At 68.8% G+C, this 57671-nt stretch carries 45 protein-coding genes, 1 tRNA gene, 3 pseudogenes and 1 riboswitch (1 of these 50 running past the window's edge); of the genes and pseudogenes, 25 read left to right on the top strand and 24 right to left on the bottom strand.

Annotated elements, in window-relative coordinates; translation table 11 throughout:
* Positions 1 to 490: the end of a glutamine synthetase family protein gene (locus KTN05_RS03175; protein ID WP_217327932.1), read on the top strand. The gene continues 866 nt to the left of window position 1, outside the view; only the last 490 of its 1356 coding nucleotides appear in the window; the start codon falls outside the window, past its left edge; it ends in the stop codon at positions 488 to 490.
* Positions 491 to 556: 66 nt separating this feature from the next.
* Complete coding sequence (locus KTN05_RS03170) at positions 557 to 1867, top strand: FAD-binding oxidoreductase (protein ID WP_217328101.1); 1311 nt, start codon at positions 557 to 559, stop codon at positions 1865 to 1867.
* Between the two features lie 3 nt (positions 1868 to 1870).
* On the opposite strand, the gene KTN05_RS03165 is transcribed toward KTN05_RS03170, so the two are convergent.
* The 4 genes from KTN05_RS03165 to folK form a co-directional block, all read right to left on the bottom strand.
* Complete coding sequence (locus tag KTN05_RS03165) at positions 1871 to 2491, bottom strand: DUF2062 domain-containing protein (protein ID WP_217327931.1); 621 nt, start codon at positions 2489 to 2491, stop codon at positions 1871 to 1873.
* A 53-nt stretch (positions 2492 to 2544) separates the two neighbouring features.
* Entirely contained in the window at positions 2545 to 4665 is a 2121-nt protein-coding gene (locus KTN05_RS03160) for a bifunctional (p)ppGpp synthetase/guanosine-3',5'-bis(diphosphate) 3'-pyrophosphohydrolase (protein ID WP_217327930.1), read from the bottom strand.
* Between the two features lie 167 nt (positions 4666 to 4832).
* A complete protein-coding gene (gene rpoZ, locus KTN05_RS03155) occupies positions 4833 to 5189 on the bottom strand; it encodes a DNA-directed RNA polymerase subunit omega (RefSeq protein ID WP_217327929.1) in 357 nt (118 codons plus the stop codon).
* A 66-nt stretch (positions 5190 to 5255) separates the two neighbouring features.
* Positions 5256 to 5807: a 2-amino-4-hydroxy-6-hydroxymethyldihydropteridine diphosphokinase gene (gene folK / locus KTN05_RS03150; RefSeq protein WP_371823261.1), complete on the bottom strand. Its 552-nt coding sequence runs from the start codon at positions 5805 to 5807 to the stop codon at positions 5256 to 5258.
* A 55-nt stretch (positions 5808 to 5862) separates the two neighbouring features.
* Here folK and KTN05_RS03145 point away from each other — a divergent pair, with 55 nt between their 5' ends.
* The 5 genes from KTN05_RS03145 to parE all read left to right on the top strand — a co-directional run bounded on the left by KTN05_RS03145 (position 5863) and on the right by parE (position 10786).
* The gene (locus KTN05_RS03145; protein WP_217327927.1) at positions 5863 to 6432 is read left to right on the top strand and encodes an NYN domain-containing protein; all 570 of its coding nucleotides are present in this window, start codon (positions 5863 to 5865) and stop codon (positions 6430 to 6432) included.
* A 51-nt stretch (positions 6433 to 6483) separates the two neighbouring features.
* Entirely contained in the window at positions 6484 to 7443 is a 960-nt protein-coding gene (ispH, locus tag KTN05_RS03140) for a 4-hydroxy-3-methylbut-2-enyl diphosphate reductase (protein WP_217327926.1), read from the top strand.
* A 109-nt stretch (positions 7444 to 7552) separates the two neighbouring features.
* Complete coding sequence (rnhA, locus tag KTN05_RS03135; RefSeq protein ID WP_217327925.1) at positions 7553 to 8002, top strand: ribonuclease HI; 450 nt, start codon at positions 7553 to 7555, stop codon at positions 8000 to 8002.
* 61 nt (positions 8003 to 8063) lie between these two features.
* On the top strand, positions 8064 to 8726 hold the full coding sequence (locus tag KTN05_RS03130; protein WP_217327924.1) for a glutathione S-transferase family protein: 663 nt from the start codon (positions 8064 to 8066) through the stop codon (positions 8724 to 8726).
* Positions 8727 to 8815: 89 nt separating this feature from the next.
* Entirely contained in the window at positions 8816 to 10786 is a 1971-nt protein-coding gene (gene parE / locus KTN05_RS03125) for a DNA topoisomerase IV subunit B (protein WP_217327923.1), read from the top strand.
* 145 nt (positions 10787 to 10931) lie between these two features.
* Here parE and KTN05_RS03120 read toward each other — a convergent pair whose 3' ends face one another.
* On the bottom strand, positions 10932 to 11339 hold the full coding sequence (locus tag KTN05_RS03120; protein WP_217327922.1) for a cytochrome c: 408 nt from the start codon (positions 11337 to 11339) through the stop codon (positions 10932 to 10934).
* A 147-nt stretch (positions 11340 to 11486) separates the two neighbouring features.
* Between KTN05_RS03120 and KTN05_RS03115 the strand changes: the two genes are divergently transcribed.
* Positions 11487 to 12209, top strand: coding sequence for a gamma-glutamylcyclotransferase (locus tag KTN05_RS03115; protein ID WP_217327921.1), 723 nt, complete (start codon positions 11487 to 11489; stop codon positions 12207 to 12209).
* A 53-nt stretch (positions 12210 to 12262) separates the two neighbouring features.
* Positions 12263 to 12532 carry a hypothetical protein gene (locus tag KTN05_RS03110; protein ID WP_217327920.1) on the top strand — a complete coding sequence of 90 codons (270 nt, stop codon included), beginning with the start codon at positions 12263 to 12265 and terminating at the stop codon, positions 12530 to 12532.
* A 17-nt stretch (positions 12533 to 12549) separates the two neighbouring features.
* Here the strand turns inward: KTN05_RS03110 and KTN05_RS03105 are convergent, their stop codons facing one another.
* Genes KTN05_RS03105 through KTN05_RS03095 form a run of 3 tightly spaced genes read right to left on the bottom strand, consistent with a single transcriptional unit; the run spans position 12550 to position 15021 of the window.
* Positions 12550 to 13050 (bottom strand): phosphatase PAP2 family protein, encoded by a 501-nt coding sequence (locus tag KTN05_RS03105; protein ID WP_254367951.1) that lies wholly within the window; start codon positions 13048 to 13050, stop codon positions 12550 to 12552.
* Entirely contained in the window at positions 13047 to 13730 is a 684-nt protein-coding gene (locus KTN05_RS03100; protein ID WP_217327919.1) for an ABC transporter ATP-binding protein, read from the bottom strand. Before KTN05_RS03100 ends, KTN05_RS03105 begins: the two co-directional genes overlap by 4 nt.
* Positions 13723 to 15021: a lipoprotein-releasing ABC transporter permease subunit gene (locus tag KTN05_RS03095; protein WP_217327918.1), complete on the bottom strand. Its 1299-nt coding sequence runs from the start codon at positions 15019 to 15021 to the stop codon at positions 13723 to 13725. The genes KTN05_RS03100 and KTN05_RS03095 overlap by 8 nt, the downstream gene beginning before the upstream one ends.
* A 126-nt stretch (positions 15022 to 15147) precedes the next feature.
* Between KTN05_RS03095 and radA the strand changes: the two genes are divergently transcribed.
* The 4 genes and pseudogenes from radA to KTN05_RS03075 all read left to right on the top strand — a co-directional run bounded on the left by radA (position 15148) and on the right by KTN05_RS03075 (position 19740).
* Entirely contained in the window at positions 15148 to 16512 is a 1365-nt protein-coding gene (radA, locus tag KTN05_RS03090) for a DNA repair protein RadA (protein WP_217327917.1), read from the top strand.
* Positions 16513 to 16554: 42 nt separating this feature from the next.
* The gene (locus tag KTN05_RS03085) at positions 16555 to 17184 is read left to right on the top strand and encodes a CvpA family protein (protein WP_217327916.1); all 630 of its coding nucleotides are present in this window, start codon (positions 16555 to 16557) and stop codon (positions 17182 to 17184) included.
* Between the two features lie 109 nt (positions 17185 to 17293).
* A pseudogene (gene purF, locus KTN05_RS03080) lies at positions 17294 to 18742 on the top strand (amidophosphoribosyltransferase); the annotation flags it as partial.
* Positions 18743 to 19173: 431 nt separating this feature from the next.
* Positions 19174 to 19740 carry an Lrp/AsnC family transcriptional regulator gene (locus KTN05_RS03075; RefSeq protein WP_217327915.1) on the top strand — a complete coding sequence of 189 codons (567 nt, stop codon included), beginning with the start codon at positions 19174 to 19176 and terminating at the stop codon, positions 19738 to 19740.
* A 124-nt stretch (positions 19741 to 19864) separates the two neighbouring features.
* Here KTN05_RS03075 and KTN05_RS03070 read toward each other — a convergent pair whose 3' ends face one another.
* From KTN05_RS03070 to KTN05_RS03045, 6 genes are all read right to left on the bottom strand, one after another.
* The gene (locus tag KTN05_RS03070) at positions 19865 to 22150 is read right to left on the bottom strand and encodes a response regulator (protein ID WP_217327914.1); all 2286 of its coding nucleotides are present in this window, start codon (positions 22148 to 22150) and stop codon (positions 19865 to 19867) included.
* Positions 22147 to 27456 (bottom strand): HAMP domain-containing protein, encoded by a 5310-nt coding sequence (locus KTN05_RS03065; RefSeq protein ID WP_217327913.1) that lies wholly within the window; start codon positions 27454 to 27456, stop codon positions 22147 to 22149. The genes KTN05_RS03070 and KTN05_RS03065 overlap by 4 nt, the downstream gene beginning before the upstream one ends.
* 44 nt (positions 27457 to 27500) lie before the next feature.
* Entirely contained in the window at positions 27501 to 27902 is a 402-nt protein-coding gene (locus KTN05_RS03060) for a response regulator (protein ID WP_217327912.1), read from the bottom strand.
* Positions 27903 to 28037: 135 nt separating this feature from the next.
* Positions 28038 to 29135, bottom strand: a complete 1098-nt coding sequence (locus tag KTN05_RS03055) for an ABC transporter ATP-binding protein (protein ID WP_217328099.1) — start codon at positions 29133 to 29135, stop codon at positions 28038 to 28040.
* Between the two features lie 71 nt (positions 29136 to 29206).
* Positions 29207 to 30022, bottom strand: coding sequence for an ABC transporter permease (locus KTN05_RS03050; RefSeq protein ID WP_217327911.1), 816 nt, complete (start codon positions 30020 to 30022; stop codon positions 29207 to 29209).
* A complete protein-coding gene (locus KTN05_RS03045; protein ID WP_217327910.1) occupies positions 30019 to 30888 on the bottom strand; it encodes an ABC transporter permease in 870 nt (289 codons plus the stop codon). Before KTN05_RS03045 ends, KTN05_RS03050 begins: the two co-directional genes overlap by 4 nt.
* Positions 30889 to 31123: 235 nt before the next feature.
* On the opposite strand from KTN05_RS03045, the gene KTN05_RS03040 reads away from it, so the two are divergent.
* Positions 31124 to 32254: a TRAP transporter substrate-binding protein gene (locus tag KTN05_RS03040; RefSeq protein WP_256449477.1), complete on the top strand. Its 1131-nt coding sequence runs from the start codon at positions 31124 to 31126 to the stop codon at positions 32252 to 32254.
* A gap of 124 nt (positions 32255 to 32378) precedes the next feature.
* On the opposite strand, the gene KTN05_RS03035 is transcribed toward KTN05_RS03040, so the two are convergent.
* Both KTN05_RS03035 and KTN05_RS03030 read right to left on the bottom strand, forming a co-directional pair.
* Positions 32379 to 34490: a TRAP transporter large permease subunit gene (locus KTN05_RS03035; RefSeq protein WP_217328098.1), complete on the bottom strand. Its 2112-nt coding sequence runs from the start codon at positions 34488 to 34490 to the stop codon at positions 32379 to 32381.
* A complete protein-coding gene (locus KTN05_RS03030) occupies positions 34490 to 35191 on the bottom strand; it encodes a TRAP transporter small permease subunit (protein ID WP_217327908.1) in 702 nt (233 codons plus the stop codon). The genes KTN05_RS03035 and KTN05_RS03030 overlap by 1 nt, the downstream gene beginning before the upstream one ends.
* Before the next feature lie 197 nt (positions 35192 to 35388).
* Between KTN05_RS03030 and KTN05_RS03025 the strand changes: the two genes are divergently transcribed.
* Together KTN05_RS03025 and KTN05_RS03020 are read left to right on the top strand one after the other, a co-directional pair.
* A complete protein-coding gene (locus KTN05_RS03025) occupies positions 35389 to 37077 on the top strand; it encodes a peptide ABC transporter substrate-binding protein (protein ID WP_217327907.1) in 1689 nt (562 codons plus the stop codon).
* Positions 37078 to 37142: 65 nt separating this feature from the next.
* Positions 37143 to 37997, top strand: a complete 855-nt coding sequence (locus KTN05_RS03020) for a fumarylacetoacetate hydrolase family protein (protein WP_217327906.1) — start codon at positions 37143 to 37145, stop codon at positions 37995 to 37997.
* Here KTN05_RS03020 and KTN05_RS03015 read toward each other — a convergent pair.
* From KTN05_RS03015 to KTN05_RS02990, 6 genes are all read right to left on the bottom strand, one after another.
* The gene (locus KTN05_RS03015) at positions 37988 to 39244 is read right to left on the bottom strand and encodes a glycosyltransferase (RefSeq protein WP_217327905.1); all 1257 of its coding nucleotides are present in this window, start codon (positions 39242 to 39244) and stop codon (positions 37988 to 37990) included. The genes KTN05_RS03020 and KTN05_RS03015 overlap by 10 nt on opposite strands.
* On the bottom strand, positions 39241 to 41127 hold the full coding sequence (locus KTN05_RS03010; RefSeq protein ID WP_254367948.1) for an ABC transporter ATP-binding protein: 1887 nt from the start codon (positions 41125 to 41127) through the stop codon (positions 39241 to 39243). The genes KTN05_RS03015 and KTN05_RS03010 overlap by 4 nt, the downstream gene beginning before the upstream one ends.
* Positions 41124 to 42227, bottom strand: coding sequence for an ABC transporter permease (locus tag KTN05_RS03005; protein WP_217327904.1), 1104 nt, complete (start codon positions 42225 to 42227; stop codon positions 41124 to 41126). Before KTN05_RS03005 ends, KTN05_RS03010 begins: the two co-directional genes overlap by 4 nt.
* Positions 42224 to 43303, bottom strand: coding sequence for a microcin C ABC transporter permease YejB (locus tag KTN05_RS03000; RefSeq protein WP_217327903.1), 1080 nt, complete (start codon positions 43301 to 43303; stop codon positions 42224 to 42226). The genes KTN05_RS03005 and KTN05_RS03000 overlap by 4 nt, the downstream gene beginning before the upstream one ends.
* Positions 43304 to 43331: 28 nt before the next feature.
* A complete protein-coding gene (locus tag KTN05_RS02995) occupies positions 43332 to 45227 on the bottom strand; it encodes an extracellular solute-binding protein (RefSeq protein ID WP_217327902.1) in 1896 nt (631 codons plus the stop codon).
* A 172-nt stretch (positions 45228 to 45399) separates the two neighbouring features.
* On the bottom strand, positions 45400 to 45936 hold the full coding sequence (locus tag KTN05_RS02990) for a cytochrome c family protein (RefSeq protein ID WP_217327901.1): 537 nt from the start codon (positions 45934 to 45936) through the stop codon (positions 45400 to 45402).
* Positions 45937 to 46068: 132 nt separating this feature from the next.
* Here KTN05_RS02990 and KTN05_RS02985 point away from each other — a divergent pair, with 132 nt between their 5' ends.
* Complete coding sequence (locus KTN05_RS02985) at positions 46069 to 46935, top strand: prephenate dehydratase (RefSeq protein ID WP_217327900.1); 867 nt, start codon at positions 46069 to 46071, stop codon at positions 46933 to 46935.
* A 4-nt stretch (positions 46936 to 46939) separates the two neighbouring features.
* Here the strand turns inward: KTN05_RS02985 and KTN05_RS02980 are convergent, their stop codons facing one another.
* On the bottom strand, positions 46940 to 47431 hold the full coding sequence (locus tag KTN05_RS02980) for a hypothetical protein (RefSeq protein WP_217327899.1): 492 nt from the start codon (positions 47429 to 47431) through the stop codon (positions 46940 to 46942).
* A 381-nt stretch (positions 47432 to 47812) separates the two neighbouring features.
* Between KTN05_RS02980 and KTN05_RS18020 the strand changes: the two are divergent.
* From KTN05_RS18020 to metK, 3 genes and pseudogenes are all read left to right on the top strand, one after another.
* Positions 47813 to 49447: pseudogene (locus KTN05_RS18020) on the top strand (DEAD/DEAH box helicase); the annotation flags it as partial.
* 758 nt (positions 49448 to 50205) lie between these two features.
* Positions 50206 to 51795 (top strand): apolipoprotein N-acyltransferase, encoded by a 1590-nt coding sequence (lnt, locus tag KTN05_RS02970; protein WP_217327898.1) that lies wholly within the window; start codon positions 50206 to 50208, stop codon positions 51793 to 51795.
* A 31-nt stretch (positions 51796 to 51826) separates the two neighbouring features.
* Positions 51827 to 51873: riboswitch (SAM-SAH riboswitch) on the top strand.
* A gap of 3 nt (positions 51874 to 51876) precedes the next feature.
* Positions 51877 to 53043, top strand: a complete 1167-nt coding sequence (gene metK, locus KTN05_RS02965; protein WP_217327897.1) for a methionine adenosyltransferase — start codon at positions 51877 to 51879, stop codon at positions 53041 to 53043.
* A 51-nt stretch (positions 53044 to 53094) separates the two neighbouring features.
* On the opposite strand, the gene KTN05_RS02960 is transcribed toward metK, so the two are convergent.
* Positions 53095 to 53724, bottom strand: coding sequence for a DnaJ domain-containing protein (locus KTN05_RS02960; RefSeq protein WP_217327896.1), 630 nt, complete (start codon positions 53722 to 53724; stop codon positions 53095 to 53097).
* 72 nt (positions 53725 to 53796) lie between these two features.
* Here KTN05_RS02960 and KTN05_RS02955 point away from each other — a divergent pair, with 72 nt between their 5' ends.
* The 5 genes and pseudogenes from KTN05_RS02955 to KTN05_RS18440 form a co-directional block, all read left to right on the top strand.
* Positions 53797 to 54057, top strand: coding sequence for a BolA family transcriptional regulator (locus tag KTN05_RS02955; RefSeq protein WP_217327895.1), 261 nt, complete (start codon positions 53797 to 53799; stop codon positions 54055 to 54057).
* 92 nt (positions 54058 to 54149) lie between these two features.
* A complete protein-coding gene (gene glpX / locus KTN05_RS02950) occupies positions 54150 to 55121 on the top strand; it encodes a class II fructose-bisphosphatase (RefSeq protein ID WP_217327894.1) in 972 nt (323 codons plus the stop codon).
* A 225-nt stretch (positions 55122 to 55346) separates the two neighbouring features.
* Entirely contained in the window at positions 55347 to 57110 is a 1764-nt protein-coding gene (gene recJ / locus KTN05_RS02945) for a single-stranded-DNA-specific exonuclease RecJ (RefSeq protein ID WP_217327893.1), read from the top strand.
* Between the two features lie 102 nt (positions 57111 to 57212).
* Positions 57213 to 57287, top strand: a tRNA-Glu gene (locus KTN05_RS02940).
* A 159-nt stretch (positions 57288 to 57446) separates the two neighbouring features.
* A pseudogene (locus KTN05_RS18440) lies at positions 57447 to 57671 on the top strand (DDE-type integrase/transposase/recombinase); the annotation flags it as partial.

Below are 57671 nucleotides of genomic sequence, written 5' to 3'. Positions count from 1 at the left end.
TTTCGTCGGCGGGATGCAGACCCACCTGCCCGCCGCGATCGCGCTGCTGGCGCCCTATGTGAACAGCTATCGCCGTTACGTCCCCGATTTCGCCGCGCCCATCAACCTGGAATGGGGCCGCGACAACCGGACCACGGGGCTGCGGGTTCCGATCTCCGATTCCGAGGGCCGGCGGGTGGAAAACCGCCTCGCCGGGATGGACTGCAACCCGTATCTGGGGCTCGCGGCATCGCTCGCCACCGGATTCCTGGGGCTGATCGAGGAAAAGCCGCCCCGCGCCGAATGTATCGGCGACGCCTACATGTCGGAGGACGAGCTTCCCACCAATCTCGGCGACGCGCTGGACCTCATGGCCGCGTCGGAACCCATGCGCGAGGTTCTGGGGACCGAGTTCGTGGACGTCTATGAGGCAGTGAAGCGGAACGAATACAAGGAGTTCCTGCAGGTCATCAGCCCGTGGGAGCGGGAGCATCTGCTGCTGAACGTCTGATCCGGCAGGACCGGGGGCCAGCCCCCGGACCCCCGGGATATTTATGCGAAGAAGAAAGTGGCAGCGATGGACCTGCTGTTCTCGAATGATCGGCGGGGGGAATATCCGCCGAGCCTTTATGCCGACCGGCTGGGCGACACGGCGGCGCGGCCTTCGCTGCGCGGCGAGGTCCGGGCGGATGTCGCCATCGTCGGCGCGGGTTTCACCGGGCTGTCGGCGGCGCTGCATCTGGCGCGCGCCGGGCGGCGGGTTGTCGTGCTGGAGGCGCACCGGGCGGGCTTCGGTGCGTCGGGGCGCAATGGCGGGCAGGTCGGGTCGGGCCAGCGGCTGGAGGTGGACGAGCTGGAGAGGATGGCCGGACGCGGCGCGGCGCGGCAGCTGTGGGACATGGCCGAGGAAGCGAAGGCGCTGACGCGGGGGCTGGCAGCCGCCTCGGGCGTGGCGTTCCATCCCGGCATCGCCCATGCCGCGCGGACGAAGGGCGAAGTCGCCCACGCCCATGCGATGGCCGAGCGGCTGGCGCGTGACTACGGCTATGACAAGGTGCAGCCGCTGGACCGCGACGGCCTGCGGGCGCTGGTGAAGTCCGACGCCTATGTCGGCGGCGACATCGACCGGGGGGCCGGGCATCTGGACCCGCTGGCGCTGACGCTCGGGATCGCGCGGCAGGCCGAGGCGGGGGGCGCGGAGATCTTTGAGTTGAGCCATGTCCACCATATCACCCATGCGGACCGGGCGGGCGGGACAAGCGTCGTGCAGACCGGCGCGGGGCGGGCCGTCTGCGATCACGTCATCCTCGCCGCGAATGGCTATCTCGGCAATCTCGACGACCGGATCGCGGCAAGGGTCATGCCGATCAACAACTTCGTCGTTGCCACCGCGCCGTTGGGCGAGCGCGCCAGCGAGGTTCTGGCCGAGAATATCGGCGTCCACGACACCCGCTTCGTCGTGAATTACTGGCGGCTGAGCGAGGATCGGCGGCTGATCTTCGGCGGCGGCGAGAATGTCAGCTACCGATTTCCGCGCGACATCGCCGGCAAGGTGCGGCGGGCGATGCTGCAGGTCTATCCGCAGCTTGCCGGCGTGCCGATCACCCATGCCTGGGGCGGCACGCTCGCCATCACCATGAACCGGATGCCGGTCTTCGCCCGCCCTGCCCCGAACTGCCTGTCGGCCAGCGGCTATTCCGGCCACGGGGTGGCGATCGCCAATCTTGCGGGCAAGCTGATGGCGCAGGCGGTGCAGGGCCAGTCCGAGGGGTTCGACACCATGGCCGCCCTGCCGCAGCCCGGTTTTCCCGGCGGGGCCGCGCTGCGCTGGCCGCTGCTGGTGGCGGGCATGTCTTGGTATTCGTTGCGCGACCGGCTGGGGTTCTGAGTGCTATCTGCGGGGCCGTTCGCGCAGCTGGTTGATCCGTTTCTGCATCTTGGCCGCGCGGCGCTTGTGATAGGCGCGGATGACCGGCACGGCGATCTGATGGACCGTCACCCCGGCGATGATGCCGGGGATGAATCCGCCGACCAGATAGGGCAGGAAGATGCTGTCGTAGAACGCCGCCAGCCGGTCCCAATGGACCGGCGCATCGGTGAAGATCGCCAGGATGTTCTGCCACAGCTGCCCGCCGGCGGCGGTGAATTCGCCCAGGATCGCGCCGGGCGACATCGTGCCCTCCACCCCCAGCATCCAGCGGCCGAGGCTGACGGAAAGGACCGCGATCAGCGGCATCGTGACCGGGTTGCCGAAGAAGGTGCCGAGCACCGCTGCCAGCAGGTTGCCGCGGATGAAACCGGCGATGGCGACCGCCAGCAGCACATGGGCGCCGAAGAACGGCGTGAAGTTCACGAAGGTGCCGGCGCCGAGCCCGCGTCCGATGCGCTGCGGCTGGTCCGGCAGGCGGCGCACGCGGTGGGCGAGATAGATCGCCGCCCGGCTCCACCCGCCGCGAGGCCAGACCGAATCCGAAACGATCTGGCCGTAGCTGCGCGGCCTGCGCTTGAACACCGTCTCTACCCTCCGGCGCGGACCATTACAGGCCAGCCCTTCCTGAAACGCGATCAGACGCGGCGCGCCGAATCCCGGATTCGGGAAACTTGCGCGACATCGCTTTCCGCTTCCAGCGCCGTCATCAGCGCGTGCAGATGTTCGCGGTCCCGCAGGGTAACTTCAACCCGCAGCTTGTAGAAATCCGGCTTGCGGTCCTCGAACATCAGATCGGTGATGTTGGCGCCCTGCTGGCCGATCATGGTGCAGATGCGGCCCAGCACCCCCGCGTCGTGCCGGATGGTGATCGACAGCGCGGTGGAATAGGCGGGGGGGTGCTGCCCCTCGCGCCAGTGCAGATCGACCCAGCGGTCGGGCTGATCCTCGAACTCGGCCAGCACCGGGCAGTCGATGGCGTGGATCACCACGCCCTTGCCGCGATAGGTGATGCCGACGATCCGCTCGCCCGGCAGCGGGGTGCAGCAGGGGCCGCGGGTGAATTCCTGATCGGCCGCAAGCCCGGCGACGGCGCGCCTGGCGTCGATCTCGTCCTCGGGCGGGGCGAGGTTGGGATAGAGCGTGGCGATCACCTGCTGGGCCGACAGCTCGGCGCTGCCGATGCGGGCCAGAAGCTCGTCGGCATCCGGCAGCGCGAGCGAGCGGGCGGCGGTCCGCAGCGCCTTGTCGGTGACCTTGCGGCCGACATGCTCGAACGCCACGCGCGTCAGCTCCGACCCCAGCCGGATGAAGCGCGAGCGGTCCTGTTCCCGCAGGCTGCGCCGGATCGCGGCCTTGGCGCGGCCCGTCGCCACGATGTCCAGCCATGTCGCCTGCGGGCGTTGGCCCGAGGCGGCGATGATGTCCACCGACTGGCCGTTTTTCAGCCGGGTCCACAGCGGCACCCGGATGCCATCGACCTTGGCCCCGACGCAGGAATTACCCAGTCGGGTGTGGATCGCATAGGCGAAGTCGATCGGCGTCGCGCCTTTCGGCAGCTGGATCACGTCGCCCTTGGGCGAGAAGCAGAACACCTGATCCTGATACATCTCGAGCTTCACATGCTCGAGGAACTCGTCGTGATCCTCCTCGCCGAAGCGCTCGGTCAGGGTCGAGATCCACTCGCCCGGATCGACGGCGAAGGGGTTGTTGGTCGGCACCCCGTCGCGATAGGCCCAGTGCGCCGCGACCCCCGCCTCGGCCACCTCGTGCATCTGGCGGGTGCGGATCTGCACCTCGACCCGTGTGCCGTCGCGTCCCGACACCGTGGTGTGGATCGAGCGGTAGCCGTTGCTTTTCGGCTGGCTGATATAATCCTTGAACCGCCCCGGCACCGCCCGCCAGCGGCGGTGGATCAGGCCGAGCGCGCGGTAGCAGTCGGCCTCGGACCGGGTGATGATGCGGAAGCCGTAGATGTCCGACAGCCGGCTGAATGCGAGCTGCTTTTCCTGCATCTTGCGCCAGACGCTGAACGGCTTCTTGGCGCGGCCGAAGACCTCGGCCTCGATCCCCGCCTTTTCCAGTTCGACCCGGATATCGGCGGTGATCTTGGGGATGATGTCGCCGGTTTCCCGTTGCAGGGTAACGAAGCGGCGGATGATGGAACTGCGGGCCTCGGGGTTGATGACCTTGAAGGCGAGGTCCTCAAGCTCCTCGCGCATCCACTGCATTCCCATGCGCCCTGCGAGCGGCGCGAAGATGTCCATCGTTTCGCGGGCCTTCTGGACCTGCTTGTCCGGCCGCATGGACCGGATCGTCCGCATGTTGTGCAGCCGGTCGGCAAGCTTCACCAGGATCACGCGAAGATCCCGTGACATCGCCATGAAAAGCTTGCGAAAATTCTCGGCCTGCTTGGACTGTGCGCCGGACAGTTGCAGGTTGGTCAGCTTGGTGACGCCATCAACAAGGTCGGCGATCTCGCGCCCGAACAGCCCCGCGATGTCGGACCAGGTCGAGCGGGTATCCTCGATCGTGTCGTGCAGCAGGGCGGTGATGATGGTCGCGTCGTCCAGCCGCATCTCGGTCAGGATGGCGGCAACGGCGGCGGGGTGGGTGAAATAGGGCTCGCCCGAATGGCGGAACTGGCCCTCGTGCATCCGCTGGCCATAGGTCCAGGCCTGGGCGATCAGATCGGCATTGGTGCGCGGGTTGTAGTTGCGCACCAGCGCGATCAGGTCCTCGCAGTCGATCTCGGGCATGCGCACCGCGCGGCCGGGTCTGGCGTCCGCGGGCTTCGGCTCGGGCGGTCCGGTCTGGGGCGCGGGCGCGACGCTGGGGTCAGGTCGCGTATCCGCCCGTGCTTCGATCCCTTGCTCGCCCAGTTGGTGCCTCGCCTCTCTCCCGGCCGGGGTGCCTTGCGGGACCGTCAGCCCCGGTTGTTGGCTTCCAGCATCATCCGCAGGACCCGCTCCTCGTTCTCTTCGCTCACGGGGCGGGGGCGGTCCACTTCGGCGCCCAGCAGCAGGGCCATTGCGTCATCCTCGGGCTCGTCAACCTCGATCTGGGTCTGGGTGGACTGGATCATGCGCTCGCGCAGGTCATCGACGGGCTGGGTTTCGTCGGCGATCTCGCGCAGGGCGACGACGGGGTTCTTGTCGTTGTCGCGGTCGATGGTGATCGGGCTGCCGGCCGCGATTTCGCGGGCGCGGTGCGACGCCAGCATCACCAGATCGAACCGGTTCGGAACCTTGTCGACGCAATCTTCGACGGTCACGCGGGCCATGGATCACCTTTCGCTGCGAATCGGATGGGGGCGAAGAGGCAGAGTTGGCGATCCTGCGCCGGAATGTCAAGGGAAAGGCCGGATCTCCGCCAGCTCGTCGGGCGGCAGCGCGGCCAGCATCTGCGCGACCGTCTGCCCGGTGAGCGGATGCCGCCAGAGCGGGGCGATGTCCGCCAGCGGGACCAGCACGAAGCCGCGATCCTGAAGCCGCGGATGGGGCAGGATCAGGGCGCCCGGCGCCTCCACCCCCTGCCGATGGGGCGGCAGCGCCCGCCAGTGTCCCTGGGTGGCGGCATCCGGCCAGATCTCGTCGCCCACCGCCAGCAGGTCGAGGTCGATCGCCCGCGCCGACCACCGGCCCCCGTGCCGGGTCCGGCCCAGCTCCGCCTCGATCCGGTGCAGCATCGCCAACAGGTCCGGGGCGGCAAGTCCGGTCCGCAGCGCCGCGCAGGCGTTAACGAAGTCCGGCCCGCTGCCGGGCGGAAAGGCGGGGGTGCGCCGGAACCTGCTGACAGCGACGATTCGCGCGCCGCTGGCGGCGATCCGGCGGAGCGCCGCGCGCAGGGTGGCGTCGGGAAAACCTGTCGAACTGGTCAGGTTTGCTCCAAGGGCGATCAACGCTAGCTTCGGTCCACCCATTTTCACTGCCTCAATTCGGGTCAAGGATTTTCCCATGTTTTACAAGGACGACAGGCTGGCGCTGTTCATCGACGGGGCCAACCTGCACGCCGCGGCCAGATCGCTTGGCTTCGACATCGACTACAAGCTGCTCAGGCAGGAATTCGAGCGGCGCGGCAAGCTGATCCGCGCGTATTACTACACCGCCCTTCTGGACAGCGACGAATATTCCCCGATCCGCCCGCTGATCGACTGGCTGAACTACAACGGCTTCACGCTGGTGACGAAACCCGCCAAGGAGTTCACCGACCCGGCGGGCCGGCGCAAGGTCAAGGGCAGCATGGATATCGACCTTGCCGTGAACGCGATGGAGCTTGCGCCCCGGCTGGATCATGCGGTGCTGTTTTCCGGCGATGGCGATTTCCGCCCCCTGGTCGAGGCGCTGCAGCGGCAGGCGGTGCGGGTGTCGGTCGTCTCGACCCTGCGCAGCCAGCCGCCGATGATCGCGGACGAGCTGCGCCGGCAGGCCGACAACTTCATCGAGCTGGAGGCCCTGCGCGACGTGATCGGCCGCCCCCCGCGCGAGCGCGACACCCCACCGGCGCCCGTCACCACCGAGACCTGAGCGCCCGCCTCGCATCTGGACTGCGGGGGCGGAAGCGATTAGGTCTGCGCCATGATCGCGAAACCGCCTTTGACCCTATATCTCGCCGCCCCGCGCGGCTTCTGCGCGGGCGTGGACCGCGCCGTGAAGATCGTCGAGCTCGCGCTGCAGAAATGGGGCGCGCCGGTCTATGTCCGACATGAGATCGTGCACAACAAGTTCGTCGTGGACGGGCTGCGCGCGCAGGGCGCGGTGTTCGTCGAGGAGCTGGACGAATGCCCCAGCGACCGGCCGGTGATCTTCTCGGCCCACGGCGTGCCCAAGTCGGTCCCCGCCGAGGCCGAGCGGCGGCAGATGATCTATGTGGACGCGACCTGCCCGCTGGTCAGCAAGGTCCATGTCGAGGCCGAGCGCCACCATGACGCGGGCCTGCAGATGATCATGGTCGGCCATGCCGGGCATCCCGAGGTGCTGGGGACGATGGGCCAACTGCCCGAGGGCGAGGTGATCCTGGTCGAAACCGTCGAGGATGTGGCGAAGGTCCAACCCCGCGACCCCCAGCGGCTGGCATGGATCACCCAGACGACGCTGTCGGTGGACGACACCGCCGACATCATCGACGCGCTGACGGCGCGCTTTCCGGCCATCGTCGGCCCGGCGAAGGACGACATCTGCTACGCCACCACCAACCGGCAGGCGGCGGTCAAGGCAGTCGCGCCGCTGATCGACGCGCTGCTGGTGGTGGGGGCGCCCAACAGCTCGAACTCACGCCGGCTGGTCGAGGTGGGGCGCGCGGCGGGCTGCGCCCATTCGCAGCTGGTGATGCGCGCCGCCGACATCGACTGGCGGGCGCTGGACGGCATCCGCTCGGTCGGCGTCACCGCCGGGGCCAGCGCGCCGGAAGTGCTGGTGGACGAGGTGATCGAGGCGTTCCGCGAGCGCTACGAGGTAACCGTGGACCTGGTCGAGACGGCGCGGGAGCGGGTCGAGTTCAAGGTGCCGCGCGTCCTGCGCGCGCCCGTGGCGGGCTGAGCCGCCGCAGCCGGGGGCGCTTCGCCCCCCGGACCCCCAGAGGATATTTGCGGACAGAAGATGGGCTGGCCCGACGCGGCCATTCGTCCTGCCGCCGAAAGGAATTGCCATGCCCCAACTTCTCGCCTGGACCGACGGCGCTTGCAGCGGCAATCCCGGACCGGGCGGCTGGGGTGTGCTGATGCGGGCCGTCGATGGCGAGGCCGTCCTGAAGGAGCGGGAGATGTCAGGCGGCGAGGCGATGACGACCAACAACCGGATGGAGCTGATGGCCGCCATCGCCGCGCTGGAGACGCTGACACGGGATTCCACCATCACCATCACCACCGACAGCGCCTATGTGAAGAACGGCGTCACCGCGTGGATTCACGGCTGGAAGCGGAACGGCTGGAAGACCGCAGACCGCAAGCCGGTGAAGAACGTCGATCTGTGGCAGCGGCTGGATGCCGCGCAGGTCCGCCATCGGGTGACATGGGCGTGGATCAAGGGCCATGCAGGCCATCCCGAAAACGAGCGCGCGGACGAGCTTGCCCGCGCGGGCATGGCGCCCTTCAAGTGAGCGCTTTCCCGTCCGCGCGGCAGGCAATAGGCTGCGGTGCGATCCCTTCAGGAGCCATCCCATGCTGACCATCCACGGCGTCACCCGCTCGCGCGCCTCGCGCATCATCTGGCTGTGCCACGAGCTGGACCTGCCCTTCCTTCAGATCCCGGTGATCCAGGCCTACCGCCTTGGCGATGCGGACGCGCCGGATGCGCCGCTGAACACCCGCTCGGCCGAGTTCCTGAAGCTCTCGCCCGCCGGCGCGATCCCGGTGATGGAGGATGACGGGCTGGTGCTGTCGGAATCGCTCGCCTGCACGCTGCATCTGGCGCGCAAGCACGGGCGCGGCGGGCTTGGCCCGGCGGACGAGGTTGAGGATGCGCTGATGCTGCAATGGTCCCTCTATGCCGCGACCGCCATCGAGCCGGACGCGCTGACGCTGATGATGCTGCACCGGCCCGGCCGGGTGCAGTCGGGCGACGATGCGGCGCTGGTCGCAAGCGCCGCCGAGCGGCTGGTGCGGCCGATGACGGTCCTGGACGCGCATCTGGCGAGCCACAAGCACCTGGTCGGCGGCCGTTTCACCGTGGCCGATGTGAACGTGGCCGAGATCGTCCGCTATGCGCAGGGCTACGGCAAGCTGATGGACCAGTTCCCGGCGGTGCAGGCGTGGCTGAAGGCGTGCCATGAGCGGCCGGCTTTCCAGCGGACCTGGAAGGACCGGATGGCCGAGCCGGAATGACCGAAGGCCGCGCCGGGCATCTGCGGGTTGCCGGGCGGGCGCCCGCCGTGAAATAACCCGCCAACCAGAACAGACCGGACCCGAGCAGCATGGCCGACGATCTTCTTTCCGGCGCGGATCGCGCCACCGACAGCTATTCCGCATCCTCCATCGAGGTGCTGGAGGGGCTGGAGCCGGTCCGCAAGCGCCCCGGCATGTATATCGGCGGCACCGATGAACGCGCGCTGCATCATCTGGTGGCGGAAATCCTCGACAACTCGATGGACGAGGCGGTGGCCGGTCACGCCAGCCGGATCGAGGTCGAGCTGCACGCCGACCAGTCCGTCACCATCCGCGACAACGGCCGCGGCATCCCAATCGACCCGCACCCGAAATTCCCCGGCAAGTCGGCGCTGGAGGTGATCCTCTGCACGCTGCACGCGGGCGGCAAGTTCACCGAGGGGGCCTATCAGACCTCGGGCGGGTTGCACGGAGTGGGCGCTTCGGTGGTGAACGCGCTCAGCGACACGATGGTGGTCGAGGTGGCGCGGAACCGCGAGTTGTGGCGGCAGTCCTTCTCTCGCGGGATCTCGCAAGGGCCGGTCGTGAAGGTCGGCCCTGCCCCGAACCGGCGCGGCACCACCGTCACCTTCCACCCCGACGAGCAGATCTTCGGCCACAACCGGTTGAAGCCCGGCCGGATGATGCGGATGGCCAAATCCAAGGCGTATCTGCATTCCGGCGTGGAGATCCGCTGGAAATCGGCGATCGACGATGGCGAGACGCCGCTCGAGGCCGTCTTCCACTTTCCCGGCGGGCTGGCCGATTATCTGGGCGAGCAGCTCGGCAAGGCCTCGACCTATGCCGACCGGCCCTTCGCCGGGACGGTCGATTTCCGCGAGCGTTTCGGCGTGCCGGGCAAGGTGGACTGGGCGATCAACTGGACGCCATCCCGCGACGGCTTCATCCAATCCTACTGCAACACGGTGCCCACGCCCGAAGGCGGCACCCATGAATCCGGTTTCTGGTCCGCGATCCTCAAGGGCGTGCGCGGCTATGGCGAGCTGACCAAGAACCGCAAGGCCGAGAACATCACACGCGACGACCTTCTGACCGGCGGCTGCGCGCTGGTTTCCTGCTTCATCAGCGAACCGGAGTTCGTCGGCCAGACCAAGGACCGGCTGGCGACGACCGAGGCCGCCCGGCTGGTCGAGGGTGCGGTGCGCGACCATTTCGACAACTGGCTGGCGGCGGACACCAAGTCGGCGGGCGCGATCCTCGATTTCCTCGTCCTGCGGGCCGAGGAGCGGCTGCGGCGTCGTCAGGAGAAAGAAACGGCGCGGAAGTCCGCCACCAAGAAGCTGCGGCTTCCCGGCAAGCTGGTGGACTGCTCGTCGAACAGCCGCGAGGGGACCGAGCTTTTCATCGTCGAAGGCGACTCGGCCGGCGGCAGCGCCAAGTCGGCGCGCGAACGCGCCACACAGGCGATCATGCCGATCCGCGGCAAGATCCTGAACGTGCTGGGCGCGGCGTCGTCCAAGCTGAGCCAGAACCAGGAGATCGCGGATCTCTCGCAAGCCTTGGGGGTGGGGCTGGGAAGCCGCTTCAACATCGACGATCTGCGCTATGACAAGGTCATCATCATGACCGACGCCGACGTGGACGGCGCGCATATCGCGTCGCTGCTGATGACGTTCTTCTTCACCCAGATGCGGCCGATGATCGACAAGGGGCACCTGTATCTCGCCTGCCCGCCGCTCTATCGCCTGACGCAGGGGGCCGAGCGGGTCTATGTCGCCGACGACGCCGAGAAGGAGGCGTGGATGGCGAAAGGCCTTGGCGGCAAGGGCAAGATCGACGTGCAGCGCTTCAAGGGTCTGGGCGAGATGGACGCCAAGGACCTGAAGGAAACCACGATGAACCCGGCCACCCGCAAGCTGATCCGCGTCTCGATCGACGACGAGGACGGCGGCGAGACCGGCGATCTGGTCGAGCGCCTGATGGGCAAGAAGCCGGAGCTGCGGTTCCAGTATATCAGCGAGAACGCGCAGTTCGTGGAGGATGAGGGGCTGGATGTGTGAGGGCTGGCGCCTCCCGTCGCCGTGACGACAGCCGGGCGAGCTGCTCACCCGGCTCGACGCGGGGCGGAACGGCGGCTGTCAGGTGCTTGCGCTCCCCATCGCGCCGCAATGCGCCAGCCACTGACGGACTGGCCCCGAGAGGTGGTTACTCCTGCATCCCCTCCAGATACTCCACCAGCGCCACCAGCCGCGCAGGGGTTTCGGTGGGGTGGCCGTCGCCGGCGTCGTAGATGACGGTGCCGTTCTCCAGCAGCTCGCCGAACTGGGGCATGTGGCTGTCGCTGGCGCCCATCGTGTAGCCGTTGATGCGGCCCATCACCTGCAGGCGGGGGAAGGTGCCGCCGTTGCGAGCGCTCAGCGTCGTCAGGTCAGTCGGCGCCGGGGTGAGGCTCGCGGCCATCGGGCCGTCGCCCTTGCCGGACGCGCCGTGGCAGGCGGTGCAGAAACGGGCATAGTCGGCCGCGCCGGTGCGGGGGACGTCCGGCCGGGGGGCGCAGGCGACCAGCAGGGCGGCGCCGGCCAGGACGGCGGCGGACGGAATGGCGAAGTTCATGGCTGTCCCTTTTATCTGTTGCTCCGACTGTGCCGAACGGCAGGGGCGCAGGCAAGGCGCATGCGGCGGGGTTGCAGGATGGCCGCCCGGCCCCGACATTGGGACGATAGCGGGCGCAGGCCGCCCGGAACAGGAACGGACCCGCCGATGAAAGATGCCCCCTTTCCCGCCGCGCCGCTGGCGCTCACCCCCGATCACGTGACCCGCGCCCATCGCGACGTGGCCGAGCCGCCTTATGACACCCGCTGGACGCTGCTGACTGACGACGACCTCGATGCGCTGGCCGAGGAGTTGACGGCGGGCCGCCCCCATCCGGTGCCGATCTTCGCCTATGGCTCGCTGATCTGGAAACCCGACTTCGAGGTCGGCGGCATCCGCAGGGGCGTCGCCCCCGGCTGGCACCGCAGCTTCTGCATCGAGCTGAACCACTGGCGCGGCTCGCCGGACTGCCCCGGCCTGATGCTCGCGCTGGAGCCGGGGGGCAGCTGCTCAGGCCTCATCATGGAGGTCGCGCCGGGCACCGAGCGCGACTCGATGCGCGCGATCCTGCGGCGGGAGCTGGTGGCGCATGAACTGGTGAAGAACGCCCGCTGGATCACGGTGGAGACCGAGCGCGGGACCGAGGAGGCGCTGACCTTCTACGCCGACACGGTCGATCACTCGGTCGTCCACCTGCCGGTCGAAGAGCAGGCGCAGCGGCTCGCCCATGCCTGCGGCCATGCGGGCTCGGGCACGGAATACCTGCAGCGGACGGCCTCGGCGCTGGCCGAACACGGGCTGGACGACCCCTATATCTGGACGCTCCAGCGGCTGGTGGCCGAGGAAATCGACAGCTGGCCGCAGCCCGGCGCGCCCATCGGCGACGTCTAGGAACGCCCGCCGCGCCGTCGCGTTGTCCCCGGAAGCGCGGCAAGGAGGCAGCCATGGCATCAAGCGAAACCACCACCGACCACGACATCATCCGCAAATGGATCGAGGATCGCGGCGGCATCCCCTCGGTCGTCAGGGGAACCGAGGACGACGAGGGCGAAGGCATCCTGCGGGTCGATTTCGCCGAGCGCGACGAGGCGCTGGATGAAATCTCGTGGGAGGAGTTCTTCGAGACCTTCGAGGATCGCGGCCTCGCCTTCCTCTATCAGGAGGAGACGCAGGACGGGAAGGAAAGCCGGTTCTTCAAGTTCGTGAACCGCTGATCCGGGAAGTGGGGCGGTCAGAAGCGGGCGTTGAAGGACAGGCCGATCTCGCTTGCCCCGAGGATCAGGCCGATGGCGGTTCCCGCGGCGGCCTGCGCGGGCGTGTGTTCGCCGGCATCGACGCGGCTGAACGATGCGAGCAAGGCGGCGGCGATCAGCCCCGCCTGCGCCCCCGCGTTGCCATCCACGCATTTGCTGGCAAGGTCCGCAGCTCCGAACGCGGCCGAGGCGGCGTGCCCGCTGGGGAAGCCCTCGCCCATGCCCCTCGGACGGATGCCGAGCGGCGCGCCGACCGTCTTCTTCAGCCCGAGGACCAGCCCGACCTGCAAGCCGCCGCGCAGGGCGAAGTCGCCGAAGCGGTCCTGATCCACGGCGCAGGCGGCGGCAACCAGCGGCAGGCCGTATTTCATCACCGTGCCGAAATCCTCCAGCGGGTCGGCACCGATTGGCGAGGACGCGATCAGGCCTGCGGCGAGCGCCGCCGCCAGCATCCGCGCGCCCGGCGCCGCGCGGGTCAACCGTTCGCGCTCCGGTCCGGCGCGATCAGCCGCACGGTTCGATCCATGCGGGCCGCCAGATCCATGTTGTGAGTCGCGATCAGCGCCGAAAGCCCGGTGTCCCGCACCAGACCCATCAGCATGTCGAACACGTGGTCCGAAGTTGCCGGATCTAGGTTCCCGGTCGGCTCGTCGGCCAGCAGCAGCGCCGGTTCGTTGGCGAGCGCGCGGCAGAAGGCGACACGCTGCTGCTCGCCGCCGGACAGCGCCGCCGGGCGGTGATCCTCGCGCGCGGCAAGGCCGACGCGCTCCAGAAGCCCCCGCGCCCGCTGCCGCGCGGCGGCGTCCGGCACGCCGTTGGCAAGCTGCGGCAGGACGACGTTCTCCAGCGCGGTGAACTCGGGCAGCAGGTGATGGAACTGGTAGACGAAGCCCATCTGCTCGCGCCGGGCCGCAGTCCGGGCGCGGTCGCCGAGGCCAGTCATGTCGCGCCCGGCAAACAGCACGCGGCCGGCGTCGGGCGTGTCCAGCAGCCCAGCGATATGCAGCAGCGTTGATTTTCCCGCGCCGGATGGCGCGACCAGCGCCACGACCTCGCCCCGGCGCACCGTGAGGTCCAGCCCCTTCAGCACCTCGACCGCGCCGGGGGTGCCGGGATTGTAGGTCTTGGCGATCCCTTCCAGCCGCAGCAGCTCACTCATAGCGCAGGGCCTCGACCGGGTTCATCCGGGCCGCGCGGCGGGCCGGGAAGATGGTGACGAGGAACGACAGCGTCAGCGACAGCCCGACCGCCTTGGCGATGTCCACCGCCCGCAGGTCGGCGGGCAGTTCGTAGATGCCCCGCACCGCCGGGTCCCATGCGTCGCCACCCGAGATCCAGTTGATCCCCGCCATGATCGGATCGACGTTCAGCGCCAGCGCGACGCCCAGCACCACGCCGGCGATGGTGCCGATGATCCCGGTGAACGCCCCGCAGAGGAAGAACACCCGCAGCACCGCCCCTTCGGTCAGCCCCATTGTCCGCAGAATCCCGATGTCGCGGCCCTTGTTCTTGACCAGCATGATCAGCCCCGAGGTGATGTTCATCGACGCGATCAGCACCAGCACCGACAGGATGATGAACATGACGTCATCCTCGATATCCAGCGCGGACAGGAACGAGCCGGAGGCGTCGCGCCAGGTCCAGACAAGGCTGCCCGGCACGGCCTGCACCAGCGCGGGGGTCAGCGCGTCCACCCGCTCGGGATCGGCGACATAGACCTGCAATTCGTCCACCGCGCCCTCGCGGTTGAAGTAGCTCTGCGCGTCCGGCAGCGGCATGTAGATGCGGGTGCGATCGATGTCGTAGCGGCCGGCGGTGAAGATATAGACGACCTCGTAGGCCGAGACGCGCGGCGTGGTGCCGAACGGCGTCTGCGCCCCTTCCGGCGAGATCAGCTGCACCCGGTCGCCGATCCCGACGCCCAGTTCGCGGGCGATGCCCGAGCCGATGGCGATGCCGGCCTCAAAGGCCTCGATATCGCCGAAGCCGGTCGCGGGGTCGGCGATGCGGGGGATGCCCTGCAGGTCGTCCAGTGTCAGCCCCAGCACCTCGGCGACGTTGGACCGGCCATGCGCCGTCGCCATGACCTGCCCTTTGACCACCGGATCGACGCGCAGGACCCCCGGCAGATCCTCGATCGCGCCGGCGGCTGCCTGATAATCCGCGATCGTGCCGGCGATGACGTAGGTTTCCTCGGTCAGCGCGTTCTCGATCTGGCTCGGCGGCATATAGACGGTGGTATGGGCGTTCGCGCCGAGGATCGTGTCCACGAACTCGGCCCGGAAGCCCGACCGCACAGCCAGCGTCGCGATCAGCGCCATGACCCCCAGCGCGATGCCGATCAGGCTGATCCAGGTCATCGTGCTGACCCCGCCCTCGGCCCGGCGGGCGCGAAGATAGCGCCAGGCGATCATGAACTCGTAGCGGGAAAACGGGCGCGGGGTCGCCATGCGGGGCCTTTCGTCGAGTGCCGCGCAAACTGCCCCGGCGCCCTCGCCAAGACAAGCCGACAATGGCGTGAAAACCGGCTTGCGGCCGGGCTTGGCGGGCGCGGGACGTTCTGGCACAAGCCGCCCATGGCAAAACCCGTCACCGTCTTCACCTGCACCGCCTGCGGCGCCAACCACCGCAAGTGGTCGGGCCGCTGCGACGCCTGCGGCGAATGGAACTCGATCACCGAAGAAGCGCCGCTGTCGCAGGGGCCGGGCCGCGGGCTCGGCGCGCAGCGGGGCAGGGTCATCCCGCTCGGCGCGCTGTCGGCCAGCGAGCCGCCGCCGCCGCGCACGCCATCCGGCATCGACGAGCTGGACCGGGTGCTCGGCGGCGGGCTGGTGCCCGGCAGCGCGATCCTGGTCGGCGGCGATCCGGGGATCGGCAAATCCACGCTGCTGCTGCAGGCGGCGGCGGCCTTCGCGCGGGCCGGGGCAAGCGCGGTCTACATCTCGGGCGAGGAAGCCGGGGCGCAGCTTCGCCTGCGGGCCCAGCGGCTGGACCTGGCCGACGCACCGGTGCGGCTGGGAACCGAAACCGCCCTGCGCGACATCCTCACGACGCTGGACGCCGAGCGGCCGGATGTGGCGGTGATCGATTCCATCCAGACCCTCTGGTCCGACACGGTCGAGGCCGCGCCCGGCAGCGTCGGACAGGTCCGCGCGGCGGCGCACGAGCTTGTGACCTTCGCCAAGCGCAGTGGCGTCGCGGTGATCCTCGTCGGCCATGTCACCAAGGACGGCCAGATCGCCGGCCCCCGCGTGGTCGAGCACATGGTGGACACGGTGCTGTATTTCGAGGGCGAGCGCGGCCACCAGTTCCGCATCCTCCGCGCAGTCAAGAACCGCTTCGGCCCCTCGGGCGAGATCGGGGTGTTCGAGATGACCGGCGGCGGGCTGGCGGAGGTCGCCAACCCCTCGGCCCTGTTCCTGTCCGAACGCGGCCAACCCAGCCCCGGCAGCGCCGTGTTCGCAGGGATCGAGGGCACCCGCCCCGTCCTGACCGAGATTCAGGCGCTGGTCGCCCCCACCACCCTCGCCTCGCCCCGCCGCACCGTGGTCGGGCTGGACAGCGGCCGCGTCAGCACCATCCTTGCCGTGCTGGAGGCGCGCTGCGCCGTGCCCTTCGCCGGGCTGGACGTGTTCCTGAACGTCGCGGGCGGGATGCGCGTGGCCGAACCCGCCGCCGATCTCGCCATCGCCGCCGCCCTTCTGAGCGCGCGCGAGGATCACGCCCTGCCCGCCGAATCCGTGTTCTTCGGAGAAATCAGCCTGTCCGGCGCGCTGCGGCCCGTCGCTCAGGCGGAAAACAGGTTGAAAGAGGCGCGGAAACTTGGTTTTTCACACGCGATCGTGCCGGCTGGCCAGAAGGCCGACGGCAGCGGCGACATGCGGCTGGACCGTGTGTCCGATCTGACAGGTTTCGTGGGCGAGACATTCGGTGCAGGCTGACCGCCGCGGAATGGCAGGATTTACCGGAATGAAGGCGGTGTGATGGACGGCTTTACCCTTATCGACGGCATTGTGGCGGCCGTGATCGTCCTCTCGGCGATCCTGGCCTATTCGCGGGGCTTCGTACGCGAATCGCTCGCCATCGGCGGCTGGATCGGCGCCGCCGTGCTGGCGTTCCTGTTCGCCGCCGCCGTGCGCCCGATGATCGCGCAGGTGCCGTTCCTCGACCGCTTCCTCGGCGACAGCTGCGAGCTTGGCACCATCGCCGGTTTCGCCGTCGTCTTCGCGCTGGCGCTGGTGCTGTTCTCGATCATCACGCCGCTGTTCTCGTCGGTCGTGCAGCGCTCGGCGCTCGGCGGCGTGGATCAGGGCATGGGCTTCCTGTTCGGGGTCGCGCGCGGCATCCTGCTGGTCGCCATCGCCTTCATCATCTACGACCGGGTGATGCCGACCCAGCCGGTCGCGATGGTGGAAAACTCCCGCTCCTCCAGCGTGTTCGAGCGGATGCGCGGCCAGATGGACGAGCAGATCCCGGCGGACGCCCCCGGCTGGGTCGTCGCCCGCTACGAGCAGCTGGTGCGCGGCTGCACGCCGGTGGCCGCCTCGGTCTCGACCACCCAGACCCCGGCGGGCACCACCACCACGACGACCACCGTGGTCCCCGCGAACTGAGCCGTCGCGCAGCCGTGACATGAATGCGCGCCGTCAAGGATGACCGGCGCGTGACATTCCCCTGTGCCGGGCCTAGATAGTGCCCGTCCCCCGACAGAGGCTGGCGCCCATGCAACCTTTCCTCGCCCACCCGTTCGATTCCGACCGCCTGCACGAGGAATGCGGGGTGTTCGGCGTCATCGGCGTCAACGACGCGGCGAACTTCGTGGCACTCGGCCTGCACGCGCTGCAGCATCGCGGGCAGGAGGCGGGCGGGATCGTCGCCCACCACCCGCAGCACGGCTTCAACAGTGCCCACCGCTTCGGCTATGTGCGCGACAACTTCACCAAGACCTCGCTGATGGAAACCCTGCCGGGGCCGCTGGCCATCGGGCATGTGCGCTATTCCACCACCGGCACCAAACACGCCGCCATCCGCGACGTGCAGCCGTTCTTCGGCGAGTTCGCGATGGGCGGCTGCGCCGTCGCCCATAACGGCAACATCACCAACGCCGCCGCCCTGCGCCGCGAACTGATCGAGCGCGGCAGCATCTTCCAGTCGGGCAGCGACAGCGAGTGCATCATCCACCTGATGGCGCGATCCATCCAGAGCAATATCCCCGAACGGATGAAGGACGCGCTGCGCCGGGTCGAGGGCGCGTTCTCGGTCATCGCCATGACCCGCACCAAGCTGATCGGCGTGCGCGACCCGCTGGGCGTCCGGCCGCTGGTGCTGGGCCGGCTCGGCGAGGGCGGCTTCGCGCTCGCCTCGGAAACCTGCGCGCTGGACATCATCGGCGCCGAGTTCGTGCGCGAGATCGAGCCGGGCGAGATGGTCGTCATCTCCAAGGGCCGGATCGACAGCTCGCGCCCGTTCGGGCCGTCCACGGGGCGGTTCTGCATCTTCGAGCATGTCTATTTCTCCCGCCCCGACTCCATGATCGGCGGCCGCTCGGTCTATGAGACCCGCCGCCAGATCGGCGTGGAACTGGCCCGCGAGGCCCCGGTCGAGGCGGATCTCGTCTGCCCGGTCCCGGACAGCGGCACCCCGGCGGCCATCGGCTATTCGCAGGAAAGCGGCATCCCCTATGCGCTGGGGATCATCCGCAACCAGTATATGGGCCGCACCTTCATCGAGCCGACCGAGCAGATCCGCAACATGGGCGTGCGGCTGAAGCTGAACGTCAACCGGGCCTTGGTGAAGGGCAAGCGCGTGGTGCTGGTGGACGATTCGGTCGTGCGCGGCACCACCAGCCGCAAGATCAAGGACATGATCATCGAGGCGGGCGCGTCCGAGGTGCATTTCCGCATCGCCAGCCCGCCGACCGCCTGGCCCTGCTTCTACGGCGTCGATACCCCGGACCGCGACAAGCTGCTGGCCGCGAACATGACCCCGGCCGAGATGAAGGACTGGATCGGGGTGGACAGCCTCGCCTTCGTGTCGCTTGACGGCCTCTATCGCGCAGTGGGCGAGGCGAAGGGCCGCAACAGCACCTGTCCGCAATATTGCGACGCCTGCTTCTCGGGCGACTACCCGGTCGCTCCCTACGACCAGCTCCAGCGCGGCTTCCGCATGAAGACCGACCCGGTCAGCGGCGATTCCGCGGCCGACCCGGACCAGACCGGCTACAGGCCCGTCGATCACACCCTGACCCCGAACGAGCTGACCCGCCCCGGCGTCGAGTGATCCTGCGCGTCGGGCGGGTGCTATCCTGCCGCCCCTCGTGCTGTCGGCTGTCCCATCCGCGGCGCGTCGGGCAGGCCGACCCGTGAAACAAGGGCGACCTCCGGGTTCGCCCGAACGACCCACGGATCAACCGCTTGCCCGCTGCGTGCCGCGGTGATGCGCCGGCGCGGGGCGGCGGCGCCCAAGTCCGGCTGGCCAGCGCCCGTCCGTGATCCACCGGATAGCTGCGCGGTTGCGTCTGCCGTGGCCCGCCTCTACCTTGTTCCGGCCTCCACGGCGCGACGGGGGCCGTTTGCCGATTCAAACTTCAGGACCCTGCCCATATGCCGGACGACCCAAGCATCTCTGCCGGCAAGCCCGCCAGCGCGAAGCCCGGCAAGGTCAGGTCCGAACCCGCCGCGGAGCCTGCGCCGGACCGGCGCAGCGCGGCGCGGCTGGATGCCATCGACCGCAAGATCCTCACCCTGCTGCAACAGGACGCCACCCTGCCGCTGGAGGAGATCGCGACCCGCGTCGGCGCGTCGCGCACCCCGGTCTGGAACCGCATCCGCCGCCTGCGCGAGCGCGGTATCATTCGCGCGCAGGTCGCGCTGCTGGATGCCGAGGCGCTGGGGCTGGAGGCGTGTTTCTTCGTCCTGATCCGCACCGCCGAACATGACCCCGACTGGGCGCGGCGATTCCTCGACGCCGTGCGCGCCCGGCCCGAGGTGGTCGAGGCGCACCGGCTGGCGGGCGACATCGACTATCTGCTGAAGGTGCAGGTCCGCAACGCCCGCGCCTATGACCGCTTCTATCAGGCGCTGACGGCCGAGCTGCGGGTGCAGTCCGTCACCGCGCTGCTGTCAATGGAGCAGATGAAGGCCACCACAGCCCTGCCGGTTGACGGCTGAACGCGCGCCGCCCGCTCCGGGTGCTATCGCGGCCGTGTCCAGCCCTGAGGTCCGCGGCGACTTGCCCCCACATCCGCTGGCATGAGAACTGGCGGAACCCGCCCGACGTTCCCTTGACGCCGCGTCACCCCGCCCCGTCCGTCCGCCGGATCGCGGCGTGGATCGCGCGGGCCAGCTGGGCCTCGTCATAGGGTTTGGGCAGGAACTCCACGTTGTCGCTTTCCAGCGGCTCGCTGTCGGCGACATAGCCCGAACTCAGCAGTACCGGCAGGTCGGGCCGGGCGGTGCGAAGCCGGCGGGCGAGCGAGGGGCCGTCCAGATCGCCCGGCATCACGCAGTCGGCCAGCAGCAGGTCGATCCCGCCGGGGTCCAGCCCCGCGGCGGCGTCGGCGGAGTCGAAGACCTGCACCTCGCAGCCAAGCTCGACCAGCATCTCGTGCCCGACCTCGCGCAGGCGGTCGTTGTCCTCGACCAGCGCCACCTGCAGCCCGTCCAGCGACTGGGTTTCGGGCGTCGTGGACCCCGTCTCCTGCGCCGCCGCCTGCGTGTTGGGCGGCAGGTAGAGATGGATCGTCGTCCCCTGCCCCGGCGCGCTTTCGATCCGCATCCCGCCGCCGGACTGGCGCAGGAAACCATAGATCGAACTCAGCCCCAGACCCGTCCCCTTGTTCGGGGCCTTGGTGGTGAAGAACGGCTCCAGCGCGCGGGCCTGGGTCGCCGCGTCCATGCCGGTGCCGGTGTCCGTGACGGACAGGCGGATGAACTCGGCGCCGGCGGGCAGGTCCGCCGTTAGCGCCTCGTTCCCGTCCAGATGGATCAGCCGCGCCGCGACCGTCAGCGTTCCGCCGTCCGGCATAGCGTCCCGCGCATTCACAGCGAGGTTCACGATCGCCCCCTCGAACTGCGAGCCGTCCAGCCAGACCGGCGGCAGGTCCGGCGGGCAGTCGATCCGGGCGGTGACGGTCTCGCCCAGCACCCGCTCGAACAGCCCGCTGAGGCGGTCCAACTCGGCCGGGATGTCCAGATGGCGCGGCTGCAGCGACTGGCGGCGGGCAAAGCCCAGCAGGCGCTTGGTGAGATCCGCGCAGCTTTCCGCGGCCTGCATCGCAAGGCCCAGCCGCTGGCGGCTGCGCTCGTCCAGCTCTCCGGTGGACAGCACCCGGTCGAGCGAGCCGATGATGACTCCCAGCATGTTGTTGAAATCATGCGCCACGCCACCGGAAAGCTGGCCGATGGCCTCGAGCTTCTGGGCGTGGGTCAGCTGCTCCTCCAGCCGCTTGCGGCTGGTGATGTCGGTGACGACCCCATACAACACCGCGCCGCCATCCGCTGCGGTGCGCAGGTCGCCCCGCTCCAGCATCCAGCGCTCGCCGTCCTCGCAGACGATGCGGTATTCGATCTCGTAGCTGCCCGCCTCATCGACCGACCGGAATGCGGCGAGCAGCCGCGGCCGGTCGTCCTCGTGGACGCGGGGCAGCCAGTCGCCGTCCATCGAGACCTCCTCGGACAGCCCGCAGAGCGCGTGGGCCTTGCCGCCGACGAAGCGCCGGTCGGCCGGGTTGCGGCCTGCGGTGAACAGCGCCAGCGGCAGCGCCTCCAGCACCAGCGACTGCGAGACGAGGCTCCGCTCAAGCGCGCGGGCGACCTCGACCGTGCGGGCACGGACGGCTAGGTTCTCGGCCATCAGCCGACGCTCGGCCTCGGCCCGGCGGCGGATCTGCTGCTTCTGCTCGAAGAGCTGGGCGAAGACCTGCACCTTGGACTTCAGCACGATCGCCGGCACGGGCTTGAGGACATAGTCCACCGCGCCCGCCGCATAGCCCCGGAACTGGTGCTGGTCCTCCTTGTCAACGCCGGACAGGAAGATGATGGGGACGTGGCGGCTGCGTTCGCGCTGGCGGATCATTTCGGCGGTTTCGTAGCCGTCCATGACGGGCATCCGCACATCCAGCAGGATCACGGCGAAGTCGTGACGCAGAACCTGACGCAGCGCCTCGGCACCGGAGTTCGCGGTGATGACGGGATAGCCCAGATCGGCCAGCACGGCCTCGGCCGCGATCAGGTTGGCCCGGTCGTCATCGACGACGAGGATGGTGGGCGGCGTGTCGATGGCGGGACCGTCGAAGATCGGGTGGCGGCTTCTGGTTTGCGGCGGGGGCCCCTGCGAAGTCGGGTCGGATGGGTCGGCGTTTGTAGGCTCGGCGCCGGGCGGGCGCTCGTCCGGCTTGCTCCCCGCGTGAGCGTCGGTCGTATCGGCGCGGCGCGTCGGTTTGGCATTCGGCGCTGGAGGGCCGGTTCCGATGGCCGCCGCCGCCCCGGCCCGGTCGGGGGACGCCTCCGCGCCGCCCCCTTCCGCAGGCGCGGCGGCGCCGTCCCCTCGCTTCGCGGGCTTGCGCCCGCGGCGGGTCATGCGCTCCCTCCGTTGGTGCCTCGCCGCCGCTTGGTCCAGGTCCGCAGGACCGAGATCAGGTCCTCGCGGTCCACGGGCTTGGACAGGTAATCCGACGCCCCCGCCTCGAAGCAGCGGTCGCGGTCCTCCTGCATGGCCTTGGCGGTGACGGCGATCACCGGCAGATCGCGCAGCTGGTCCGAGCGGCGGATGCGGCGGATCACCTCGTAGCCGTCCATTTCCGGCATCATGATGTCCACGAGGGCGGCGGCGATGTCGGGGTTCTGCTCCAGCAGCTTCAGCCCCTCGGGTCCGCTTTCGGCGCTCAGCACCTGCAATCCGTAATCTTCCAGCAGCGCGGTCATCGAGAAGATGTTACGGATATCGTCGTCGATGACCAGCACCCGTTCGCCTTCCAGAACCTCGTCGCGCGGGCGGGCCGCGCCGATGGCCGAGCGGATGTCAGCGGGCAGGCTGTCCCAGCGCAGCCGCAGCCCGGCGGCGACGCGGTCCATCAGCAGCGCCGGATCGGGCTCGTCCGCGACGACCAGATCGGCACCGGAGCGCAGGACGAGGTCATGTTCCGCCGGTCCCGGCGCCTGCGCCAGTGACAGCAGGGCAAGCGGCGCATCGCCTGCGCGGGTGAGCGTCTTCAGCAGTTCGGCCAGCGGCGCGTCGAAGGAATGGGCCAGCACCACCAGCAGGTTGGCGGGCCGGTCCAGCGCCTCGGCCATGCCCGAGGGTGGCACCACGGTGAGGGCGATCCCCGCCAGCCGCTCCAGCATCGCCCGCAGCGCGGTGGCGGCGGGATCGCCGGGCTCGGCCACGAGGGTGACGGTCCAGCTGCTGCGGGCGGCCTGCTCACGCAGCTTGTCGAACACCTCGATCAGCCGCTCGCGGCTGACGGGCTTGCCGCTGTATTCGATGCCGCGCCCGCGAAGCTGCTGTTCGTCGTCCACGACCGAAATCAGATGGACGGGCACATGCCGCAGCTCGCGGTCGGTGGTGATCCGGTCCACCAGCGCCCAGCCGTCCACGTCGGGAAGCTGGATGTCGAGGCTGATCGCGTCCGGCGATTGCTGGCGGATGACCGAGGGCAGTTCGCGCCCGCGCGAGACGATCACCCCGTCGAAACCGCGCTCGTCCGCGATGTCCAGAAGGATGCGGGCGAAGACCGGATCATCCTCCACAATGGCAACCAGCGGGCGTGAAGGATCGCGGGGCGTGGGCATGGTAGCGGTGGCAACCGGGCCCTCCTCATCGGCCGGTGCCGGGCGCGGTGGCGGGCTGGCCGTCAGCGGCGGCTCGGCGGGGCGGTTCGCGTTCTCGGACACAGGCGGCTGGGCGGGGGCGGGATCGGCGCCCTCGTCCCGCCCTGCCTTGGCCTCCCCGCCTTCCTGCCGCTCGGTTTCGGGCGCGGCAAGCTGGCGCGGCGCGACCTGTGTCATCCCGGCGGGACGGGTGCCCGCATCCTCCTCCAGCCCCGATTCGAGCGGCAGATACAGCGTGAAGGTGCTGCCCTGCCCCGGCGTGCTGACGAGGTTGATCTCTCCCCCAAGCAGCAGCGCCAGTTCGCGGCTGATCGACAGCCCCAGCCCGGTGCCGCCATAGCGGCGCGAGGTGGTGCCGTCGGCCTGCTGAAACGCCTCGAAGATCACCTGCTGCTGGGCGGGCTGCACGCCGATGCCGGTGTCCGACACCGCGAAGGCCACCACCCGCCCCGCGCCCGACAGCCGCGCGTTGCGGAAGCCCGCGTCGGCCGCGGCCTGCGTCACCGACAGCGTGACGCCGCCCTTCTCGGTGAACTTGAAGGCGTTCGACAGCAGGTTCTTGAGGATCTGCTGCAGCCGCATGGCGTCGGTCGCCATCGTCGCCGGCAGGGCCGGGTCGATCTCGATGCGGAAGTCGAGGCCCTTCTGCTCGCCCACCTCGCGGAACTGGCGGTCCATCTGATGCGCGAAGTCGTCGAAGCGCATCGCGTCCACATCCAGCACGACCGTCCCGCTTTCGATCTTGGACAGGTCGAGGATGTCGTTGATCATCCGCAGCAGGTCGGCGCCGGAGTCGTGGATCGTCTGGGCCTGCTGCACCTGCCTGTCGTTCAGGTTGCCGCGGTTGTTGTCGGCCAGCAGCTTGGACAGGATCAGCAGGCTGTTCAGCGGCGTGCGCAGCTCGTGGCTCATGTTGGCCAGGAACTCGGACTTGTATTTCGAGGTCAGGGCAAGCTGGGTCGCCTTGTCCTCCAGCTCCTCGTTCTTGCCGCGCAGGGCTTCCTGCTGGTGGCGCAGCATCTCCTCGGATTCGCGCATCCGGGTGGCCTGTTCCTCCAGCCGGGCGTTGGTGGATTGCAGCTCGTGCTGCTGGGTCTGCAATTCCCCGGCCAGCATCTGCGACTGGCTCAGCAGGGTTTCCGTCTTCATCGAGGCGCTGATGGTGTTCAGCACGATGCCGATGCTTTCGACCAGCTGATCGAGGAAATCGAGATGGACCGAGGTGAAGCGGCTGAACGAGGCCAGTTCGATCAGCGCCATCACCTGTCCCTCGAACAGGACCGGCACCACGACGATATTGAGCGGCGATCCCTCGCCCAGACCCGAGCGGATGCGGACGTAATCGCCCGGCACGTTGGTCAGCAGGATGCGCTGCTTTTCGACGGCGCATTGGCCCACCAGCCCCTCGCGCGGGCGGATTCGGGCCGACAGGTGCCGCCGCTCGGTCATCGCGTAGGTGGCGGCAAGCTCATAGACCTCGCCCTCGGCCGCGTCGTCGCGCGACAGCCAGATCGCGCCGTGCTGGGCCTCGATCAGCGGCGCGATGCCGGACAGCAGCAGGTTGCAGACCGCTTCCAGATTGCGCTGGCCCTGCATGAGCCGGGTGAAGCGGGTCAGGTTGGTCTTCAGCCAGTCCTGCTGTTCGTTGTATTCGGTCGTGGTCCGCAGGTTGCCGATCATGCGGTTGACGTTGTCCTTGAGCGCCGCGACCTCGCCGTTCGCTTCCACGGTGATGGTGCGGGTCAGATCGCCCTCGGCCACGGCGGTCGCCACCTCGGCGATGGCGCGGACCTGCGTGGTCAGGTTCGCCGCCAGCTGGTTCACGTTGTCGGTGAGATCGCGCCAGAGGCCGGACGCCCCCGGCACCCGCGCCTGTCCGCCCAGCTTGCCTTCGACCCCCACCTCGCGGGCGACGTCCGTCACCTGATCGCCGAAGGTCGCCAGCGTGTCGATCATGCCGTTGATCGTCTCGGCGAGTTCGGCCATCTCGCCCTTGACGTCCAGCGTCAGCTTGCGCTTGAGATCGCCATTCGCGACGGCGGTGACGACGCGGGCGATGCCGCGCACCTGGTTGGTCAGGTTGTCGGCCATCAGGTTGACGTTGTCGGTCAGGTCCGCCCATGTCCCGCCGACGCCCGCGACCTGCGCCTGTCCGCCCAGCCGCCCCTGCGTGCCGACCTCGCGCGCGACCCGCGTCACCTCGGATGCGAAGCCGTTGAGCTGGTCCACCATCGTGTTGATGGTGTTCTTCAGCTCCAGGATCTCGCCCCTGGCATCGACGGTGATCTTCTTGGACAGATCGCCCCGCGCGACGGCGGTGGTGACTTCCGCGATGTTGCGGACCTGCCCGGTCAGATTGGTGGCAAGGCCGTTCACGTTCTCGGTCAGGTCGCGCCAGGTGCCCTCGACGCCCTCGACGCGCGCCTCGCCGCCCAGCTTGCCGTCGGTGCCGACCTCGCGGGCGACCCGCGTAACCTCGGACGCGAAGCGGTTGAGCTGGTCCACCATCGTGTTGATGGTGTCCTTCATCTCCTGCATCTCGCCCTGAACGGTGACGGTGATCTTCTTGGACAGATCGCCCCGCGCCACGGCGGTCGTGACTTCGGCGATGTTGCGGACCTGACCGGTCAGGTTCTCGGCCATCTGGTTCACGTTGTCGGTGAGATCCTTCCACGTGCCGGCGACGCCCTCGACACGGGCCTGCCCGCCCAGCTTGCCCTCGGTCCCGACCTCGCGGGCAACGCGCGTCACCTCGGACGCGAAGGCGGAAAGCTGGTCCACCATCGTGTTCATGGTGTTCTTCAGTTCGAGAATCTCGCCCTTGGCATCGACGGTGATCTTCTTGGACAGATCGCCCCGCGCGACAGCGGTCGTGACCTCGGCAATCTCGCGCACCTGGCTGGTGAGGTTGGTGGCGAGGCCGTTCACGTTCTGGGTCAGCTTGCGCCATGTCCCGGCGACCCCCTCGACCTCGGCCTGCCCGCCCAGGATGCCGTCGGTCCCGACCTCGCGGGCGACACGCGTGACCTCGGACGCGAAGGAGGAGAGCTGGTCCACCATCGTGTTGATGACCTGCTTGATCTGCAGGATCTCGCCCTCGGCCTCGACCGTGATCTGCTGGGTCAGGTCGCCCGAGGCGATCGCGGTCGCGACCTTGCTCACGTCGCGCAGCTGGATCGTCAGGTTCCCGGCCATGCCGTTCACGCTGTCGGTCAGGTCGCGCCACGTGCCGGCGACGCCGTCCACGCGGGCCTGACCGCCGAGCTTGCCCTCGGTCCCGACCTCGCGGGCGACGCGCGTCACCTCGGATGCAAAGGCGTTGAGCTGGTCCACCATCGTGTTGACGGTGGCCTTCAGGTCAAGCAGCTCGCCATGCACATCGACGGTGATCTTGCGGCTCAGATCGCCCCGCGCGACGGCGGTGGTCACATCGGCGATGTTGCGAAGCTGCCCGGTCAGGTTCGACGCCATCGAGTTGACGTTGTCCGTCAGGTCCTTCCAGGTGCCCTGCGCCCCTTCGACCTTCGCCTGCCCGCCCAGTTGGCCGGCGGTCCCGACCTCGCGCGCGAGCCGCGTCACCTCGGACGAGACGGTGGCGAGATGTTCGACCATCCCGTTGACCGCATCCACGCTGGCCCGCAGATCGCCGGCCAGCGGGCGGCCGCCGATCTCGGTCGGGACGGATTGCGACAGGTCCCCGCGCGAGACGGCGCGGATCACGTTCAGCATCGTCTCGTTCTGCGCCGCCACGCCCTCGACCAGCCGGTTCACGCAGGTGACGGCCCCGCGCCAGTTCCCCTCGGCCCCGTCGATATGCGCCCGCTCGCGCGTGCGGCCGTCCACGATCACGTCGTGATGGATGCGGGTCAGTTCCTCGGTCAGCGCCTCGGCCATGTCCACGACGTCGTTGAAGGCGTGGGCCATGAAGGCGTCGTCGCCTTCCATGTCGGTCGGCATGCGGACCGAGAAGTTGCCCCGCCGCAGCGCCCGCATGGCGACCAGAAGCTGCTTGTCGATGGCCGAGAGGGAGTCGGGGATCAGGGTCTGGCGGGGCATGGGCGGTCCTGGCGAACGTTGCGGGCAGGCAGGCGGGGTAGCGTTCAGGCGGGGGCGTTCAGGCGGGCTTCGCGGACGCGGGCGGCGGCATCCTGCAACGCCTGCGTCAGCCGGTCGGGCATGCAGGGCTTTTCGAGGATGGCGACCGGGTTCAGCGCGCGGACCTCGGGATCGTCGCCGATGCTGATATCGCCCGAGATGAACAGGATCGCGGTGCCGCGGGCGGCGAGCGAACGGGCCACGTCCAGCCCGCTGCTGCCCTTGAGGTTGATGTCCACCAACGCCAGATCAGGGGGCGCGGCGGCGGCCTTGTCGATGGCATCCTGCGCAGTGCGGGCGACGCCCAGGACGCTGAGCCCCGCATCCTCGACGATGTCGGCGAGGAACATCGACACCAGCACCTCATCTTCGGCGATCAGGACGGAAAGGGCGGCGGGCGCGGTCATCTGTGAGTTTTCCATTCGAGAATTGTCGCGCGTAACTATCCGTTCAGACGAGGTTTCGCCATAGCCAAGCATCGCAGGCCCCACGGGCGCCCCAAGGCGTTGCGGCGTGGCTTTGGCCCGGCCATCGGCCGCGCGTCAGCGGAACAGCACCAGCGATCCGGGCGACCAGCTGACACGGACGCGGGTGCCCACGTCCGGCACCTCGCGTCCGAAGACGTTGCGCATCGAGATGCGGACCTCGTGCGGGATGCCGTCATAGGCGTCCGAGCCGTCCATGATGACGTCGTAATAGGTCATGTCGCCGTAATAGACGACCTCGTCGATGACCCCTCCGTTCACGCGCCCGGTCGCCTCGGCATTCGCCGCCAGCAGCGTCGCCGCCTCGGGCCGGAAGCCGATGCTGGGGCCGGGATCGCCCGGATCGGCGCGGCTGACGTTCCGGGCCGGAATCTCCACCGTGCCGAAGCCGGGGACGGCGACGGTGACATGCTCGGCCGTCTCGCCGAGGATGCGGGCGGGCATGAAGTTCATCACGCCAATGAAATCCGCGACCCGGCGGCTGGCGGGGCGGGCATACAGCGCCTCGGGGCCGTCGAGCTGGGCGATCTGTCCCTCGAACATCACGGCGATGCGGTCGGACATGACCAGCGCCTCCTCCTGGTCGTGGGTGACCAGAACGAAGGTGATGCCGACCTGCCGTTGCAGCTTGATGAGCTCCACCTGCATCTGCTCGCGCATCTTGCGGTCAAGCGCCGACAGCGGCTCGTCCAGCAGCAGCACCTTGGGCTTCAGGATCAGCGCGCGGGCCAGCGCCACCCGCTGCCGCTGGCCGCCCGACAGCGCATGGGCGGCGCGCTTGCCGTAGCCGCGCAGGCCGACCATCTCCAGCGCCTCCTCGACCGCCGCCGCCTTCTCGGCCCGCGAGCGGGGATCGCGGCGCAGGCCGAAGCCCACGTTCTCGGCCACGGTCAGGTGCGGGAAGATGGCGTAGGACTGGAACACCATGTTCGTCGGCCGCACGTTGGCGGGCACGTTCGCCATGTCCTTGCCATCGACCAGCACGACGCCGGACCCGATATCCTCGAATCCCGCGATGGTCCGCAGCAGCGTGGTCTTGCCGCAGCCGGACGGCCCGAGGAGCGAGAAGAACTCGCCTTCCCGGATGGTCAGGTCGATGCCGCGCAGCGCGTGATAGTCGCCGAAGTATTTCTGCACGCCCCTGCATTCGATCATCGGGCGCCGGTCGGCGAGCGAGGGCCGCGGCGGGGTGCCCGAGCGGCCCTGCGGGATGGTCTGGGGGGCGGTCACAGGAAGCCTCCGCTATCGGTCTGGCCGGTGCGGGCGACGCCGCGGCGGCGGAAATATTCGGCGAGCGTCACCAGCGCAATCGACATCACAACCAGCACGGTCCCCAGCGCCATGATCATCGGGATCGACTTGGGAAAGCGCAGCTGGCTGAAGATGTAGGTCGGCAGCGTCGGCTGGTTGCCGGCGAGGAAGAAGGCGATGATGAACTCATCAAGGCTGATCGTGAAGCTCATCAGCAGGGCCGAGATGATGCCCGGCATGACCAGCGGCAGGATGACCAGCCGGAACGCGCTCCACTTCGTCTCGCCGAGGTCGTAGGCGGCCTCCTCCAGCGACCGGTCGAGGCTGGAGAAGGCCGTGGACAGGATCGCGATGGCATAGGGCATGCAGATCAGCGTGTGGCCGAGGATCACGGTGAGGATCGACAGGCTCAGCCCCGCCGCCAGCAGCACCACCAGCAGCGACATGGCGACGATGATTTCCGGCAGCACCAGCGGCAGCATGATCAGGCCCATGATCGGGCCGCGACCCGGAAAGCGGAACCGGGTCGAGGCGCGGGCCGCGAAGATGCCGAGGCAGGTCGCCAGCACCGAGGCGGAAACCGCGATGATGAGCGAATTCAGCAGCGCCTGCCGCAGCGCCGCGTTCTGGACCATCTGGCCGAACCATTCGGTCGTGAAACCCTGCAACGGGAAGGCGATTACGGTGGCATTGTTGAACGCGAAGATCGGCAGCAGGGCGATGGGCGCATAGAGGAACGCCAGATAGAGGACCGCATAGACCCGCAGCCCCGATCCCTGAAACCGCCTCATGCCCGCACCCGCAGGAACCGGCGGTTGAGCCACAGGAACACCATGCTCAGCGCCGCAACCACCGCCATCGAGCTGATCGCGATGGCCGAGCCGAGCGGCTTGTTGTCGATATCCAGCATCTGCGCCTGAATCATGTTCGCCACCATCGGGATCTTGCCGCCGCCGATCACCGTGGGCGTGACGTAATCCCCGATGGTCGGGATGAACACGATCAGCACCGCCGCGACCACGCCCGGCATCGCCAGCGGAAGGGTCACGCGCCAGAAGGTCATCAGCCGGCTCTCGCCGAGGTCGCGTCCCGCCTCCAGCAGCGCGCGGTCGATCTTTTCCAGCGCGACATAGATCGGCAGGATCGCGAAGGGCGCATAGGAATGGCTGAGCGTCAGGACGATGGACCCGGTGTTATAAAGCAGGAATTGCAGCGGCTGCTCGATCAGCCCGACGCTTTTCAGGCCCGAATTGATGACGCCGTTATAGCCGAGGATCACCTTCCACAGGAACACGCGGATCAGGTAGCTGGTCCAGAACGGAATGGTGATGAGGAAGATCCACATCGCCTTGCGCTCGGACGCGACGACGAAGGACAGGAAATAGGCCACCGGAAAGGACAGCGCCACGGTGAACAGCGTCACCAGCCCCGCCACCCACAGCGAGCGCAGCAGGATGGTGCGGAAGATCGGATCGGTCCAGGTGGCGACGTAATTCTCGACCGTGAACTCGCGGACGATGGTCAGGTAGCCGTCCTTGAAGAACGAGAAGGCGAGGATCGTCAGCAGCGGCACCGCCAGCAGCAGGATCGCGTAAAGCAGCGGTGGCGCGATCAGGCGCAGGCCCTGCCCCGCCTCCGTGCTGTTGCCTGCCGCCATTCCGCCGTCCCGCCCCCTGAACCCCGGCCATGGATTCCACAGTCGCGGGCAAAGGAAAAGACGCATTTGCGCGACCTTGCGGCACGCGCGCGCGGACGTTGCGCGATGTCCCCAGATTTCGGGGCCCGCCCGCAACGTCCCCGTGGACAGAAGGGGGGCGCAAATGCAATCTGCCGGCGGAAAGGCGGGCGAACGGCTGGGTCAATGCCGCGCCCGCGACAGAGGAGGATATCACTTGACCGACAAGACCAGACTCGACCGCCGCAAGTTCCTGACCACGGCCTCGGTCGGCGGCGCGGCAATGGCTGCGGGCACTACGCTTGCCGCCCCGGCCATCGCGCAGGAAATGCCCACCATCAACTGGCGCGTCGCCTCGTCCTTCCCGAAGTCGCTTGAGACGATCTATGGCAGCGGCGTGGACGTGTCCGAGCGGGTCGCCGCGGCGACCGACGGCAAGTTCACCCTGCAGGTCTTCGCCGCGGGCGAGATCGTCCCCGGCCTGCAGGCCATCGACGCCGCCACCGACGGCACGGTCGAGGCCGCGAACTCGGTCGGCTATTACAGCTGGGGCAAGGACCCGGCCTTCGCCGCCGGGGCCGACCTGCCCTTCACCTTCAATGCGCGCGGCAAGGCGGCCTACAACTATCACGGCGGCGGGATCGACGCCTACAACCAGTTCCTGGCCAGTCACGGCCTGATCTGCTTCCCCTGCGGCAACACCGGCGTCCAGATGGGCGGCTGGTATCGGCGCGAGGTGAACAGCCTCGCCGACATGCAGGGGCTGAAGATGCGGATTTCCGGCCTCGCCGGGCGCGTTGTCGAGAAGCTGGGCGTGGTGCCGCAGCAGCTCGCGGGCGGCGACATCTATCCGTCGCTGGAACGCGGGACCATCGACGCGGCCGAGTGGGTCGGCCCCTATGACGACGAGAAGCTGGGCTTCCAGAAGGTCGCGCCCTACTACTACTATCCGGGCTTCTGGGAAGGCGGGCCGACCGTCGGCATGTTCTTCAACATGGCGAAATACAACGAACTGCCCGAGGTTTATAAGGCGATCCTGCGGACGGCCTGCCAGGCGACCGACCTGAACACGCTGGCGGAATACGACTTCAAGAACCCCGGTGCGCTGAAGCGGCTGGCGCAGACCGGCGCCCAGCTTCGCGCCTTCCCCGAGGACGTGATGCAGGCCGGCTTCGACGCCTCGCGCCAGGTCTATGACGAGCTGTCGGCCGAGAACGCCGAGTTCAAGCGCATGTGGGACGCGCAAAAGCCGTTCCTGAGCGACTGGTTCCTCTACAGCCAGACGGCGGAATACACCTTCGACACGATGATGATGATCCAGCAGCGTAACGGCAAGCTGGGGGCCTGAGCCGGCTTCCATCCGAACCGAGACAAATGCGAACCGCCGCCCTTCGGGGCGGCGGTTTTCATTTGGGAAACGGTAGAGCCGACCACTGAAAAGGGCGACCGAAGGCCGCCCTTTCGTCGATCGCTCAGTTGGCGGGCGCGACCAGACCCGGAGGCGGACCGCCCGGCCCCGAGACCCCCGCGCCTGCCGCGGGCATCGTCGCCGGGGCTTCCGGCGCATCGGTCGCCGGAGCGCCGAAGTCGGGCGGAGTGCCCAACCCGCCAAGGCCGCCAGTCGGCGCCGGAGCCGCATCGGTCGCCGCAGGCGCAGGCGCCCCGAAGTCCGGCGGGCTGCCCAGCCCGCCGAGCCCTCCGGCGGGGGCCGGAGCCGGAGCGTCGGCCCCCGTCGGTGCGGGCGCGCCGAAGTTCGGCGGTGCGCCCAACACGCCCAATCCACCCGCAGGCGCGGCTCCGGGCGCGTCCGTTGCGGCAGGCGCTGGCGCACCGAAGTTCGGCGGGCCGCCAAGCCCGCCGAGCCCGCCCGAGGGCGGAGCGCCCGGTGCGGCAGGGGTTGCGGGCTGGCCGAACGGGCTGCCGCTCAGGCCGCCGAGGCCGCCGAGGCCGCCCAGACCCCCGCCACCGCCCGGCAGACCCATCGGGATCTCGATCTTCACGTTCGAGGTGTCGATCGCCGGGCCCTTGTAGTGCATGACCATGCCGGGGAACAGTATCACCACCGCGATCATCGCGACCTGGATAACGACGAACGGCACTGCGCCCCAGTAGATCTGACCGGTGCGCACCGGCTCCATCATCAGCCCCGTGACCTTGTCCTTGTAGGGCGCCTTGGGCGCGACCGACCGCAGGAAGAACAGCGAGAAGCCGAAGGGCGGGTGCATGAACGAGGTCTGCATGTTCACCGCCAGGATCACCCCGAACCAGATCAGGTCGATCCCGAGGCTTTCCGCCGCGGGGGCCAGCAGCGGCACGATAATGAAGGCCAGCTCGAAGAAATCGAGGAAGAACGCCAGCAGGAACACCAGGATTGAGACGACGATCAGGAACCCGTATTCGCCGCCCGGCAGGCTGGTCAGCAGATGCTCGACCCAGATATGCCCGTTGACCCCGTAGAAGGTCAGCGAGAAGACCCGCGCGCCGACCAGGATGAACATGACGAAGGCCGACAGCCGCGTGGTGGACGCCAGCGCCTGCGGGATCACCCCGCCGCCCAGCCGGCCCTTGGCGGCCGCCAGCACCAGCGCCCCGACCGCGCCCATCGCCCCGCCTTCGGTCGGCGTCGCGATGCCAAGGAAGATCGTGCCCAGCACCAGGAAGATCAGCGCCAGCGGCGGGATCAGCACGATGATGACCTGCTGCGCCAGCCGGCTCATCAGGTTGACGCCCAGCCTGCGGTCCAGCAGCGCCACGACATAGATCACGATCACCGCCAGCGCGGGCCCGATGATGTCCGCGCTGGTGCCCTGCGTCGGATACAGCCAGCGCCACGCCAGCCAGCTCATCGCAACCGTCGCGAGGATCGCGACCAGCAGCGAGGTCACGCCCGAGCCGAGCGTCCGCGCCTCTTTCGGCAGCGCCGGCATCGACGCTGGGCGGATGATCGACATGACGAAGACGTAACCCAGATAGAGGCCGGTCAGCACCATGCCGGGGATCAACGCGCCCTTGTACATGTCGCCCACGGACCGGCCGAGCTGGTCGGCCAGCACGATCAGGACCAGCGACGGCGGGACGATCTGCGCCAGTGTGCCCGACGCGGCGATCACGCCGGATGCGAGCCGCCGGTCATAGCCGTAGCGCAGCATGATCGGCAGCGAGATCAGCCCCATTGCGATGACGGACGCCGCGACGACGCCCGTGGTCGCGGCCAGCAGCGCGCCCACGATGATGACCGCATAGGCGAGCCCGCCCCGGATCGGGCCGAAAAGCTGGCCGATGGTGTCCAGCAGATCCTCGGCCATACCGGATTTCTCCAGCACGATCCCCATGAAGGTGAAGAATGGGATCGCCAGCAGCGTCTCGTTCGACAGCAGCCCCCACAGCCGGTCCGGCATCGCCTGCAGAAGCGGCCAGGACAGGTTGATCGTGCCGCCCGACAGCGGCGCAAGCTCGACCCCGATGACGAAGAACAGCAGCCCGTTCGCCGCCAGCGCGAAGGCGACCGGATAGCCGAACAGCAGGAAGAACACGAGCGAGGCGAACATGATCGGGGCCATGTTCTGCGCAATCAGTTCCATGATCATGCGCGCGGCTCCCCATCGCGGTCGTCCTTGCGGCGGGGGCCGTTCGGGTCCGTGTAGTTGCGGTTATGGTCCAGCGGGTGGTCGATCATCTCGTCCGTCACCGGATGGTCGGGGCTGGCGAAGCCCGCCTCGGACAGCAGCGATTCGTCGATCTCGACCTCTCCATGGGCCGAGAAGGCGGCCTGCGTGTCGGGGATCAGCCCGCGCATCACGGCGATCTTCTTGATGATCTCGGACAAAGCCTGGAAGAACAGCAGCGTGAAGCCCGCCACCAGCAGCGCCTTGGCCGGCCACAGGATCAGCCCGCCCGCGTTCATCGACCGCTCGCCCGACAGGATCGAGCGTTCCAGCCACGGCACCATCAGCCACAGCATCAGGACGACGAAGGGCAGCAGGAACAGCACATGGCCGATCAGGTCGATCCAGTGCTGGGTGCGGCGCGAGCGGGCCCCATAGATGATGTCGATGCGGATATGCTCGTTCTCCAGCAACGTGTAGGCCGCCGCCAGCAGGAACGCCGCCCCATAGAGATACCATTGCAGTTCCAGCCAGGCGTTGGACGAGATCGACCAGACCTTGCGGATGATCGCGTTCCCCGCACTGACCAGCACGGCCACGAGGATCAGCCAGCTGACCCCCCGTCCGAGGACTGTGTTCACGCGATCGACCACGCGCGAGAAGCCCAGAAGGGCGCCCATGTCACTTCCCCCTCGATTCCTGGGATATCCGCTCTTGGCCGATGCCCGGACTGGGGCCGCTTTCCGGCCCCCGATTTGAGATTGTGCGATAACACCAATCCGCCCCTGCCGGTCAACAATCTTGCGGCCCGCAGACGCGAGTTTCATTGCGTCAGCGCTTTCTGGCGGTCCGCCGGGCGAGGCTTTAGACAGGCACAATGATCCGCCCCACGCGCACCAGTTCCGTCCCGATCCGGCCTTTCCGCGCTGCCTTGCGCGCGGGTGCGCTCTGCGCCGCGGCGCTGCTTCACGCCACGCAAGCGGGGGCGCTGGTGGCCCCGGTCCCGGCCGGCGTCGCCGGCTCGCCTGCGGCGGACCAGAGCCTGACCGTCTGGATGCGCGATCCGATCCGCACGCTCGATCCGCAACGCTCGGGCGATGCGGTGTCGGATCAGGCGATCCGGCTGCTGTTCGAGGGGCTCTACCGCCCCGGCCCGGATGGCGCGCCGCGTCCCGGCGCGGCGCTGCGGCACGAGACATCGGCCGATGGGCTGACATGGACCTTTCACCTGCGTCCCGATGCCGTCTGGTCGGACGGCACCCCCGTCACGGCGGGCGATTTCGTCACGGCCTTTCGCCGCCTTGCCGATCCGGTGCTCGGCTCGGACGGCGCGTGGTTTACGCAGGCGATGGGGCTGCGCGGCGCCGATCAGGTGGTGCGCGGCGCGGCGCCCGTGACCGATCTCGGCGTCGAGGCGGTAGACGAGTCGACGCTGCGCCTGCACCTGACCGCGCCCGCGCCGTGGCTGGACAAGGCGGTGATGCGGATCTGGACCTTCCCGGTGCCCGCCGCAAAGCTGCAACAGGCTGCGGTGGACGGCGCGGACTGGGCCGCGCCCGAACGGATCGTGGGGAACGGCCCCTTCGTGCTGACCAGCCGCGACAGCGACTCCGCGCCCGCCCGCGCGGGCTTCGCGCCGTCTCCCGACTGGCACGGCGCCGCCTCGGTCCGCCTGCAAGGGATCGCGCTGGAGACCGGGGGCGAGCCCGCGCGCGCCCTCTCGCGCTTCGATGCGGGCGAGGTCGATCTGATGGCCGTGCCGGGGCCGCTGTTTGCGGACTGGTCCGAAGGGCGCAAGGACGCGGCAAGCGCCCTGCCGCGCGGCTGCACCAACGCGCTGATCGTGAACCTTGCCGACCCCGCGCCCGGCGCGCTTGCGACCGAGCCGTTGCAGAACCCGGCCATCCGCCGCGCCCTGTCGCTGGCGATCGACCGCGAGGCGATCGCGGCCGCGCTGGGCGGTGGGCAGACCCCCGCAGATGGCTGGGTGCCGCCCTCGCTGGCGGGCTTCACCGCATCGGAGGCACCGGATGCTCCGCTCGATCAGCGCCGCGCCGAGGCACAGGCGTTGCTGACCGCCGCCGGGATCACCCCCGACTCGCCGCTGCGGCTGACCCTGCGCTACAACAGCTCGCCCCAGCACGAGGCGACAGGCCGGCAGATCCGCGCCGACTGGAAGCCGCTGGGGGTCGAGCTGAAGCTGGTCCACGCCCCCTGGGCCGACCATGCCGACGTGCTGAAGGCGGGCGATTTCCAGCTTGCGCGGTTCGGCTGGTGCGCCGACGTGAACGACGCGGCGGGCTTCCTGCGCTATTTCCGCCCGGACGGAGCCAATCCCGGCAGCTTCGCCCACGCCGAATACGACCGGCTGACCGCCGAGGCGGCCTCCGCCGCCGACCCTGCCCCGCTTCAGACGCGGGCCGACGCGATCCTGCGGGACGAGCTGCCGCTGATCCCGCTCTATCACTACGCCGCGCCGATGCTGGTCGCCCCTGACCTGCGCGGGCTCGCGCGGGGCGACGCCATGGGCGGCTGGTCGGGGCAGGACATCTGGCGGGCCGAATAGGGCTTTTGTCCCCCTGTCCCGCATGGCAGGTTCCGCGCCGATGCGAGAAGAGGAAGGACAGTGACATGAAACTGGTGCGCTTTGGCGACAGCGGGGCCGAACGGCCCGGTCTGGTGGATGACGAAGGCCGGGTGCGCGACCTGTCCGCCCATGTGGACGATATCGCCGGCGACGTGCTGACGCCCGCCGGTCTCGCCCGGCTGGCCGATCTGGATGTCTCGACCCTGCCGCTCGTGGACGGCAAGCCCCAGTCAGGCCTGCGGCTCGGCCCCTGCGTCGGCCGCGTCGGCAAGTTCCTCGCCATCGGCCTCAACTACGCGAACCATGCGGCCGAGGCGAACCTGCCGATCCCGGCCGAGCCGATCATCTTCACCAAGTGGACCAGCTGCATCAGCGGCCCGGATGACGACGTGATCCTGCCGCCCGGCTCGACCAAGCTCGACTGGGAGCTGGAACTGGGCATCGTCATCGGCACCCCCGCGAGCCGCGTGGACGAGGCGCAAGCGCTCGACCATGTCGCCGGCTACTGCATCGTCAACGACGTGAGCGAACGGGAATGGCAACTGGAGCGCGGCGGAAGCTGGGACAAGGGCAAGGGCCATGACAGCTTCGGTCCCATCGGCCCGTGGATGGTGACGGCGGACGAGATCACCGATCCGGGCCGGCTGGCGATGGAGCTGACGGTCGATGGCGTGACGCGCCAGCAGGGCACGACCGCGAACCTGATCTTCTCCGTCGCGAAGATCGTCAGCTACTGCTCGCGCTTCACCACGCTGCAACCGGGCGACGTCATCACCACCGGCACCCCGGCGGGCGTCGGCATGGGCTACAAGCCGCCGGTCTTCCTGCGCGCAGGTCAGGTGATGCGGCTGGAGATCGCGGGTCTCGGCGTCCAGACCCAGCGCGTCGTTCAGGGCTGAGGCACCGCTTCCGCCCTCGCCGGGCTGCCGGCGGGGGCGAAGGACTCGATCCACGCGATCTGGCGCGGCAGGCTGTGGCTTTTGAGATCATAGCCGGCAAGGATCGTCTCGCGCGCGGCCTGCCGCAGACGGTCCGCGTCGGGATCGCCTGCCAGCGCGCGGATCAGCGCCGCTTCCAGCGCCGGGCGGTCGAAGAACGGCACCAGGCGCCCGTTCTCACCGTCGCGGACCAGTTCGCGCACCGGCGCGGTGTCCGACGCGACGACCAGCGCCCCGGCCGCCATCGCCTCGGTCAGCGACCAGCTGAGCACGAAGGGATAGGTCATGTAGCAATGGACACGGGCCAGTTGCAGCAGCGACAGGTAATCCGCATAGGCCACGCGGCCGAGGAAATGCACGCGGTCCAGCGGCAGGGCATCGCCCAATTCCGCCAGCATCTTGGCTTTCCAGCTTTCGGCCTCCTTGGGTTTGGCCCCGTAGCTCACCCCGTCGCCGCCGACCAGCACCACCTGCGCCTCCGGCCGCTCGGCCAGCACGCGCGGCAGCGCCCGCATGAAGACGTGGAAGCCGCGATAGGGCTCCAGCGAGCGCGAGACGTAGCTGACGACCTCGTTCCCCGCCCGCAGCACACGCCCGTTCGGCAGCGTCAGCGTCGCCGCCGGGTTGGGGCGCAGCTTGTCGGTGTCGATCCCGTCATGGATCGTCGTCAGCTTGCCGCGCAGTTCCGGGGGAAAGCTGTCCAGCTGATAGCGGGTCGGCACGATCCCGGCATCGGCCTGCACCAGCGCCTGCACCAGATGGGCCGAGCGCGCGATGGTCGAGACGCGGGATTCGTCGGTCGCGGGGTTGATTTCCGGGTCGAAGCCGACATCGTGGCCGCGTGTGCGATACATGAGTTCGGCATAGACCAGCAGCTTCGCGTCGGGCCAGATCTCGCGCAGGAACAGCGTCTCGCCCCAGCCGGAATGGCCGAGGATCACGTCCGGCGCATAGCCGTGCCGATCGCGCAGCGCCCGTGCGCCCCGCGCCGCCAGCCAGCCGCGTTCGGCCATTTCGGCATAGGTGCGGCCCAGCGGATGGCTGACGGTGGGCCTCGGCGGGGTCGCGTAGCGGGCCACCCGCACCGGCGAGGGGCGGCGGTTCTCCTGATCCGTCAGGGCCATGACGTCATGGCCCCGCGCGGCCAGCGCCGGAGCGATATGGGGAAACTGGCCGGGGAAATTCTGGTGGACGAACAGGATCTTCACGGAAGATCCTTGATCGCTTTGACATCCGTGTCCACCGGGAAGGCCGCCGCCATGAGCGCGCGGGTGTAGTCGCTGGAGGGGTTGTCGAACACCTGCCGGGTCGATCCCTGCTCGACCACCTCGCCCGCCCGCATCACCATGATCTGGTGCGCCATCGCCCGGACCACCCGCAGGTCGTGGCTGATGAACAGGAAGGCGAGCCCGTATTTCCGCTGGAGCCCGCGCAGCAGCTCCACGATCTGCACCTGCACGGTCATGTCCAGCGCGCTGGTCGGCTCGTCCAGAACCACCACCTTGGGCCGCAGGATCATCGCCCGCGCCACCGCAATCCGCTGCCGCTGCCCGCCTGAGAATTCATGCGGATAACGGTCCATCGCGGCGGGGTCCAATCCGACCTCGGCCATGATCTCGGCCACCATCTCGCGCCGGTCGCGGCCCTTCTCGACGCCGTGGACACCCAGGCCTTCGGCGATGATCTGGGCGGCGGTCATGCGCGGCGACAGGCTGCCGAACGGGTCCTGGAACACGATCTGCATGTCGCGGCGCAGTTCGCGCAGGCGGCGGGCGGGCCATGTCTGGATGTCCTGCCCCATGTAGAGGATCGGGCCATTGCTCTCGATCAGCCGCATGATCCCCAGCGCGAGCGTCGTCTTGCCGGACCCGGATTCGCCCACGATCCCCAGCGTCTCGCCCGCGCGGACGCTGAAGGTCGCGCCGTTGACAGCCTTGATGTGGCCCACGGTGCGGCGCAGGAAGCCGCGCTTGATCGGGAACCAGACCTTGAGATCGCGGGTCGCCACGACCTCGGGCGCATCGTCGAGGATCGGGTCGGCGGTCCCCCTCGGCTGCGCGGCCAGCAGCTTGCGGGTATAGGGGTGCTGCGGATTGCGGAAGATGTCCTCGACCGGCCCCTGCTCGACGATCTCGCCGCCCTGCATCACGCAGACCCGGTCGGCGATCCGCCGCACGATGCCGAGATCGTGGCTGATGAACAGCATCGACAGCCCCTCGTCACGCTTGAGGTCGGCGAGCAGGTCGAGGATCTGCGCCTGAATCGTCACGTCCAGGGCGGTGGTCGGCTCGTCGGCGATCAGCAGTTCCGGCCCGTTCGCCAGCGCCATCGCGATCATCACCCGCTGCCGCTGGCCGCCGGAAAGCTGGTGCGGATAGTCGGCCAGCCGCGTTTCCGGGTCGCGGATGCCGACCCGGGTCAGCAGGTCGATGATCCGCGCCCGCGCCTCCTGCCCTTGCAGCCCCTGATGCAAGGCGAGGCTTTCGGCGAGCTGCTTCTCGATCGTGTGGAGCGGGTTGAGCGAGGTCATCGGCTCCTGAAAGATGAAGCTGATGTCGTTGCCGCGCACGGCGCGCAGGCGCGGCTCGGGCGCGCCGATCAGTTCGGCGCCGTTATAGGTGACGCTGCCTTCGACGATGGCCGCGTCGCCCAGCAGACGCACGGTGGACAGCGCGGTGACGGACTTGCCGGAGCCGGATTCGCCCACCAGCGCCACCGTCTCGCCCCGGTTCACGATGAAGCTGACACCCCGGACGGCCTGCGTGATCTTGCCGTCCTGCCGGAAGCTGATCTTCAGATCGCGGATGTCGAGGACGGCGCTTGCGGCGCTGCCGGACCGGGGGCTGTCTGCCCCCGGGCCCCCGAGGATATTTTCCTGCCGCCCGAAAGAGGCACGTCGTGCGGACGGTTGGGCGGGGACGGCGGCAGCCTCGCCCGGCGCGGGGACGACCGGCGGGGTCAGTTCGGCCGGCGGATGCAGGGGCGCCGCCTGGCCACCCGCCGTCTCGTCCTTCGGCGGCACTGTCTTGGGGGTGAACACCGGCGGCGGATAGGGCGGCGCTGCGGGGTCGTCGTGGCGGCGGTCGGTCATCGGAACGTCTTGCGCGGGTCGAAGGCGTCGCGGATGCCCTCGAAGATGAACACCAGAAGCGACAGCATGATCGCGAAGGTGAAGAAGGCGGTGAAGCCCAGCCACGGCGCCTGCAGGTTCTGCTTGGCCTGAAGGGCGAGTTCCCCCAGCGACGGGGCCGAAGCGGGCAGGCCGTAGCCGAGATAGTCCAGCGCGGCGAGCGACGAGATCGTGCCGGTCACGACGAAAGGCAGCATCGTCAGCGTGGCGACCATCGCGTTGGGCAGGATATGGCGGAACATGATCGTCCGGTCGCTGACGCCGAGCGCGCGGGCGGCGCGGACATATTCGAAGTTGCGCGCCCGCAGGAACTCGGCCCGCACCACGCCCACCAGCGCGGGCCAGCCGAACAGGATCGAGACGAACACCAGCAGCCAGAAGCCCCGACCGAGGATCGCGAACAGGATGATGATGACGTAGAGCGACGGGGTGGAGCCCCAGATCTCCAGCAGGCGCTGGAACACGAGATCGGTGCGGCCGCCGAAATAGCCCTGCACCGCCCCCGCCGCGATGCCGACGATCGAGGATGCGGCCGTCACGATCAACGTGAACAGCATCGACAGGCGGAACCCATAGATCACGCGGGCGGTCACGTCGCGGGTGGTGTCGTCGGTGCCGAGCCAGTGGTCCGCATCAGGGGCGCTGGGGGCGGTGCCGACATTGTTGATTGTGCGGTAGTGATAGGGGACCGGCGGCCAGATCATCCAGCCCTGCTCGGCGTGCGGCACATCGCTCGCGCCGGCCCGGACGGCGGCCATGAACTCCTCGGGCGCGTCCCAGCAATCCTGACGCCCGCCGGAGACGATCAGGCACTGCACGGCGGGGTCGCGGTAGATCGCCTCGGTCCCGAAATCGCCGCCGAAGGCCGTCTCGGGGTAGAAGTTGTAGGCCGGGAAGTAGAGATCGCCCCGGTAGCTGACGACCACCGGCTTGTCGTTGGCGATCACCTCGGCGAACAGCGACAGCACGAACAGCGTGCTGAAGATCACCAGCGACCAGAAGGCGCGGCGATTGCGGCGGAAACTGCGCCAGCGGCGCTGGTTGAGGGGGGACAGCTTCATCCGGCGCGCTTCTCGAAGTCGATGCGGGGATCGACCAGCACATACATCATGTCCGAGAGGATCCCGATCACGAGGCCCATCAGCCCGAAGACGTAGAGCGTGCCGAAGATCACCGGATAGTCGCGCTGCACCGCCGCCTCGAATCCCAGCCGGCCGAGACCATCGAGCGAGAAGATCGTCTCGATCAGGATCGACGAGCCGAAGAACACCCCGAGGAACAGCGACGGAAAGCCCGCGATCACGATCAGCATCGCGTTGCGGAAGACATGGCCGTACAGCACCCGGCCCTCGGTCAGGCCCTTCGCGCGGGCGGTCATCACATACTGCTTGTTGATCTCGTCGAGGAAGCTGTTCTTGGTCAGCAGCGTCAGTGTGGCAAAGCTGGAGATGGTGGCCGCCGTCACCGGCAGGGTGATGTGCCACAGGTAATCGACGATCTTCCCCCACAGCGACAGGTCCGCGAAGTTGTCGCTGGTCAGCCCGCGCAGCGGGAAGATGCGCCAGTAGGATCCGCCCGCGAACAGCACCATCAGCAGCACCGCGAACAGGAAGCCGGGGATCGCGTAACCCACGATGATCGTGCTGGAGGTCCAGGTGTCGAAGGGCGTCCCATCCCGCACCGCCTTGCGGATGCCCAGCGGGATCGAGATCAGATAAGCCAGCAGCGTGGACCACAGCCCCAGCGTGATCGACACCGGCATCTTCTCGACCACCAGATCCACGACGCTGATGGACCGGAACCAGCTTTCCCCGAAATCGAAGCGCAGATAGTTGCCCATCATCGACAGGAACCGCTCGACCGGGGGCTTGTCGAAGCCGAACTCGCGCTCCAGCTCCGCGATGAACTCGGGCGGCAGGCCCTGCGCGCCGGCATATTGCTCGGTTCCGCCGCTCGCCTGGCCCGCGTCCCCGCCGCCGGCGATGTTGCGGAACACGTCGCCCTCGCCCTGGATGCGGGCGGCGATCTGTTCGATGGGACCGCCGGGGACGAACTGGGTCAGGGTGAAGTTCACCAGCATGATCCCGATCAGCGTCGGGACGATCAGCAGCAGCCGCCGCAGAAGATATGCGCCCATGGTGATCCCTGCCCGCGCGCCCGACCGGTTAGCGGATCGCCCCAGCTTGTCTCAGCGCGTCCGCCTTATCGGCGTCGAACCACCAGAAATCAAGCTCGCCCAGGGCGAAGGGAGGCAGGTTCTCAGGGTGGCCATACATGTCCCAGTAGGCGACGGTGTGGGTGCCCTTGAACCACTGCGGCACCCAGAAACGCAGCGCCCGCAGCGCCCGGTCGAGCGCATGGACGCGGGTGGTCAGCTCCTCGCCGCTGGTGGCGTTCTCGACCAGCGAGATCAGCCGGTCCACGGCCGGGTTCGCCAGCCCCATCCCGTTGAAGACGTCGTCGGTGGACTGCGAGCCGAAATACTGCTGCAACCCGGCGCCGGGAATGAGGTCCTGCCCCAGCGCCTGGGTCATCAGGTCGAAATCATGCCGGCGGCGGCGATCCTCCATCTGGGCGTCGTCCACGCGGGTATGGACCGCATCGATGCCGAGGGCGCGCAGGTTCTCGACGAAGGGGTTGATGACCCGGTCGAAGGTCTGAGATTCGTTCAGGATTTCCACCCGCAGCGTCTGCCCCTGCGCGTTGCGGCGCAGCCCGTCGCGGGAATCCTGGGCGATGGTCCAGCCCGCGTCGTTCAGCAGCGCCGCGCCCTTGCGCAGATTGCCGCGGTCGAGCTGGCGCTCGCCGCTGACCGGGGCCATCACCGCCTCGTCGGTCAGGATGCCCTCGGGCAGGTCGGCGGCGAGCGGTTCCAGCAGCGCAAGCTCGCCCTCGGACGGGGTGCCCGAGGCGGCCAGCGGCGAGTTGTCCCAGAAGCTGTTGACGCGCTCGTAGAGGCCGTAGAACAACGTGTCGTTCGACCATTCGAAGTTGAAGGCGAGCGCGATGGCCTCGCGCACGCGGATGTCCTGGAATTGCGGGCGGCGCAGGTTGATGACCCATGACTGGCCGCTGGCGACCTCGCCGCTGGCAAGCTCCTCCTTCACCACCCAGCCGTTGTTGAAGGCGGGGAAATTGTAGCGGGTCGCCCAGATGATGCTGCTCGCCTCGTTGCGGAAGGTGTATTCGCCCGCCTTGAATGCCTCGAACGCGGTCTCGTAGTCGCCGAAATACTCGATGCGGATGCGGTCGAAGTTGTTGCGGCCCACGTTGATCGGCAGGCCCTGTCCCCAGTAATCGGGATTGCGGCGATAGCTGACGCTGCGGCCCATGTCGCCGCGATCGAACATGTAGGGGCCGGAGCCGATGAACGGCACGGCCGAGCTTTCGCCGATGTCGCGGTCGTTCGCCGCGAAATCCGCCTGCGAGAAGACCGGCAGGCCGCCGACGGACTGGATCACGTCGCGGCGCGGGTAGTCGGGGGTGAAGGTGAAACGGATGCGCCGCTCGTCCAGCACCTCGGCCGAGGCGACCTGCTGGGCGATCACGGTGCGGAAGGACGAGAGGCCCTTGTCGCGCAGCTGCTCGTACGAGAACAGCACGTCCTGCGCCGTCAGCGGCGTGCCATCCGAAAACTTCGCCTCGGGGCGCAGGGTGAAGATCACCCAGTCGCGGCTTTCGGGGTATTCGACGGTCTCGCACAGCAGGCAATAGGCGGCGCCCACCTCGTCCGCGGTGCCGGTCAGCAGGCTTTCCAGCATGATGGTGGACAGCGCCGCGCCCCGGCCCTTGATCGTGTAGGGATTGTAGCTGTCGAACCCCCCCGCCGCCCATTCGCTGATCTCGCCGCCCTTCGGGGCGTCCGGGTTGACATAGGCGAGATGCGGGAAGTCCGGCGGCAGCTTCAACTCGTCGAAGATGGCGACGCCGTGCGAGACGGTGGTGGCCTCAGGCCCGGAGGGCGCGGGCGAGGCCGTCTGTTGCGCAAGGACGCCGCTGCCGAGCGCCATCGCCCCCATCCCGATCCACGCCGCCAGCCCCTTCGCGCGCCAAGCCGTCATCCGATATGTCCCTTCGCCATGCCCCGCAACGCTAGGCCGAGGGGGCGTTCCGCTGCAAGCGCCCTGCCGGATTTGTGACGGCCCGCCAGCGCGCCGTGTGCGGCCATCCGCGCGGACGAAAAAGGCGCGGGGAATGCCCCCGCGCCTGCGTTCCTGCGACCCTGAACCCAGATCAGTTCTGGGTTTCCAGATAGGCGATCAGGTCGGCGCGCTCCTGCGGGCGGGCGAGGCCCGCAAACACCATCTTGGTGCCCGGCACGTCGGCCTTGGGGTTTTCAAGGAAGTGCTGCAGCGCCTCGGCGTCCCAGACCGGGGCCTCGGCGGCGTGGGCCACCATCGCATCGGAATAGCTGAAGTCGGTGCTGGCGACCGCGCGGCCGACCACGCCGTCCAGATGCGGGCCGGTGCCGTTGGTGCCGTCCAGCTTGTGGCAGGCGCGGCACTTGCCGAACACCCGCTCTCCCGCGGCGGGATCGGCAGAGGCCATCAGGGCGGCGAAGTCGATCTCCTCCTCGACCGCATCCTTTTGACCGGCGCCGGAATCCTCGACCGGGATGGTGTAGGCCTGCGGGTGCGACTCGCCCTCAGCCAGATGGCCCGTGGGGCCGATGTGATACAGCGACGACGCCCCCCACGACACCAGCAGAAGGAACAGCAGCGAGCCGATCAGTGCGCCTGCCGCCTTTGTAATGGTCATCGTGTTGAACATGCCCGCATCCTTGTCCGGTGAGCCTGGAATTGGCCGGTATCTATCCGCTTTCGCTTTGCCGGTTCAAGGTATAGTTCAGCCGTGATCCGCACAAAACGGGCAAACCGTCACCGCCATGCAGGGGCCGATTGCATGAAAGCCGCCACCAACCGCATCGCCTTCCAGGGCGAACCGGGCGCCTACAGCCACGAAGCCTGCCGCGCCGCGCGCCCGACGATGGAGGCGCTGCCCTGCCGCACCTTCGAGGACGCGGTCGAGGCCGTGCGCGCCGGCCAGGCGGATCTGGCGATGCTGCCGGTGGAAAACTCGACCTATGGCCGGGTCGCCGACATCCACCACCTGCTGCCCGAATCCGGCCTGCACATCATCGAGGAATGTTTCGTGCGGGTGCAGATCAGCCTGCTGGGCGTGCCCGGCGCAAAGCTGTCCGACGTGCGCGAGGCGATGAGCCATACGATGCTGCTGGGTCAGTGCCGCGGCTTCCTGTCGGAACACGACATCCACGCCGTCGTCGGCCCCGACACCGCGGGCAGCGCGATGCTGGTCGCGCAGGCTGGCGATCGCCACGTCGCCGCGCTCGCCAGCAGCCTCGCGGGCGAGATCTACGGGCTGGAAAGCCTCGCCAGCGGGATCGAGGACCGGCAGAACAACACCACCCGCTTTCTCATCATGTCGCCCGAGGAAAAGCTGGAGCGCCGCCGCAACAGGGCGGGCGAAGACGCCATGATGACCAGCTTCGTGTTCCGGGTGCGCAACATCCCCGCCGCGCTTTACAAGGCGATGGGCGGGTTCGCCACGAACGGCGTCAACATGACCAAGCTGGAAAGCTACATGGTGGACGGCGTCTTCACCGCCACGCAGTTCTATGCCGACGTGCAGGGGCATCCCGATGATCCGGCGCTGGCGCGGGCTCTGGACGAGCTGCGGTATTTCACCTCCTCGCTGAAGATTCTCGGGGTCTATCCCGCCGATCCGCTGCGGGCCGATCAGGCCCGCTGAGGCGTCAGCGGGCAGCCGCCCGCACCGCCCCTGGTGGCGGGGTGCGATGGGCGCCGGCAACCCTCACGAAATCGGCGATGCGCTCGGCGAACTGCCGATCAAGCTTCGATTTGCCCAGCTTGGCCGTCTGCAACAGCAGCCGCGCCCGCATGTTGCGCGGCTTCACCTCCAGCTCGAAGATCAGGCGCGACTTGACCCGCGTGAGCGCGATCACCGTCATCTCGATGGTCAGCTCGAACAGATCGCTGCGCCCTTCCATGAAGATGCTCTCGGGCCGGTCGAAGCGGATCACGGCCAGCCGAAGCTCGCGCCGCTTGCCGCGCAGATCGAAGCCGATATCCCACGCCATGCCCGCCCCCGGCTCGCGCGAGGGGTCCAGCCGGCGCACCTGCGCGCCGCGATTGACCAGCATCCGCTCGGCGCGGGGAAAGTCGCCGATGGCCGTGAACAGATCGTCGGCGGAAAGATCGCTATCCTGTCGCGTGGCGAATTTCATCGGGCATTCCCCTGGTTCGAAATCGAGACAGACAAGCTCGGCTTACCTCGACAGGGCATTACCTATGATTGCAGCCGGTCCGCAACCGTCATTCCCCGATTGTGAGAATCGGGTGCCCACCGGGGCAGGATGGCCGCCGAATCGCTCTCTGAACGCGAGGCCCCCGCCTCGGGCGTCCAAATTTCCGCATGACCCAGCGACAGATGCGCGAAAACATTGACCCCGCCCCGATTTTGCTATACCTGCGCCCTCGCCCGCATCCGGCGGGCAGCCGAGGGGCGCGTGGATCTTGAAAGCGTCCCGGACATGCGCGGCAGGCTCGGCCAATGGCAGGCCGGACCGCGTCCACGGACGATTCGATCCCTGCACGAAAGCCTCTGAATGACTCAGTTCTCCGACCTCAAACTCGACCCCAAGGTGCTCAAGGCCGTCACCGAAGCGGGCTATCCCACGCCGACGCCGATCCAGGCCGGGGCGATTCCCCCCGCGCTGGAAGGGCGTGACGTGCTGGGCATCGCCCAGACCGGCACCGGCAAGACCGCCAGCTTCACCCTGCCGATGATCACCCTGCTGGGGCGCGGCCGGGCGCGGGCGCGGATGCCGCGCAGCCTGGTGCTGTGCCCCACGCGCGAGCTCGCCGCGCAGGTGGCCGAGAATTTCGACGTTTACGCCAAATACACCCGGCTGACCAAGGCGCTGCTGATCGGCGGCGTATCGATGCGCGATCAGGAGCAGTTGATCGACCGCGGCGTCGATGTGCTGATCGCCACGCCGGGGCGGCTGCTCGATCATTTCGAGCGTGGCAACCTGCTGCTGCAGGGCGTGCAGATCATGGTCGTGGACGAGGCCGACCGGATGCTCGACATGGGCTTCATCCCGGATATCGAGCGGATCTTCCAGCTGACCCCCTTCACCCGGCAGACGCTGTTCTTCAGCGCCACCATGGCGCCGGAAATCGAGCGGATCACCAACACCTTCCTGACCGCGCCCGTGCGGATCGAGGTCGCGCGCCAGGCCACCGCCAGCGAGACGATCACCCAGAAGCTGATCGAGCTGACCCCCACCCGCAAGGACCAGACCGCCAAGCAGAAGCGCGAATTGCTGCGGGCGGTGATCGACGCCGAGGGCAAAAACCTCAAGAACGCGATCATCTTCTGCAACCGCAAGACCGAGGTGGACATCGTCGCCAAGTCGTTGAAGGCGCATGGCTATGACGCCGCGCCTTTGCATGGCGACCTCGACCAGCGCCAGCGCACCGCGACGCTGGACGGCTTCCGGGACGGCACGCTGCGGTTCCTGATCGCCTCGGACGTGGCGGCGCGGGGGCTGGACATCCCGGCGGTGAGCCATGTCATCAACTTCGACCTGCCCAGCCATGCCGAGGATTACGTCCACCGCATCGGCCGCACCGGCCGCGCCGGCCGTCAGGGCACCGCGATCTCCATCGCGACTCCTGCGGATGAAAAATACCTCGCCGCGATCGAATCGCTGGTGAAGCAGACCCTGCCCCGCGCCGAACCGCCCGAGGGGTTCTCGCTTTCCGACGCCGCGCAACGCGCCCCGCGCGAGCCGCGGGAGGGAGGGCGCAGCGGTGCGCGGGTTGCCGGCAGCCGGACCCGTTCTCGCCCGCGCCGCGACGAGGGAGACGAGAGCCGCCGCCCCGCACGCGCCGAATCCGCCCGCAGCGAACCGGCCGCCGCCCTGCCGGAAGCGGTCGAAACCGTGTCCGAAGGCGGGCGCGTCGATCTGCCCGAAGCGCGCACGGCCGGCGCGCGCAGCGATGAGCGTCGGCGCGAGCCGCGCGCAGATGATCGGCAGAACGGCTCGAACGGCCGCTCGAACGGGTCCCGCGACGAACGGAACGGCGATCGCCGGAATGATCGGAGCGATAGCCGGAGCGACCGCGGCGATGGCCGCCGCGACGGCCGGCAGGCCCGTCACCGCGACCGTGATCGCGGCCCTGCCCTCGTCGGCATGGGCGATCACGTCCCCGACTTCATGCTGACGAGCTTCCGCAACTTCGAGACTGCTGCTGCACAGCCCGAGAAAGCCACGGAAAAACCTGCCAAGGCGCAGGCCGAAGCCGTGGTCGAGCAGGCGCCAGAACCCGCTCCGACGCAAGTCGAAGCCGTGACGCCGATCGTGACTCAGGCACCCGAATCGCCGCCGTCCGGGCCTGCGGAAACGCCCGCCGCAGAGAAGCCCGCGCCCAAGCGGCGCAGCCGGGCCCGCAAGCCTGCTGCGCCTGCCGAGGCAGAGGACTCGCCTGAGGCTCCTGCCCAAGCCGCGACGGAAGATGCACCGGCCGAGAAAGCACCGCCCCGCAAGCGCGCGCCTCGCCGCAAGAAGGCCGCCGAGCCGGAAGCTGCGGCGGCAACGGGCGGAGAGTCCGCAAGCGCCCATCCCGCACCGGCGGCGGAAACGGACACGGCCGCTCAGCCGTCTTCTGCGCCGCCCGTCAGTAGCGAGGCTGAGAGACAGACCGATCCCCTGCCCGAGGACAATCCCGGCGCGGGCACCCTGCCCGAGGATGCTCTTCCCGAAGACGCACCCGCCGAGGGTGGCGCCGCGGCAGATGCCCTGCCGGAAGATCGCCCTGCGGATGAGTCGCTGCCGGAGCAGGCAGTTCCCAAAGACGCCGCCTTGCTGGAAGACATCCGTGCCGCGGATGCGCTGTCCGAGATCGCGCCCGCCGAGGGTGCCGAAGGGGAACAGGCTGCCGGGGAAGAGACGCGCCCGGACGAGCAGCCGCAGGGCTGACGGGCCGCCGAGGGATGGCGGCCCTGCCCCGCGCAGAGGAACAGGCCGGCACGCGGGCGGATGACACGCCGCCCGCTGCGTCGCCGCGCTCGCGGCGCTTCCCCGACTGGCGCGGCATCCTGGCAGACCTTCTGGCCGGTGCCGCCGCCGCGCTCGGGCAAGCGCCGTGGGGGCTGTGGCCGGTCACCGTGCTGGCGCTCGCCGCGGTCGTCTGGCGCATCGGTTACGCCCGCTCCCGCCGCGCCGCCTTCGGCCGCGCCTTCGCCGCCGGGGCAGGCTATTTCGCGCTGGCGATGTTCTGGATCGTCGAGCCGTTCCTCGTGCAGCCCGAGATCCACGGCTGGATGGCGCCTTTCGCGCTGATCCTGATGGCCTCGGGCGGGGCGCTGTTCTGGGCGCTTCCGGGCTGGGCCGCATGGCAGCTGGGCGGAAACCCGCGCGACCGCACGCTTGCCGTGGCGCTGGCGCTGGCGCTGTCGGACTGGCTGCGCGGCTGGCTGTTCACCGGCCTCCCTTGGGCGCTGGCCGGGCATGTCTGGATCGCGACGCCCGCCGGGCAGACTGCCGCGTGGATCGGCGCGGTGGGGCTGTCGGGGCTGACGATGGCCGCGGCCGCGATGCCCGCCTGGGCGGCGCGGGACGGGCGCATCTCGACTGCCATCGCCAAGGGACTGCCGCTGTCGGCGGCGCTGATCGGGGCGGCGTGGTTCGCGGGGCTCGCCCGGCTCAACGCGCCGCTGCCGCCCGATCCCGGCCCGGTGATCCGGCTGGTCCAGCCCAATGCCGACCAGACCCGCAAATGGGACCCCGAGTGGTCCGGCGTCTTCTACGACCGACTGCTTCAGCTTTCCGCAGCGCCCGCGCGGGAGCCCCTTGCCGCCGTGATCTGGCCCGAAACCGCCGCGCCCTTCCTGCTGGAGCAGGCCGACCCGCTTCTGCCCGAGATCGTGGCGGCGGCCGGTGCTCCGGTCCTGCTCGGCATTCAGCGCAGCGAACGGGGGCTCTGGTTCAACAGCCTCGCCGAAATCACGCCTGACGCGCTGGTGGGGCAAGTCTATGACAAGTTCCACCTCGTCCCGTTCGGGGAATACATCCCGGCCGGCAACGTCCTTGCCCGGTTCGGTGTCGGCGCCTTCGCCGCGCAGAACGGCTTCGGCTATGCCGCCGGTCCCGGCCCGCAGGTCGTCCAGATGGCCGGTCTGCCCCCGCTGCAGCCGCTGATCTGCTATGAGGCGGTGTTCTCGCGCCATCTGCGGCAAACGGACGCGCGGCCCGGCTGGCTTTTACAAGTGACCAACGACGCCTGGTTCGGCACCTGGTCCGGCCCCTATCAGCATCTCGCGCAGGCGCGGCTGCGGGCGATCGAATCGGGGCTGCCGCTGATGCGCGCGGCCAATACCGGCGTCACCGCCTCGATCGACGCACGCGGACAGGTTCGCGGACAGATCGCGCTGGATCAGGAGGGCTATCTCGACGCGCCGCTGCCCGCTGCGCTGCCGCCGACGCTGTGGTGGCGGCTCGGCGACTGGCCTGCGGTTGCCGTGCTCATCGCCGCGCTCGGCTGGTTGGGACTGCGGCGATACCGCGTCTCTACCGGCAGTTGACCCCACCTGGCGGCTGGCATAAGCCGGCTTACTGCCGCCACAACGGCTTCCTGGCGTGGCGGGTCACCCAATGGAGCAATCATGTCCCGCAAGAATTACGTCTTCACCTCGGAATCCGTTTCCGAGGGGCATCCCGACAAGCTGTGCGACCAGATCTCGGATGCGATCCTCGATACGCTGCTGGCCGAGGAATCGCAGGCCCGCGTCGCGGCCGAAGCCTTCGCCACCTCGGGCATGGTCGTCATCGGTGGCGAGATCGGGCTTTCCGACAAGGGCCGTCTGGCCAGCCACATGGGCCGCATCGGCGAGCTTGCCCGCAGCGTCATCCGCGATATCGGTTACGAGCAGGAGAAGTTCCACTGGAACACCTGCCACGTCCTGAACTTCCTGCACGAACAGTCCGCCCATATCTGGGGCGGGGTCGAAACCGGCGGCGCGGGCGATCAGGGGATCATGTTCGGTTATGCCGTCAACGAGACGCCCGAGCTGATGCCCGCCCCGATCCAGTATGCCCACGCCATCCTGCGCCGGCTGGCCGAGGCGCGCAAATCGGGCGAGCAGCCGACGCTCGGCCCCGACGCGAAGTCGCAGCTTTCCGTGCGGTACGAGGACGGCAAGCCGGTCGAAGTGACCCAGATCGTCGTCAGCCACCAGCACAAGGACGAGGCGCAGACCTCTGACGACATCCGCGCCATCGTCGAGCCCTATGTCCGCGAGGTGCTGCCGAAAGAGTGGCTGACCGGGAAAACCGTCTGGCACGTCAATCCGACGGGCAAGTTCGTGATCGGCGGGCCGGATGGCGATGCGGGGCTGACCGGGCGCAAGATCATCGTGGACACCTATGGCGGCTCGGCGCCGCACGGGGGCGGCGCGTTCTCGGGCAAGGACCCGACCAAGGTGGACCGCTCGGCGGCCTATGCGGCGCGGTATCTGGCGAAGAACGTGGTGGCGGCGGGGCTGGCCGAACGCTGCGTGATCCAGCTTTCCTACGCGATCGGCGTGGCCGAGCCGCTGTCGATCTATGCCGACACCTACGGCACCGGCGCCGTCACCGAGGCGGAGATCGAGGCGGCGCTGCGCAAGGTCATGGACCTGACCCCCAACGGGATCCGCACCCATCTGGCGCTGAACCGCCCGATCTATCGCCGCACGGCCGCCTACGGCCATTTCGGGCGCGAGCCGGAGGCGGATGGCGGCTTCAGCTGGGAACGCACGGACCTTGTCGAGGCGCTGAAGGCAGCAGTCTGACACAGCCCGTCGCGACCAGCAGGCCCTGCCCGGAAACGGGCGGGGCCATTCTCATTCGTCGCGGAAGCTGCGGCTGTCCTTGATCTGGTCCCAGGCCCAGACGACCTGTTGCAGCCTGTCCTCGTCCGAACGGTCGCCGCCGTTCATGTCGGGATGAAGATCCTTCACCAGCGACTTGTATTGCTTGCGGATTTCGATCTTGGACCAGCTGTCCTTCGCCTCGAGGATGTCCAGCGCGCGGCGCTCGGTCGGGGGCAGCTTGCGGGCGACGCGGGCACGCGACTCCGGGGCGGTCCCGTTCGCGCCCAGAATCTCCAGCGGGTCGCTGATCCCGTGCCGCGCCCAGGCCTGTTCCTGCGTGGCCTTGCCGAAGGGGCGGGTCGGACGTTCCCACACCGTCGCGTTGTCCAGAAACTCCTGGAACTCGGCCTCGGACTGGCCCTGAAAGTAGTTCCAGTTCAGGTTGTATTCGCGCACGTGGTCCTTGCAGAACCAGTAGTAATCATCCAGCGCCCGCGGCGACTTCGGGGCGCGATACTGCCCCGGCTCGCGGCAGCCTTCCTTGTCGCATTTGCGCGTCGAGGTCTCGAACGCGCCGGACATGCCGCGGCGGCCCTTCGTCCGGCGCTTCTTGTCGGACGCGGCAGAGATGTCGAAACCGAACGGGTCGTTGTTGGTCATGGATTGGCCTGCTATCGACTCGGGACCGGGAGTTTAAGGCATTTGCGCCGCTTTGTAAGGGGATGAACCGATATGACACGATCCATTGCCGACGAGATGGCCGAGCGGCTGGCAGAGCTTGACCCCACCCGGCTGGAGGTCATCGACGAAAGCGAGAGCCATCGCGGCCATGGCGGCTGGCGCGAAGGCGGGCAGACCCACTGGCGCATCCGCATGGCCTCGCCGCGGCTTGCGGGGCTCAGCCGGATCGAACAGCACCGGTTGGTCAACCGGACGTTGGGCGACATCGTGCCGCGCATCCACGCGCTCGCGCTCGAGTTGGCGGCCGAGTGACAGCGGCCGCCGTTAGCGCCCCCAGTCTTGCCGCGTTCATGCGCCGCGCCTAGAAGCCGGGAAACGATTTCAGCGCGTAACGAGGACCAGATATGAACGCCCCCAAGGATTTCAATGACCGGATGCTTTCGCTGGGCCTCGCCCGCGTCAGCGAGGCCGCGGCCCATGCCTCGGCCAAGCTGATCGGCCGCGGCGACGAAAAGGCCGCCGATCAGGCCGCCGTCAACGCGATGCGCGACCAGCTCAACATGCTGGACATCAAGGGCACCGTGGTCATCGGCGAGGGGGAACGCGACGAGGCGCCGATGCTGTTCATCGGCGAGGAGGTCGGCACCGGCGACGGTCCCGAGGTGGACATCGCGCTGGACCCGCTGGAGGGCACGACGCTGACCGCCAAGGACATGCCCAACGCGCTGACCGTGATCGCGATGGCCCCGCGCGGCACGCTGCTGCACGCGCCCGACGTCTACATGGACAAGCTGGCCGTCGGCCCCGGCTATCCCAAGGACGTGGTCAGCCTGGAAATGTCGCCGCGCGAGCGGGTTCTGGCGCTGGCCGCCGCTGGGGGCGTGACGGCGGGCGACATCACCGTCTGCATCCTCGAACGCCCCCGCCATGAGGAGATGATCGCCGAGGTCCGCTCGACCGGCGCGGCGATCCGGCTCATCACCGATGGCGACGTGGCCGGCGTGATCCACGTGGCCGAATCCGACATCACCGGCATCGACATGTATATGGGCTCTGGCGGGGCGCCCGAAGGCGTGCTGGCGGCGGCGGCCCTGAAATGCATGGGCGGGCAGATTTGGGGCCGGCTGCTGTTCCGCAACGACGACGAGCGTGGCCGCGCGGGAAAGGCCGGGATCACCGACCTGAACCGCATCTACACCCGCGACGAGATGGTGACGGCGGACGTGATCTTCTCGGCCACGGGCGTCACCAACGGCTCGATCGTGAAGGGCCTGCGCCGCGAGCCGACCTTCATCGAGACGGAGACGATCCTGATGCGGTCCAAGACCGGCTCCGTCCGGCGGATGTTCTACCGCAACCCGATCAAGCGGGGCTGATTCCTCCGCTCATGGCCACGAGCCGGCCTTCCGGCCGCTGCCTGTGGGCGGCGGCCGTTTTCATTTGCCACAAGCCGCAGGACGTGACGCAAACTTGATTGCGGCCCGGTTCTCGTGCCTTTCAGGGCAGGTTGGGGGCGGGCTGCGACAACCGCCTGCGCGCGGCGCCCCGCGGCCGCCTCCCCCGCCCTTGCAAGCGCCGCCCCGCTGCCGCAAGAACCCGGCATGTCGTCCGTCATCCAATCGCCGCGCCCCTTCCTCGACGTCGCGCGCTCGCTCACCGGCCGCCGCTGGATCGGCCCGCCGGCCGAGCTGGAGCGCCGCGCCGAGGGGCTCGCGCAGCTCTCCGCCCTGCCCCTGCCGATCGCCCGCGTCCTCGCAGAGCGCGGGATCGAGCCCGACGCCGCCCCTGCCCATCTGGAGCCGCGCCTGCGCGACCTGCTGCCCGACCCGCTGCGCCTGCGCGACATGGCCGTGGCGGCGGACCGCATCGCCCATGCCGCGACGCAGGGCCAGCGCATCGCCATCTTCGCCGATTACGATGTGGACGGCGGCGCCTCGGCGGCCCTGCTGCTGGGCTGGCTGCGCGATCTGGGCCAGAACGCGACGCTCTACGTCCCCGACCGTATCGACGAAGGCTACGGCCCCAACGCCCCCGCCATCGCCGCGCTGGCGGAACGCCATGACCTGATCGTCTGCGTCGATTGCGGCACGCTCAGCCACGACGCGCTCGCCGCCGCCAAGGGCCGCGCCGAGGTGATCGTGCTGGACCACCATCAGGGCGGCGAGACGCTGCCGCCGGTGCTTGCCGTGGTGAACCCCAACCGCGCCGACGAGGACGGCGCGCTCGGCCATCTCTGCGCCGCCGGGGTCGTGTTCCTGACGCTGGTTCAGGCCAACCGCGTGCTGCGCGGCATGGGGCGGCGCGAGCCGGACCTGATCGGCCAGCTCGACCTCGTGGCGCTGGCGACGGTCGCTGACGTGGCCCCGCTGATCGGCGTCAACCGCGCCTTTGTGCGGCAGGGCCTCGCCATCATGGCCCGCCGGCAGCGCCCCGGACTGGTCGCGCTGTCCGACGTGGCGCGGCTGGATACCCTGCCCACGGCCTTCCATCTCGGCTTCCTGCTGGGCCCCCGCATCAACGCAGGCGGACGGGTGGGCCAGCCGGATCTTGGCGCACTGTGCCTGTCCTGCACCGACCCGGCCGAGGCGGTGCGCCTCGCCACCCGGCTCGACGATTTCAACCGCGACCGCCGCGCGATCGAGGCGGGGCTGCGCGAGGAAGCCTTGGCGCAGGTTGAGACCCGCGCCGATCCCTCGCTGGCCTGGGCGGCGGGCGAGGGCTGGCACCCCGGCGTCGTCGGCATCGTCGCCGCCCGCGTAAAGGAGGCGGCGCGCCGCCCCGCCGTGGTGATCGGGGTGCAGCACGGCGTCGGCAAGGGCTCGGCCCGGTCCGTCCCCGGCGTGGATATCGGCCGCGCGATGCAGCGCCTGATGGCCGAGGGGCTGATCGAGAAGGGCGGCGGTCACGCCATGGCCGCCGGCCTGACCGTTGCCGAGGCCGCGATTCCCGCCGCAATGGCCCGCTTGTCGGAACTGGTGGCGCGGCAGTCGGGCGAGTTGGACGCGGGCGACGACCTGCGAATTTCGGGCCTGCTGGACCCTTCCGGCGCCTCGGTCGAGTTGCTGGAGATGCTGGACCGCGCCGGCCCGTTCGGCGCCGCCGCCCCTGCCCCGCGCTTCGCCTTCGCGGATCAGATGGTCGATTCCATCAGCACCATGGGCGACAGCCACCTGCGCCTGCGCTTCCGCAGCGCCGGCACCGCGCCCGTTGATGCTGTCGCCTGGGGCGCGATGTCCGGCACGCTCGGCCCGGCCCTGCTGGGCGCGCAGGGCCGCCGCTTTCACCTCGCGGGCAAGCTGGAGCTGTCGGCTTGGGGCGGCCGCCAGCGCCTGCGCCTGCGCCTCGACGACGCGGCGCCCGCCTGACCGAATTCGCGCGGGGGGCCAAACTTTCTGCTTGCACCCCCGCGAACCCTGGCCTAAACACCGCTCCACGCCGCGGGGCAGCGCCGCGCGGACGCCTTGGATGGCCCGTTCGTCTATCGGTTAGGACGTCAGGTTTTCAACCTGAAAAGAGGGGTTCGACTCCCCTACGGGCTGCCATTCTCTCGATTTTTTCATCTCCATGCGTCCCGAACGCCGCGAAAATCATTTAAATCAATTCTCAGATTCTTATGCGTCCCGGTGTGTCCCTATGCGTCCCAACACTGTTGGTATCATCTGTGGGTATAGTTTTCGGATGATACCAACAGGTGACTCATGGTGGACATTACCTACGTTCCGATGGCCCGCGGCGTTCGGCATCGGTCTCGGACCGATGGCGACCGATGCCTCACTCTACCTCGCCGCCGTCATCGACTGGTTCAGCCGCAAGGTCCTGGCTTGGCGGCTGTCGATCACGCTGTCGGCGGACTTCTGCATCGAGGCGCTGGAGGACGCGCTCGCCCGCCACGGTCGGCCCGAGATCTTCAGAAGCGACCAGGGCTC

This window comes from Paracoccus sp. Z118, assembly GCF_019061185.1.
In the GTDB taxonomy this organism is placed as follows: Bacteria; Pseudomonadota; Alphaproteobacteria; order Rhodobacterales; family Rhodobacteraceae; genus Paracoccus.
Note: the sequence above shows the minus strand (reverse complement) of the source record. Positions and strands in the feature narration are given on the sequence as shown.

Excerpts from the sequence above, each read along its gene's own strand:
- KTN05_RS03170 (WP_217328101.1), top strand. The coding sequence starts at position 557 with ATGGACCTGCTGTTCTCGAATGATCGGCGGGGGGAATATCCGCCGAGC.
- KTN05_RS03160 (WP_217327930.1), bottom strand. The coding sequence starts at position 4,665 with ATGCCCGAGATCGACTGCGAGGACCTGATCGCGCTGGTGCGCAACTAC.
- rpoZ (WP_217327929.1), bottom strand. The coding sequence starts at position 5,189 with ATGGCCCGCGTGACCGTCGAAGATTGCGTCGACAAGGTTCCGAACCGG.
- KTN05_RS03145 (WP_217327927.1), top strand. The coding sequence starts at position 5,863 with ATGTTTTACAAGGACGACAGGCTGGCGCTGTTCATCGACGGGGCCAAC.
- ispH (WP_217327926.1), top strand. The coding sequence starts at position 6,484 with ATGATCGCGAAACCGCCTTTGACCCTATATCTCGCCGCCCCGCGCGGC.
- rnhA (WP_217327925.1), top strand. The coding sequence starts at position 7,553 with ATGCCCCAACTTCTCGCCTGGACCGACGGCGCTTGCAGCGGCAATCCC.
- KTN05_RS03130 (WP_217327924.1), top strand. The coding sequence starts at position 8,064 with ATGCTGACCATCCACGGCGTCACCCGCTCGCGCGCCTCGCGCATCATC.
- parE (WP_217327923.1), top strand. The coding sequence starts at position 8,816 with ATGGCCGACGATCTTCTTTCCGGCGCGGATCGCGCCACCGACAGCTAT.
- KTN05_RS03120 (WP_217327922.1), bottom strand. The coding sequence starts at position 11,339 with ATGAACTTCGCCATTCCGTCCGCCGCCGTCCTGGCCGGCGCCGCCCTG.
- KTN05_RS03115 (WP_217327921.1), top strand. The coding sequence starts at position 11,487 with ATGAAAGATGCCCCCTTTCCCGCCGCGCCGCTGGCGCTCACCCCCGAT.
- KTN05_RS03110 (WP_217327920.1), top strand. The coding sequence starts at position 12,263 with ATGGCATCAAGCGAAACCACCACCGACCACGACATCATCCGCAAATGG.
- KTN05_RS03100 (WP_217327919.1), bottom strand. The coding sequence starts at position 13,730 with ATGAGTGAGCTGCTGCGGCTGGAAGGGATCGCCAAGACCTACAATCCC.
- KTN05_RS03095 (WP_217327918.1), bottom strand. The coding sequence starts at position 15,021 with ATGGCGACCCCGCGCCCGTTTTCCCGCTACGAGTTCATGATCGCCTGG.
- radA (WP_217327917.1), top strand. The coding sequence starts at position 15,148 with ATGGCAAAACCCGTCACCGTCTTCACCTGCACCGCCTGCGGCGCCAAC.
- KTN05_RS03085 (WP_217327916.1), top strand. The coding sequence starts at position 16,555 with ATGGACGGCTTTACCCTTATCGACGGCATTGTGGCGGCCGTGATCGTC.
- KTN05_RS03075 (WP_217327915.1), top strand. The coding sequence starts at position 19,174 with ATGCCGGACGACCCAAGCATCTCTGCCGGCAAGCCCGCCAGCGCGAAG.
- KTN05_RS03070 (WP_217327914.1), bottom strand. The coding sequence starts at position 22,150 with ATGACCCGCCGCGGGCGCAAGCCCGCGAAGCGAGGGGACGGCGCCGCC.
- KTN05_RS03065 (WP_217327913.1), bottom strand. The coding sequence starts at position 27,456 with ATGCCCCGCCAGACCCTGATCCCCGACTCCCTCTCGGCCATCGACAAG.
- KTN05_RS03060 (WP_217327912.1), bottom strand. The coding sequence starts at position 27,902 with ATGACCGCGCCCGCCGCCCTTTCCGTCCTGATCGCCGAAGATGAGGTG.
- KTN05_RS03055 (WP_217328099.1), bottom strand. The coding sequence starts at position 29,135 with ATGATCGAATGCAGGGGCGTGCAGAAATACTTCGGCGACTATCACGCG.
- KTN05_RS03050 (WP_217327911.1), bottom strand. The coding sequence starts at position 30,022 with ATGAGGCGGTTTCAGGGATCGGGGCTGCGGGTCTATGCGGTCCTCTAT.
- KTN05_RS03045 (WP_217327910.1), bottom strand. The coding sequence starts at position 30,888 with ATGGCGGCAGGCAACAGCACGGAGGCGGGGCAGGGCCTGCGCCTGATC.
- KTN05_RS03030 (WP_217327908.1), bottom strand. The coding sequence starts at position 35,191 with ATGGGCGCCCTTCTGGGCTTCTCGCGCGTGGTCGATCGCGTGAACACA.
- KTN05_RS03025 (WP_217327907.1), top strand. The coding sequence starts at position 35,389 with ATGATCCGCCCCACGCGCACCAGTTCCGTCCCGATCCGGCCTTTCCGC.
- KTN05_RS03020 (WP_217327906.1), top strand. The coding sequence starts at position 37,143 with ATGAAACTGGTGCGCTTTGGCGACAGCGGGGCCGAACGGCCCGGTCTG.
- KTN05_RS03010 (WP_254367948.1), bottom strand. The coding sequence starts at position 41,127 with ATGACCGACCGCCGCCACGACGACCCCGCAGCGCCGCCCTATCCGCCG.
- KTN05_RS03005 (WP_217327904.1), bottom strand. The coding sequence starts at position 42,227 with ATGAAGCTGTCCCCCCTCAACCAGCGCCGCTGGCGCAGTTTCCGCCGC.
- KTN05_RS03000 (WP_217327903.1), bottom strand. The coding sequence starts at position 43,303 with ATGGGCGCATATCTTCTGCGGCGGCTGCTGCTGATCGTCCCGACGCTG.
- KTN05_RS02995 (WP_217327902.1), bottom strand. The coding sequence starts at position 45,227 with ATGACGGCTTGGCGCGCGAAGGGGCTGGCGGCGTGGATCGGGATGGGG.
- KTN05_RS02990 (WP_217327901.1), bottom strand. The coding sequence starts at position 45,936 with ATGTTCAACACGATGACCATTACAAAGGCGGCAGGCGCACTGATCGGC.
- KTN05_RS02985 (WP_217327900.1), top strand. The coding sequence starts at position 46,069 with ATGAAAGCCGCCACCAACCGCATCGCCTTCCAGGGCGAACCGGGCGCC.
- KTN05_RS02980 (WP_217327899.1), bottom strand. The coding sequence starts at position 47,431 with ATGAAATTCGCCACGCGACAGGATAGCGATCTTTCCGCCGACGATCTG.
- lnt (WP_217327898.1), top strand. The coding sequence starts at position 50,206 with ATGGCGGCCCTGCCCCGCGCAGAGGAACAGGCCGGCACGCGGGCGGAT.
- metK (WP_217327897.1), top strand. The coding sequence starts at position 51,877 with ATGTCCCGCAAGAATTACGTCTTCACCTCGGAATCCGTTTCCGAGGGG.
- KTN05_RS02960 (WP_217327896.1), bottom strand. The coding sequence starts at position 53,724 with ATGACCAACAACGACCCGTTCGGTTTCGACATCTCTGCCGCGTCCGAC.
- KTN05_RS02955 (WP_217327895.1), top strand. The coding sequence starts at position 53,797 with ATGACACGATCCATTGCCGACGAGATGGCCGAGCGGCTGGCAGAGCTT.
- glpX (WP_217327894.1), top strand. The coding sequence starts at position 54,150 with ATGAACGCCCCCAAGGATTTCAATGACCGGATGCTTTCGCTGGGCCTC.
- recJ (WP_217327893.1), top strand. The coding sequence starts at position 55,347 with ATGTCGTCCGTCATCCAATCGCCGCGCCCCTTCCTCGACGTCGCGCGC.